63 protein-coding genes and 1 tRNA gene (2 of these 64 running past the window's edge) are annotated in these 57,671 nt (G+C 29.1%); 34 read left to right on the top strand and 30 right to left on the bottom strand.

The window, feature by feature from the left end:
* From AEBR_RS01225 to AEBR_RS01200, 6 genes are all read right to left on the bottom strand, one after another.
* Nucleotides 1-376, bottom strand: the start of a protein-coding gene (locus tag AEBR_RS01225; protein ID WP_129086111.1) for a hypothetical protein. It extends 779 nt beyond the left edge of the window; only the first 376 of its 1,155 coding nucleotides appear in the window; its start codon is at nt 374-376; its stop codon lies off the left edge, out of view.
* 769 nt (nt 377-1,145) lie between these two features.
* Nucleotides 1,146-2,270 carry a glutamine-hydrolyzing carbamoyl-phosphate synthase small subunit gene (gene carA / locus AEBR_RS01220; protein WP_129086110.1) on the bottom strand — a complete coding sequence of 375 codons (1,125 nt, stop codon included), beginning with the start codon at nt 2,268-2,270 and terminating at the stop codon, nt 1,146-1,148.
* A gap of 1 nt (nt 2,271) precedes the next feature.
* On the bottom strand, nt 2,272-2,823 hold the full coding sequence (locus AEBR_RS01215; RefSeq protein WP_129086109.1) for a DUF507 family protein: 552 nt from the start codon (nt 2,821-2,823) through the stop codon (nt 2,272-2,274).
* Between the two features lie 4 nt (nt 2,824-2,827).
* Complete coding sequence (locus AEBR_RS01210; RefSeq protein WP_129086108.1) at nt 2,828-4,081, bottom strand: adenylosuccinate synthase; 1,254 nt, start codon at nt 4,079-4,081, stop codon at nt 2,828-2,830.
* Between the two features lie 5 nt (nt 4,082-4,086).
* Nucleotides 4,087-4,932: an ATP phosphoribosyltransferase regulatory subunit gene (locus AEBR_RS01205; RefSeq protein WP_128981448.1), complete on the bottom strand. Its 846-nt coding sequence runs from the start codon at nt 4,930-4,932 to the stop codon at nt 4,087-4,089.
* Complete coding sequence (locus tag AEBR_RS01200) at nt 4,932-6,041, bottom strand: pyridoxal-phosphate-dependent aminotransferase family protein (RefSeq protein ID WP_129086107.1); 1,110 nt, start codon at nt 6,039-6,041, stop codon at nt 4,932-4,934. The genes AEBR_RS01205 and AEBR_RS01200 overlap by 1 nt, the downstream gene beginning before the upstream one ends.
* A gap of 192 nt (nt 6,042-6,233) precedes the next feature.
* Between AEBR_RS01200 and AEBR_RS01195 the strand changes: the two genes are divergently transcribed.
* The 9 genes from AEBR_RS01195 to AEBR_RS01155 all read left to right on the top strand — a co-directional run bounded on the left by AEBR_RS01195 (nt 6,234) and on the right by AEBR_RS01155 (nt 15,576).
* On the top strand, nt 6,234-6,419 hold the full coding sequence (locus AEBR_RS01195; protein ID WP_128981452.1) for a hypothetical protein: 186 nt from the start codon (nt 6,234-6,236) through the stop codon (nt 6,417-6,419).
* Between the two features lie 232 nt (nt 6,420-6,651).
* Nucleotides 6,652-7,101 (top strand): MarR family winged helix-turn-helix transcriptional regulator, encoded by a 450-nt coding sequence (locus AEBR_RS01190; protein ID WP_129086106.1) that lies wholly within the window; start codon nt 6,652-6,654, stop codon nt 7,099-7,101.
* A gap of 47 nt (nt 7,102-7,148) precedes the next feature.
* Nucleotides 7,149-7,715: a YceI family protein gene (locus tag AEBR_RS01185; protein ID WP_129086105.1), complete on the top strand. Its 567-nt coding sequence runs from the start codon at nt 7,149-7,151 to the stop codon at nt 7,713-7,715.
* Between the two features lie 14 nt (nt 7,716-7,729).
* Nucleotides 7,730-8,506: a DODA-type extradiol aromatic ring-opening family dioxygenase gene (locus tag AEBR_RS01180; RefSeq protein ID WP_164969433.1), complete on the top strand. Its 777-nt coding sequence runs from the start codon at nt 7,730-7,732 to the stop codon at nt 8,504-8,506.
* A gap of 3 nt (nt 8,507-8,509) precedes the next feature.
* Nucleotides 8,510-9,004, top strand: a complete 495-nt coding sequence (locus AEBR_RS01175) for an NADPH-dependent FMN reductase (protein ID WP_129086103.1) — start codon at nt 8,510-8,512, stop codon at nt 9,002-9,004.
* A 9-nt stretch (nt 9,005-9,013) separates the two neighbouring features.
* Nucleotides 9,014-9,718 (top strand): pirin family protein, encoded by a 705-nt coding sequence (locus AEBR_RS01170; RefSeq protein ID WP_129086102.1) that lies wholly within the window; start codon nt 9,014-9,016, stop codon nt 9,716-9,718.
* A 158-nt stretch (nt 9,719-9,876) separates the two neighbouring features.
* Nucleotides 9,877-11,043 (top strand): efflux RND transporter periplasmic adaptor subunit, encoded by a 1,167-nt coding sequence (locus AEBR_RS01165; protein ID WP_228712124.1) that lies wholly within the window; start codon nt 9,877-9,879, stop codon nt 11,041-11,043.
* Entirely contained in the window at nt 11,040-14,192 is a 3,153-nt protein-coding gene (locus AEBR_RS01160) for an efflux RND transporter permease subunit (RefSeq protein ID WP_420370939.1), read from the top strand. Before AEBR_RS01165 ends, AEBR_RS01160 begins: the two co-directional genes overlap by 4 nt.
* Nucleotides 14,179-15,576, top strand: a complete 1,398-nt coding sequence (locus tag AEBR_RS01155; protein WP_129086100.1) for an efflux transporter outer membrane subunit — start codon at nt 14,179-14,181, stop codon at nt 15,574-15,576. The genes AEBR_RS01160 and AEBR_RS01155 overlap by 14 nt, the downstream gene beginning before the upstream one ends.
* A gap of 24 nt (nt 15,577-15,600) precedes the next feature.
* On the opposite strand, the gene purM is transcribed toward AEBR_RS01155, so the two are convergent.
* Complete coding sequence (gene purM / locus AEBR_RS01150; protein ID WP_129086099.1) at nt 15,601-16,596, bottom strand: phosphoribosylformylglycinamidine cyclo-ligase; 996 nt, start codon at nt 16,594-16,596, stop codon at nt 15,601-15,603.
* 153 nt (nt 16,597-16,749) lie between these two features.
* On the opposite strand from purM, the gene AEBR_RS01145 reads away from it, so the two are divergent.
* From AEBR_RS01145 to AEBR_RS01110, 8 genes are all read left to right on the top strand, one after another.
* Entirely contained in the window at nt 16,750-17,292 is a 543-nt protein-coding gene (locus AEBR_RS01145) for a spermine/spermidine synthase domain-containing protein (RefSeq protein WP_129086098.1), read from the top strand.
* A 55-nt stretch (nt 17,293-17,347) separates the two neighbouring features.
* Entirely contained in the window at nt 17,348-17,938 is a 591-nt protein-coding gene (gene coaE, locus AEBR_RS01140; protein ID WP_129086097.1) for a dephospho-CoA kinase, read from the top strand.
* Complete coding sequence (gene dapF, locus AEBR_RS01135) at nt 17,935-18,678, top strand: diaminopimelate epimerase (RefSeq protein WP_129086096.1); 744 nt, start codon at nt 17,935-17,937, stop codon at nt 18,676-18,678. Before coaE ends, dapF begins: the two co-directional genes overlap by 4 nt.
* A gap of 3 nt (nt 18,679-18,681) precedes the next feature.
* Complete coding sequence (locus AEBR_RS01130) at nt 18,682-19,416, top strand: glucosaminidase domain-containing protein (RefSeq protein ID WP_129086095.1); 735 nt, start codon at nt 18,682-18,684, stop codon at nt 19,414-19,416.
* Nucleotides 19,417-19,425: 9 nt separating this feature from the next.
* Nucleotides 19,426-20,595 carry a formate-dependent phosphoribosylglycinamide formyltransferase gene (gene purT / locus AEBR_RS01125; RefSeq protein WP_129086094.1) on the top strand — a complete coding sequence of 390 codons (1,170 nt, stop codon included), beginning with the start codon at nt 19,426-19,428 and terminating at the stop codon, nt 20,593-20,595.
* A 5-nt stretch (nt 20,596-20,600) separates the two neighbouring features.
* Nucleotides 20,601-21,164 carry a hypothetical protein gene (locus tag AEBR_RS01120; RefSeq protein ID WP_129086093.1) on the top strand — a complete coding sequence of 188 codons (564 nt, stop codon included), beginning with the start codon at nt 20,601-20,603 and terminating at the stop codon, nt 21,162-21,164.
* A complete protein-coding gene (locus AEBR_RS01115) occupies nt 21,164-23,134 on the top strand; it encodes a sensor histidine kinase (RefSeq protein ID WP_129086092.1) in 1,971 nt (656 codons plus the stop codon). Before AEBR_RS01120 ends, AEBR_RS01115 begins: the two co-directional genes overlap by 1 nt.
* Before the next feature lie 98 nt (nt 23,135-23,232).
* Nucleotides 23,233-23,778 (top strand): Hsp20/alpha crystallin family protein, encoded by a 546-nt coding sequence (locus AEBR_RS01110; protein WP_129086091.1) that lies wholly within the window; start codon nt 23,233-23,235, stop codon nt 23,776-23,778.
* Nucleotides 23,779-23,808: 30 nt separating this feature from the next.
* Here the strand turns inward: AEBR_RS01110 and AEBR_RS01105 are convergent, their stop codons facing one another.
* Entirely contained in the window at nt 23,809-24,195 is a 387-nt protein-coding gene (locus AEBR_RS01105; RefSeq protein ID WP_129086090.1) for a cupin domain-containing protein, read from the bottom strand.
* A gap of 70 nt (nt 24,196-24,265) precedes the next feature.
* The gene (locus tag AEBR_RS01100; RefSeq protein ID WP_129086089.1) at nt 24,266-24,694 is read right to left on the bottom strand and encodes a MarR family winged helix-turn-helix transcriptional regulator; all 429 of its coding nucleotides are present in this window, start codon (nt 24,692-24,694) and stop codon (nt 24,266-24,268) included.
* 330 nt (nt 24,695-25,024) lie between these two features.
* Here AEBR_RS01100 and AEBR_RS01095 point away from each other — a divergent pair, with 330 nt between their 5' ends.
* Nucleotides 25,025-26,158 carry a tyrosine-type recombinase/integrase gene (locus tag AEBR_RS01095; protein WP_129086088.1) on the top strand — a complete coding sequence of 378 codons (1,134 nt, stop codon included), beginning with the start codon at nt 25,025-25,027 and terminating at the stop codon, nt 26,156-26,158.
* A 21-nt stretch (nt 26,159-26,179) separates the two neighbouring features.
* Here AEBR_RS01095 and AEBR_RS01090 read toward each other — a convergent pair whose 3' ends face one another.
* The 12 genes from AEBR_RS01090 to AEBR_RS01035 all read right to left on the bottom strand — a co-directional run bounded on the left by AEBR_RS01090 (nt 26,180) and on the right by AEBR_RS01035 (nt 35,579).
* Nucleotides 26,180-27,148 carry a DNA adenine methylase gene (locus tag AEBR_RS01090; RefSeq protein ID WP_172658832.1) on the bottom strand — a complete coding sequence of 323 codons (969 nt, stop codon included), beginning with the start codon at nt 27,146-27,148 and terminating at the stop codon, nt 26,180-26,182.
* A 459-nt stretch (nt 27,149-27,607) separates the two neighbouring features.
* Nucleotides 27,608-28,273, bottom strand: a complete 666-nt coding sequence (locus tag AEBR_RS01085; protein WP_228712134.1) for a metallophosphoesterase family protein — start codon at nt 28,271-28,273, stop codon at nt 27,608-27,610.
* A gap of 37 nt (nt 28,274-28,310) precedes the next feature.
* A complete protein-coding gene (locus AEBR_RS01080) occupies nt 28,311-28,586 on the bottom strand; it encodes a hypothetical protein (protein ID WP_129086085.1) in 276 nt (91 codons plus the stop codon).
* A 15-nt stretch (nt 28,587-28,601) separates the two neighbouring features.
* On the bottom strand, nt 28,602-28,826 hold the full coding sequence (locus AEBR_RS01075) for a hypothetical protein (protein WP_129086084.1): 225 nt from the start codon (nt 28,824-28,826) through the stop codon (nt 28,602-28,604).
* Nucleotides 28,819-30,318: a hypothetical protein gene (locus tag AEBR_RS01070; protein ID WP_129086083.1), complete on the bottom strand. Its 1,500-nt coding sequence runs from the start codon at nt 30,316-30,318 to the stop codon at nt 28,819-28,821. Before AEBR_RS01070 ends, AEBR_RS01075 begins: the two co-directional genes overlap by 8 nt.
* 249 nt (nt 30,319-30,567) lie before the next feature.
* On the bottom strand, nt 30,568-30,894 hold the full coding sequence (locus AEBR_RS01065; RefSeq protein WP_129086082.1) for a hypothetical protein: 327 nt from the start codon (nt 30,892-30,894) through the stop codon (nt 30,568-30,570).
* 2 nt (nt 30,895-30,896) lie between these two features.
* A complete protein-coding gene (locus AEBR_RS01060) occupies nt 30,897-33,368 on the bottom strand; it encodes an MATE family efflux transporter (protein WP_129086081.1) in 2,472 nt (823 codons plus the stop codon).
* On the bottom strand, nt 33,358-33,987 hold the full coding sequence (locus AEBR_RS01055) for a hypothetical protein (protein ID WP_129086080.1): 630 nt from the start codon (nt 33,985-33,987) through the stop codon (nt 33,358-33,360). Before AEBR_RS01055 ends, AEBR_RS01060 begins: the two co-directional genes overlap by 11 nt.
* A gap of 1 nt (nt 33,988) precedes the next feature.
* Complete coding sequence (locus AEBR_RS01050) at nt 33,989-34,303, bottom strand: hypothetical protein (RefSeq protein ID WP_129086079.1); 315 nt, start codon at nt 34,301-34,303, stop codon at nt 33,989-33,991.
* A complete protein-coding gene (locus AEBR_RS01045) occupies nt 34,290-34,565 on the bottom strand; it encodes a helix-turn-helix transcriptional regulator (protein ID WP_129086078.1) in 276 nt (91 codons plus the stop codon). The genes AEBR_RS01050 and AEBR_RS01045 overlap by 14 nt, the downstream gene beginning before the upstream one ends.
* A 12-nt stretch (nt 34,566-34,577) precedes the next feature.
* On the bottom strand, nt 34,578-35,174 hold the full coding sequence (locus AEBR_RS01040; RefSeq protein WP_129086077.1) for a hypothetical protein: 597 nt from the start codon (nt 35,172-35,174) through the stop codon (nt 34,578-34,580).
* A 144-nt stretch (nt 35,175-35,318) separates the two neighbouring features.
* On the bottom strand, nt 35,319-35,579 hold the full coding sequence (locus AEBR_RS01035; protein ID WP_129086076.1) for a hypothetical protein: 261 nt from the start codon (nt 35,577-35,579) through the stop codon (nt 35,319-35,321).
* Nucleotides 35,580-35,728: 149 nt separating this feature from the next.
* Here AEBR_RS01035 and AEBR_RS01030 point away from each other — a divergent pair, with 149 nt between their 5' ends.
* Nucleotides 35,729-36,607, top strand: a complete 879-nt coding sequence (locus AEBR_RS01030; RefSeq protein WP_129086075.1) for a hypothetical protein — start codon at nt 35,729-35,731, stop codon at nt 36,605-36,607.
* Nucleotides 36,608-36,741: 134 nt separating this feature from the next.
* Here AEBR_RS01030 and AEBR_RS01025 read toward each other — a convergent pair.
* The 3 genes from AEBR_RS01025 to mqnP form a co-directional block, all read right to left on the bottom strand.
* Nucleotides 36,742-36,818, bottom strand: a tRNA-Arg gene (locus tag AEBR_RS01025).
* A gap of 93 nt (nt 36,819-36,911) precedes the next feature.
* On the bottom strand, nt 36,912-37,034 hold the full coding sequence (locus tag AEBR_RS15535) for a hypothetical protein (protein WP_267284943.1): 123 nt from the start codon (nt 37,032-37,034) through the stop codon (nt 36,912-36,914).
* A 214-nt stretch (nt 37,035-37,248) separates the two neighbouring features.
* Entirely contained in the window at nt 37,249-38,118 is an 870-nt protein-coding gene (gene mqnP, locus AEBR_RS01020; protein WP_129086074.1) for a menaquinone biosynthesis prenyltransferase MqnP, read from the bottom strand.
* Nucleotides 38,119-38,177: 59 nt separating this feature from the next.
* Between mqnP and miaA the strand changes: the two genes are divergently transcribed.
* The 3 genes from miaA (at nt 38,178) to rsmI (ending at nt 40,156) form a co-directional block, all read left to right on the top strand.
* A complete protein-coding gene (gene miaA, locus AEBR_RS01015; RefSeq protein WP_129086073.1) occupies nt 38,178-39,044 on the top strand; it encodes a tRNA (adenosine(37)-N6)-dimethylallyltransferase MiaA in 867 nt (288 codons plus the stop codon).
* Nucleotides 39,045-39,132: 88 nt separating this feature from the next.
* Nucleotides 39,133-39,333: a 50S ribosomal protein L31 gene (gene rpmE, locus AEBR_RS01010; RefSeq protein ID WP_128980663.1), complete on the top strand. Its 201-nt coding sequence runs from the start codon at nt 39,133-39,135 to the stop codon at nt 39,331-39,333.
* Nucleotides 39,284-40,156: a 16S rRNA (cytidine(1402)-2'-O)-methyltransferase gene (gene rsmI, locus AEBR_RS01005; RefSeq protein ID WP_323807943.1), complete on the top strand. Its 873-nt coding sequence runs from the start codon at nt 39,284-39,286 to the stop codon at nt 40,154-40,156. The genes rpmE and rsmI overlap by 50 nt, the downstream gene beginning before the upstream one ends.
* A 7-nt stretch (nt 40,157-40,163) precedes the next feature.
* Here rsmI and AEBR_RS15530 read toward each other — a convergent pair whose 3' ends face one another.
* Nucleotides 40,164-42,128 carry a methyl-accepting chemotaxis protein gene (locus AEBR_RS15530; protein WP_129086072.1) on the bottom strand — a complete coding sequence of 655 codons (1,965 nt, stop codon included), beginning with the start codon at nt 42,126-42,128 and terminating at the stop codon, nt 40,164-40,166.
* A 140-nt stretch (nt 42,129-42,268) separates the two neighbouring features.
* Between AEBR_RS15530 and rlmB the strand changes: the two genes are divergently transcribed.
* The 5 genes from rlmB (at nt 42,269) to AEBR_RS00975 (ending at nt 47,689) form a co-directional block, all read left to right on the top strand.
* On the top strand, nt 42,269-42,952 hold the full coding sequence (rlmB, locus tag AEBR_RS00995; RefSeq protein WP_129086071.1) for a 23S rRNA (guanosine(2251)-2'-O)-methyltransferase RlmB: 684 nt from the start codon (nt 42,269-42,271) through the stop codon (nt 42,950-42,952).
* 9 nt (nt 42,953-42,961) lie between these two features.
* A complete protein-coding gene (locus AEBR_RS00990; protein WP_129086070.1) occupies nt 42,962-43,780 on the top strand; it encodes a hypothetical protein in 819 nt (272 codons plus the stop codon).
* A 6-nt stretch (nt 43,781-43,786) separates the two neighbouring features.
* Complete coding sequence (locus tag AEBR_RS00985; RefSeq protein WP_129086069.1) at nt 43,787-44,998, top strand: LL-diaminopimelate aminotransferase; 1,212 nt, start codon at nt 43,787-43,789, stop codon at nt 44,996-44,998.
* Nucleotides 44,999-45,006: 8 nt separating this feature from the next.
* Nucleotides 45,007-46,266, top strand: coding sequence for a homoserine dehydrogenase (locus AEBR_RS00980; RefSeq protein WP_129086068.1), 1,260 nt, complete (start codon nt 45,007-45,009; stop codon nt 46,264-46,266).
* Between the two features lie 67 nt (nt 46,267-46,333).
* Nucleotides 46,334-47,689 (top strand): MATE family efflux transporter, encoded by a 1,356-nt coding sequence (locus tag AEBR_RS00975; RefSeq protein ID WP_228712122.1) that lies wholly within the window; start codon nt 46,334-46,336, stop codon nt 47,687-47,689.
* Here AEBR_RS00975 and AEBR_RS00970 read toward each other — a convergent pair.
* From AEBR_RS00970 to AEBR_RS00955, 4 genes are read right to left on the bottom strand one after another with little or no spacing between them, the layout of a single operon-like run.
* The gene (locus tag AEBR_RS00970; protein WP_129086067.1) at nt 47,682-48,368 is read right to left on the bottom strand and encodes an HvfC family peptide modification chaperone; all 687 of its coding nucleotides are present in this window, start codon (nt 48,366-48,368) and stop codon (nt 47,682-47,684) included. The two genes, AEBR_RS00975 and AEBR_RS00970, sit on opposite strands and share 8 nt — an antisense overlap.
* Nucleotides 48,361-49,182, bottom strand: a complete 822-nt coding sequence (locus AEBR_RS00965) for an MbnB/TglH/ChrH family RiPP precursor modification enzyme (protein WP_129086066.1) — start codon at nt 49,180-49,182, stop codon at nt 48,361-48,363. The genes AEBR_RS00970 and AEBR_RS00965 overlap by 8 nt, the downstream gene beginning before the upstream one ends.
* Before the next feature lie 14 nt (nt 49,183-49,196).
* Nucleotides 49,197-49,505, bottom strand: coding sequence for an HvfA family oxazolone/thioamide-modified RiPP metallophore (locus AEBR_RS00960; RefSeq protein WP_128980645.1), 309 nt, complete (start codon nt 49,503-49,505; stop codon nt 49,197-49,199).
* A gap of 36 nt (nt 49,506-49,541) precedes the next feature.
* Entirely contained in the window at nt 49,542-50,114 is a 573-nt protein-coding gene (locus AEBR_RS00955) for a YceI family protein (RefSeq protein WP_129086240.1), read from the bottom strand.
* 118 nt (nt 50,115-50,232) lie between these two features.
* On the opposite strand from AEBR_RS00955, the gene AEBR_RS00950 reads away from it, so the two are divergent.
* On the top strand, nt 50,233-50,892 hold the full coding sequence (locus AEBR_RS00950) for a response regulator transcription factor (protein WP_129086065.1): 660 nt from the start codon (nt 50,233-50,235) through the stop codon (nt 50,890-50,892).
* Nucleotides 50,893-50,977: 85 nt separating this feature from the next.
* A complete protein-coding gene (locus AEBR_RS00945; RefSeq protein ID WP_172658831.1) occupies nt 50,978-52,030 on the top strand; it encodes a sensor histidine kinase in 1,053 nt (350 codons plus the stop codon).
* On the opposite strand, the gene AEBR_RS00940 is transcribed toward AEBR_RS00945, so the two are convergent.
* Complete coding sequence (locus AEBR_RS00940) at nt 52,020-52,679, bottom strand: response regulator transcription factor (protein WP_129086063.1); 660 nt, start codon at nt 52,677-52,679, stop codon at nt 52,020-52,022. The genes AEBR_RS00945 and AEBR_RS00940 overlap by 11 nt on opposite strands.
* A 158-nt stretch (nt 52,680-52,837) precedes the next feature.
* Between AEBR_RS00940 and AEBR_RS00935 the strand changes: the two genes are divergently transcribed.
* The 5 genes from AEBR_RS00935 to AEBR_RS00915 form a co-directional block, all read left to right on the top strand.
* A complete protein-coding gene (locus AEBR_RS00935; RefSeq protein ID WP_129086062.1) occupies nt 52,838-53,911 on the top strand; it encodes a sensor histidine kinase in 1,074 nt (357 codons plus the stop codon).
* A 61-nt stretch (nt 53,912-53,972) separates the two neighbouring features.
* Entirely contained in the window at nt 53,973-54,356 is a 384-nt protein-coding gene (locus AEBR_RS00930; protein ID WP_129086061.1) for a FixH family protein, read from the top strand.
* Nucleotides 54,356-55,558 carry a TolC family protein gene (locus AEBR_RS00925; protein ID WP_129086060.1) on the top strand — a complete coding sequence of 401 codons (1,203 nt, stop codon included), beginning with the start codon at nt 54,356-54,358 and terminating at the stop codon, nt 55,556-55,558. Before AEBR_RS00930 ends, AEBR_RS00925 begins: the two co-directional genes overlap by 1 nt.
* Nucleotides 55,555-56,556: an efflux RND transporter periplasmic adaptor subunit gene (locus AEBR_RS00920; protein ID WP_228712120.1), complete on the top strand. Its 1,002-nt coding sequence runs from the start codon at nt 55,555-55,557 to the stop codon at nt 56,554-56,556. The genes AEBR_RS00925 and AEBR_RS00920 overlap by 4 nt, the downstream gene beginning before the upstream one ends.
* A gap of 9 nt (nt 56,557-56,565) precedes the next feature.
* Nucleotides 56,566-57,671: the start of an efflux RND transporter permease subunit gene (locus AEBR_RS00915; RefSeq protein WP_129086059.1), read on the top strand. 1,999 nt of this gene lie beyond the right edge of the window; only the first 1,106 of its 3,105 coding nucleotides appear in the window; the start codon lies at nt 56,566-56,568; its stop codon lies off the right edge, out of view.

Below are 57,671 nucleotides of genomic sequence, written 5' to 3'. Positions count from 1 at the left end.
TATAATTTTGAATATCTTCTATTAATTGTTTTAGAAATGATATACATTCATCTTGTGATGATACTAAGTTAGTAGGCATAAAAACTTCTATTCTATATGTTGTACACATTATTTGAATAATGCTATCGTTATATTCAAAAATATAATGCCAGTGAAACATTTGGTCGCTATCTTCTTCTCTAAATAGAGATAATAATCCATTAGGTTTTCCAAAACGAGCAAAGAGATATAAATATAAATTGTAAGCATTTATTTCTTTACTTATTTTATAATTTTCAACATTATCTTTTTTTGCTTTTGAAGATTTGATTAACTCAATATTATCTTCAATGCTTGGTGCTTTTATTTCTTTAATAATTTCTGTAAAGTTTTTCAAGTTTCTTCTTTTCTCTATAACTACTTATTAATAATACATTATATATAAATAATATATAAAAACATCTAATATTTTAACAATAAAAATGTAAAGATATTAACTCAATTAAGCCTTAATTAGTCTAAATTCAATAAAATATAAAATTATATCAAGGAATATGCAATTATTTATGTTGGATTATCAAGGTATATCCTTGATATCTTATTATTTTGTATGACTATCGGATGAAAATCTTGATAGTTTAACAAAATGATAAATATATTATGTTGTATTATTGTAAAACTATTATCAATATATTTAAGTGTAACTAAACTTTTACTATATATTATTCTCTCTTACCAACTTTCTTTTATGAAAAAGAAAGTAAGAAAGAAACCATCCCACAAAGTTTCGAAGGTGAAACTGCCCTCGTTTATTCTTTCTCTTTTCTGTTTTTCAAAACTCGCTAAAACATAAATTAGTTATATTTTTGACGCTCAAACAGTTGAAAAACTTTTTCGAAAAGAGAAATAAACACTCGGCTTCTCAAATGTGGGAGAGTGGAAATTGACCTTTGCTTTTTTAATACCATTTTATTTTAATTGGTGTGATACTCAATTTATATTTTGTAATTCGTTGTTAAGTTTACTGTTTTGAGTTTTTACAATATCAAAAACAGCTAGTTATGTTTAGATTCAAGGCAAATGGTGGATTTTAGTGAGGAGCATACTAGAAGTATGTGACGAGTTATTTTAGATTTTTAACGCCGAGATTCGGCAAAAAAAGTGAACTATTTCACTATTTTTGCGAATTCGCCGAAAATATATTTTGACTCATGCGGTCCCGGACTAGCCTCAGGGTGATGTTGTACTGAGAAAATAGGTTTATTTTTATATTTGACACCCTCAATAGTGTTGTCAAATAGATTTATATGTGTTATATCTGCAATTTCTACTATATTATCAGGTACATTATAGTTATGATTTTGCGCTGTTATCTCAACTATTTTTGTATCAGAATTTGCAACAGGATGGTTTCCACCGTGTTGTCCAAATTTTAGTTTATATGTATCAAACCCATGAGCAATTGAAAGCATTTGGTGTCCTAAACAAATAGCAAAAATAGGGATATTTTTATCTATAAGTTTTTGAAGTTGAGCTTTCTCTTGGGTTAATGTTAGAGGATCTCCTGGTCCATTTGAAAGGAAAATTCCTCCAATCTCTCCAGCTTCATATCTAGCTATTAGATCTTCTGCTTTAAAAGAAGCTGGTACAACTTCTACTTCAAGTCCTGCTTCAACAAGCTCATTTAAGATATTTCTTTTAATACCAAAATCTATTGCAATAACTTTTTTATCACTCATCATTGCTTTTTTATATGCCATTTTTTGATGATCCCATGCACCATATTTATGTACATAAGGCTCTTTTGTAGTAACCTCTTTTATATAATTGATATCTTCAATTCTAGGGCTATCTTTTAGCATTTTTGCCAATTCATCTTTGTTTGAGATTTCTGTTGAAGCTATCATCATCATAGCCCCTTCATCTCTTATCATTTTTGTTAAATATCTAGTATCAATATTACAAATTCCAAGAACATTGTTATCTTTTAATAATGAAGCTAAATCATTTTCACCTCTAAAACTAGAGTATTCATGGTGATAATTTCTTACAAACACACCTTTACAGTGAGCTTTTGAACTCTCCATATCATTTTTATTTACTCCCACATTTCCAATCTCTGGCATTGTAAAAGTGATAAATTGTCCTGCATAACTTGGATCTGTTATAATCTCTTGATACCCTGTTAAAGAAGTATTAAATACAATCTCACCAACAGAAGTTCCCGTTGCACCAAAAGACTCCGCCTCTAAATATGTACCATTTTCGATATAAATCCATACTTTTTGCATATTACATCAATCCTCTTTTAATTAGTTCTTCCTCATATAGTCTATGATATACAATATCATATTCATCAGTACCTGGTATCAACTTTCTTTTATAGTGTTTTATTTTTTCCATAACTGCATCATCAGCTTTTTCAAAACCTTTTAAGAATTCACTTATTGAAGCAAAAATTACGTTTTTTACTTGATTATCTGAACAAGTATAGTGAATATAATCCTCTTCCCATAAATAATCTAAAATTCTATGTGCAATGTCAGAAAATCTATCTTCATTATTTAAAATTACACCAAAGTCATTAGCCATTCTCTTTTTAGTTAGCCAAAATAACTGTCTATAGTCGGCATTATAAAACTCAATATTCTCTTCTTGTCCCTCTAAAATCTCACTTACTTTTTCGTCTAATGCATACTCATTTTCAATGTCTTCATCAAGAATTTTTTCAATTTCATCTGTAATTTCATCTTTTGTTCTTCTAATCTCTACAAAAGAGCAATTTGCTAAATCTCTTGAAATTCTTCTTGAAACATATGGTGTATGATGTAACTTCATTCTCATGCGCTTATCCCCTAATAATAGTATCTTCTCTCTCTGGTGATGTCGAAATAATACCCACTTTCACACCAGTTAACTCTTCAATTTTATTGATATATTTCTTTGCATTTTCTGGAAGTGCTTCAAACTCTCTACATCCAACTACACTGTCCCAACCTTCAAACTCTTCATAAACAGGTTTTACACCCTCTAAGTTTGATGGCATATAATCTATTTTTTCACCATCTATCTCATATGCTACGCATATTTTTACCCTTGGAAATCCATCTAGAACATCAAGTTTCATTAAAGATAGTTGGTCACACCCATTTAGCCTTGCAGCATGTTTAACTGCAATAGCATCAAACCAACCACATCTTCTTGCTCTACCTGTTGTTACTCCAACCTCTTTTCCAATTTGGGCAATTTTTTGTCCCTCTTCTGTAAAATCTTCTGAAGGGAAAGGTCCATTTCCTACTCTTGTTGTATATGCTTTTACAATTCCAGTTACAATTCCAATATCTTTTGGATTAATTCCAAGACCTGTACAAGCCCCTGCACTAACACAAGATGACGAAGTCACATAAGGATATGTTCCATGGTCAATATCCAAAAGAGTACCTTGAGCTCCCTCTAATAAAATTTTTTTATCTTGATCAATTGCTTCCCAAATCATTTTTGTGGTATTTGCAATATATGGTTCTAACTTATCTTTATAAGATTTTAGAGTTGCAAAAAGCTCACTTTTTGTTGGTGTTGCAATTTTTAAAACATCAAATATAGCTCTGTTTTCTTCAAAATAAGCAATAATATCGTTTGTAAGTTTTTCTGGATTTAGAAGTTCACCAACTCTAAAACCTGTTCTACTTATCTTCTCTGCATAAGCTGGTCCAATACCTTTTCCAGTTGTTCCTATTGCTTTGTCACCTTTTAGTCTCTCTTTTGCTTGGTCAATTTGTGCATGATACTCTAAATTTAAGTGTGCTTTATCTGAGATAAAAAGTCTTCCCTCTAGATGTTCAAATTGTTCCATCTCTTTTATAATTGATTCAGGAGATAAAACAACTCCATTACCTATGATATTTATGGCTTTTGGATTTAAAACTCCAGAAGGGATAAGGTGAAGTGCGTATCTTACTCCATCTACCCAAATAGTATGACCTGCATTGTGCCCACCTTGGCTTCTACAAACAATATCATAGTTTTGGGCAAGCATGTCAACCATCTTACCTTTTCCTTCATCTCCCCATTGAATACCAACAATTAAATCAGCTTTACTCATTTTCCTCAATCCTCTAATATTTTTAATAAACTATCTGTATAAAGTGCAAATCCCAAAGAACTAATCCCTTCAGAACTATATTTTCCACCTTTGCATATTACATAATTATCTTGTATTACTCTGTAGTATACATCATCATAATACTTTAAACTTCCATGATAAAGTGGTGCAATTACAAGGTTTTTATATGATACTGCTTTAGCTGAAGCCAATAATTTTTCCAGCTCTTTTTTAATAACAGCAGGTACCAACTCTATACTTTTTTGCAAATCGTCTATATCTTTTACTTTGATTAACTCATTAAGCCAATCAATTTTTAAACTCAAAAGTTTTGCTATCTCACCTTTTTTAAAAAGTTCAATATCCACATCTACCTCTTTTGCCACAAGCTTTGGTATATTGATATTTGACAGTTGTAAAATTGGATCAATCTCTAATAACTCTAGAATATCTCCAGTTAAATTTAAAATATCAACGATATTATCATGGCAAATCCATTCACAACCTATTTGATACTCTTCAGATGAAGGATAAGTAAAGATAGGTTGAACATAAAACCATTTTTTATGGTCTGTTGCTCTTCCTAATCTTTTAGTAATAATTCTTACCACATCAAGTGTTGAGTCAGCTCTTAAAGATACTTGTTCATTTTGCTCATCAGAAAACTTTATTAGTTTTCTTTCATTTGCAATTGATTGGTGTTGCGAGTATGAAAAATTTGGAGAGACTATCTCTTCAAACCCTCTTTGATCTAAAAGGGTACTTATTTTATACTCTAACTCTCTTTTAGCTTTTGCAGATTTACCAAAATATAATCTACTACCTTTTGGTATTTCGTGTTCAAATATCATTACTTCCCTTTAAACATATTCTCTGAGAATACCTTGTTTGCCGTTCCATCAAATGTTCTTAGTCCTAACTCATCCATAGCTAATTCAACAGCATTTACTGCCCATGAAGCTTCAAAATCCGCTACAAGTCCCATATGATTGATTCTAAAAATTAAATTTTTAATATCATCTTGTCCACCAGCAATATTTGCATTATATTTCGTTTTTAATATTTTTCTAATTGCTGCTGCATGTTCACTGTAGATTGTTGTCATTGCATCTGCTGGTACTTTTGGATAAATTTCACAACCAATAGCTTTTAAAGCCTCTCTTGTTGCTTTTGCTCTAGCTGCTGTATCCTCATACAATTTTTCAAATCCACCATTCTCTTTTAAATGAACCAAAACAGCTTTAAGTCCAATAATTAGAGTTGTAGCTGCTGTCCATGCTGTTGTATTTGTTCTTTGTTTTTTAATCTCAGTTGCTAGGTTAAAGTAAAAACCTCTTGATTTTTTCTCAATTTTTGCAACTGCACTATTTGATAATCCAATAATTGCAAGTCCTGGAGGAAGCATTAAAGCTTTTTGGCTTCCAGTAATAACTGCATCTAAGTTTGTTGCATCAATTTTTTCAACTCCAATTGCAGTGATACCATCAGCAATAATAGAGATATTTGGATTAATTTTTTTAACCTCTTTTGCAATCTCTTCTACAGGGTGTCTTAATCCCCCTGCACTCTCACATAGTTGAATAAATATTGCATCAATATCTTTATCTTTTTTTACTATTTCAACTACTTCTTCAACACTAACTGGTGTGTTCCATTCATGTTTTATCTCAATAAAATCTATATCAAAAGCTTTGCAGATTTTTCCAAATCTTTCACCAAATTTTCCTGAATTGATTGTAAGGGCTTTTTTATGAGTAAGATTGGTTACACATGCTTCCATAGCACCTGAACCGCTTGAAGCTAGCATAACTACTTCATCCATTCCATATAATTCAAACAATAGTTCTCTTGTTTGCTCAAAAATCTTTTCAAACTCTGGTGTTCTATGATGGATAGTCTCATCCGCCATAGCTTTTCTAACAAATTCTGGTACAGGAGTCGGTCCTGGTGTTAAAAGCATTTGTATTTCCTCTAATTTATAAAATTCTTTTACCGTAAAGCGTGATATTTTATCTAAATTAATATTATGAAGAGGTTAAGCATTTAGTCTAAAATTGCGTGTTGACAAAATATGATTTTTTGGTTAAAATTATCTATATTTTATTACTTTTTTACATAAGTAATAGATAAATACTATTATATAAGGACTAACATGGCAAAAACATTAAAAGAGAAAAAGGTTGCAAAAATAGCTAAAAAAGCTGCTACAAAAGTTGCAAAAAAGAAAGACGTAAAAAAAGTTGCTAAAAAAGTTACAAAGAAAATAGTAAAACTGAAACTATCTAAACCTAAAAAAGCAAAAGCAGTTGCAAAAAAGATTGCAAAAAAAGCTGCATAAATTTTAAATTGGCAGTATTTTTTTACTGCCAAAACTTCAATTTTTATCAATTTTGATACACAAAATGAGAAATATTTATCCCTAAAAAAGAATTTTAAAAAAATTTTCAAATTTTTTTAGTGCCATATTTTGGGCTTTTTCTAAGTTTTTTATTACTAATTAGTAATTTAATCAATTTTACCCCTTGACATTTATTACTAATTAGTATTATAATTTCATCCAAGGAGTTAAGATGAATAGAAAAAGTCTAATCAGTTATGGTGAGAAAACAGATAAAGCTATGAAATCTTGGGTTCAAGTTTCAAAAACTTTTAATCGTTTTTTTGCACAAGAACTTAAATACTTTTCTGAACATGATTTAACTTTCATTCAATTTAAAGTATTGGAAGTTCTTTACCACAGAGGTGATTTAAATATAGGAGCAATAACTAAATTAACACTTAGTACTCCAGGTAATATCACTGTAGTTGTAAAGAATTTAAAAAAAGGTGGGTGGATAACTTCAATTGTTGACCCTAATGATAAGAGAGCAAGTATATTATCAATAACAGAAAAAGGAAAAGAGAAAATGAAATCACTTTTTCCTCAACATGCCCAAAATATTCTTTCATATATGGGTGTTTTAGATGAAGATGAACTTGATACTCTTTACGACTTACTTAGGAAAATTTATAAATCATAAAATTTTTCTAGTATAGTACTAATTAGTAATTTAAAAAAAGGAATAAAATGAAATTAATTAAAACAGGAATAGCTTCAACGCTTGCAGCATCTGCACTATTTGCAGGAACATACAATGTGGATACAGCACACTCACATGTTGGGTTTAAAGTAAAACACTTAATGATCTCTAATGTATCAGGTAAATTTAATAAATTTGATGGTTCATTTGAATATGACGAAAAAAGTGGAAAAATTACAGCACTTAATGGTGTAGTAGATGCATCATCTATTAACACTGAAGATCAAAAAAGAGATGGTCACCTAAAATCTGCTGATTTTTTTGATGTAGCTAAATATCCAAATATCACATTTAAAGTATCAAAAGTTGATGATGATAAAGCATATGGAAAACTTACAATTAAAGATGTAACAAAAGATGTAGTGTTTGATGTAGAGACAACTGGAACAGCAACTGATCCTTGGGGAAATAAAAGAGTTGGTCTTGAAATTTCTGGAAAAATCAATAGAGAAGACTTTGGATTAACTTGGAATCAAGCTTTAGAAGCAGGTGGAGTTTTAGTTGGAGAAACAATTAAAATAAATGCTGAGCTTGAAGGTGTTTTAGCAAAATAAGTATGGAGAAAATGATGTTACCAGCACTATTTATATCTCATGGGTCACCACAGTTGATGACAATGAATAACAGTACAACAAATTTTTTAAAAAAAGTATCATCAACATATAAAAGACCCAAATATATTTTGGTAATATCAGCGCATTGGGTGACAAATGATTTGAATATTTTATATGAAGAGTCACCCTCTTTAATATATGATTTTTACAATTTTCCAAAAGAGTTATATGAATTAACTTACAATGCAAATAGCAGTATTGAAAAAAGTGATGAGATTATAACTTCTTTAGAAAAAGCTGGATTTAAAGTAAATAAGAATACTTCAAGAGGTGGTTATGACCATGGTGTATGGTCACCACTTAGATTCCTATATCCTAATGCAGAGATACCTGTAATACAGCTATCTTTGCCATATAGTTTTAATCAATATGAACTATTCAAAGTAGGTGAAGTTTTAAAAAGTTTTAGAGAAGATATGCTTATTATAGGAAGTGGTTCTATCACCCATAATCTCTCAGATTTATCTTGGGGTGATGAAAATAGCAAAGTTAAAAAATATGCAAAAGAGTTTCATGATTGGTTAATTGAAAAATTAGAAAATGCAGAGTATAAACTCCTTTTGGATCAGTTTGCAACTGCACCATATCTAAAATTAAACCATCCAACACTGGATCATATTTTGCCACTATTTGTAGTTCTTGGAAGCTCTTCAAATAAAAAAGGAGAGAGTCTACACAACGAATATATGTATGGAAATCTATCTATGGATACGATTATTTTTAAGGAGTAAAAAATGGTATTAATTTTTGTAGCAAGTTTGAATGAAAATGTAAAATTAGCAAAAAGAATCGAAGAAGAGTTAAATAGTAAAAATATAGAGACAAAAACAATAAATTTGGTTGAGTTTAATCTACCAATGTTTGATACAAATAAACTTCAAAATGGAATTCCTCAAAAAGCACAAGATCTTTTTGAAGAGATGAATAACGCAACAGGATATGTTTTTGTATCTCCTGAATACAACTTTAATGTACCACCAATTCTAGTAAATATGATTGCATGGGTTAGTAGAATTGGAGAAGATTATAGAAAAACATTTACAATGAAAAAAATTCAGTTAGCAACACATTCAGGTGCTGGAGGACAAGATTTTTTAAACTCTTTTAGAAATCAATTAACAAAACTTGGAGCTGTTGTTGCACCAAGAGAGATTATTGCTACTTATTCAAAAAATGTAGAAGATGATAGTTTAAAAAAAGTTTTAGAACAATATAGAGAATTTTTATAAGAGTTAAAGATGTTAAGAAAAATATCAAAAGAAGGTATGGGGAAATCAAACCTTGGATGGTTAAATAGTAGATTTCATTTCTCTTTTGCTAATTATTACAACCCAGATAATATAAACTTTGGAGTATTAAGAGTTATAAATGATGATTTGATTGAACCAAAAAGTGGTTTTGACAGTCACCCTCACTCTGATATGGAGATTATCTCTTATATCATTGATGGAGAGATTACTCACAAAGACTCAATGGGAAATGAAGAGGTATTAAAAAGAGGAGAAGTACAATATTTAAGTGCAGGAAGTGGAATATTTCATAGTGAATTTAACCAGCACGATTCAAAAATATTAAGACTTCTTCAAATTTGGATTTTACCTCCTAAAAAATCACTTCCAAAACTTTATGGCTCATATAAATTTAAAAAAGAGCAAAGAGAAGATAAATTTTTAAATATAGTTTCATCTCAAGAGGGTGAAGCACCAATAAAATTGTACCAAGATGTAAATATTTATGTTAGCGAACTAAAAAAAGAGAAAAAACTTACCTTTGATATTCTCAAAAACAGACAAATATATTTTGTACAAATTGAGGGTTCATCTAATATAAATGGAGAAATTTTAAATTTTGGAGATGCTTTAGAGATACAAAAAGAAGATACAATAGAGATAGAAGCTTTAGAAAATTCTCATTTTCTATTTATTGAGATGAAAGAAGAATAACTAAAAAAAGAGATAATTTTTTGCACATATAAAATATATAAAATAATTATATATTACAAATACCCATAAAATTGGCTATCTTCTGTAAATTTTATTAAAATTGGGTTAATATACATATATTAATATTACACTTGTGTACTTAATAAAAAAGGTTAAATATGTATAAGATAAGCATGAAAAATTATCTCTTTATTAGCTTGCTTGGATTAATGACAATCTTCACTGGTTGTTCTGAACAAACAAAAAAAGAAGAAGTTCAAAAAAAGATAACTGAAGTTGGCACATTTACAATCAATCAACAAGAAATTGTTTTAAGAAAAGAGCTGCCAGGAAGAACTGTTATAGCTCTCACATCAGAAATTCGCCCACAAGTGGGAGGAATAATTGAAGATCAACTATTTGTTGAAGGTTCAACCGTTAAAAAAGGCGATATATTATATAAAATAGACTCTTCAAGGTATGAGGCAACTTACAATGAAGCAAAAGCTGCATACAAAAACGTTTTAGCAGATGTAGAAGCTGCAAAATTAAAAGATTCAAGATATGAAGAACTACTAAAAATTGAAGGTGTATCAAAAGAAGATTACGAAGATGTTCATGTGGCATATTTACAAGCACTTGCAAGTGTTGATGAAAAAGAAGCCGCAATGCAAAGTGCAAAAATCGATTTAGAACATACAAAAATAAAATCTCCAATTTCAGGTCATATTGGGATATCAAGTGTTACAAAAGGTGCCTTAGTTACAGCTTCACAAACAAGTGCACTTGCAACAGTTAGATCACTTGATCCAATCTATGTTGATTTCACACAATCAAGTGTACAAATGCTAAAACTAAAAAAACTTCTAACACAAGATGGTATAGAAAAAGCCAGCCCAACTGTAAAATTAAAACTGGAAGATGGTTCTATATATGAAGAAAAAGGTGAGTTCAAACTCCAAGAGTTAGTTGTTAATGAAGATACAGGTTCTGTTACTTTAAGAGCAGAATTCCCAAACTCTAAAAATATACTTCTTCCTGGAATGTATGTAAATATCATTGTAAATGAAGCAATTAATAAAAAAGCAATTTTAGTTCCCCAACAAGGTATTACTTTTGATGTAAAAGGCTATCCTACAGCATTGATTGTTAATACAAATGGTGAAGTTGAAAAACATAATGTAGTAATTGATAGAGCACTAGATAATTTTTGGTTAATAAAAAATGGTCTTAATGTTGGTGACCACTTGATTGTTGAAGGCTTAAATAAAATTAAAACCAGCCAAAAAGTTAAAGAAGTTGATCTTTCATCAAAATTTATATACTCTAACTCAGAAGTAAAATAATGGGAGCTTTTTTTATAAATAGACCCATTTTTGCATGGGTTATTTCAATTATAATTATGTTAGGTGGCTTAGCCTCTATTTATAAACTACCTGTAGCCCAATACCCAGATATTGCACCTCCTACAATAAGAATCTCAACTACTTATACAGGTGCATCTGCTGAGACAGTTGAAAATAGTGTTACTCAATTGTTAGAGCAACAATTAACTGGACTTGATGGTTTATTATATTTCTCATCAACAAGTTCCTCTTCAGGAGAAGTAAGAATTGAAGTCTCTTTTGAACAAGGAACAGATCCAGATACTGCACAAGTCCAAGTTCAGAACAAAGTTTCTCAAGTAACTACAAGGTTACCAAAATCTGTACAAGAGGAAGGAGTTGTTGTTACAAAATCACAAAAAGATTATTTGATGATTGCTTCAATTTATGATGAGACCGATAACTCAACTGCTTCTGATGTGTCTGATTATTTAACAAGTAATATTCAAGATGCCGTGGCAAGGGTTCAAGGAGTAGGAAGTGTGCGGGTTTTTGGTTCTCAATATGCAATGCGTATCTGGTTGGACCCTTCAAAACTTCACTCTTATAATCTTATGCCCTCAGATATAGCAACAGCAGTTAAAAATCAAAATGTACAAGTATCAGCTGGAAGTATAGGTTCACTACCTTCTCTTCCTAATCAACAACTAAATGCAACAGTAACTGCTGAATCAAAACTACAAACGCCTGAAGAGTTTGAGAATATCATAATAAAGTATGACTCAAATGGAGCAATTGTTCATCTTTCAGATGTAGCGAGAGTTGAAATAGGAAATGAATCATACAAAGCTATATCAAGACTAAATAAACACCCATCTTCAGGTCTTGCGGTTATGTTATCTTCAGGGGCAAATGCCTTATCAACAGCTGAAAGAGTAAAATCTGTTTTAGCCTCTTTGCAACATAGTATGCCAGATGGTTATAAAATTGCCTATCCTGTTGATAGTACAAAATTTATTCGTATCTCAATTGAAGAGGTTGTAAAAACACTTATTGAAGCGATCATCTTAGTTGTATTAGTTGTTTTTATTTTCCTTCAAAGTTGGCGTGCAACAATAATACCTACTATTGCTGTTCCTGTTGTACTTTTAGGAACTTTTGGAATTCTTCAAATCTTTGGATACTCTATAAATACCCTTACAATGTTTGGTATGGTTCTATCCATTGGATTACTTGTTGATGATGCCATTGTTGTAATTGAAAACGTTGAAAGAATTATGAGAGAAAAAGGTATTAGTGCAAGGGAAGCAACCATTCAATCAATGAAAGAAGTAAGTACAGTATTAGTGGGAATTGCAGCTGTTTTATCTGCTGTTTTCCTCCCAATGGCATTTTTTGATGGCTCAACTGGTGTTATTTATAGACAATTCTCTATTACAATAGTATCTTCAATGTTATTATCAGTTGTTGTTGCTCTAACATTAACTCCAGCACTTTGTGCTTCTTTGTTAAACTCAAATCATTTAGATAGTAAATCTGGATTTTTTAAATGGTTTAATAGTAGTTTTCATTCTATGACAAAAAAATATGAAAAAAGTGTTTCAAAAATACTAAAAGAACCTATTAGATGGGCTTTTATATATGTAGTTCTTGTAGCTTCAATGTTAGTTTTAATTTATAGGTTGCCTACAAGTTTTTTACCACTTGAAGACCAAGGTAGAGTAATGGCTCAAATTTCACTACCTGAAGGTGCATCAATGAAAAGAACTCAAGAGGTAATCAAAGGAGTAGAAAACTATTTTTTAACAAAAGAGAAAGATAGTGTGGAAAATGTCTTTACAATTTCTGGATTTAATTTTAGTGGTAGTGGTCAAAATGCAGGGATGGTTTTTCTTTCATTAAAAGATTGGGAGGAAAGAGACAGTTCTACAAATAGTGCAGGTGCCATAGTAAATAGAGCCAACAAAGAGCTCTCAAAAATTAGAGATGCTTCAATTTTTGCACTGAATCCACCATCAATTAGAGGATTAGGAAATTCCAATGGATTTACTTTCCAACTTCAAGCAACAGCTGGAACAAATAGAGAGACATTAAAAGAGATGAGAGACACCCTATTGGTAAATGCCTCAAACAACCCTTTATTAACAGGAGTTAGATTAGGAAGTTTTACAGAAACACCACAACTACATGTGAATATTGACCACAAAAAGGCTGTTTCATTAGGAGTTAATTTATCAGACATTGATTCCGTATTAAATACAGCTTGGGCAGGAACTTATATAAATGACTTTATAGATAGAGGTAGAGTTAAAAAAGTATATATGCAAGGTGATGCTCCTTTTCGTTCAGAACCAGATGATTTAAATAAATGGTATGTTTCAAACAATGCAGGAGAAGATATGACTCCTTTTTCATCTTTTGCAACAACAAAATGGAGTTATGGTCCAGAGAGTTTATCAAGATATAATGGTTTGGCAGCTTATGAAATACAAGGTTCAGGAGCTCCGGGAATTAGTTCAGGTATAGCAATGGAAGAGATGGAAAAATTAGAAAAAGAACTACCAAAAGGGACTACTTCTTCATGGAGTGGGTTATCATATCAAGAGAAACAATCTAGCGGTCAAAGTATTTTTCTATATGCTGTCTCTATTTTAGTTGTATTTTTATGTCTTGCTGCGCTTTATGAAAGCTGGTCAATACCATTTTCTGTTTTATTAGTTATCCCTTTAGGAGTTATTGGAGCCGTTGCAATAACTACATTAAGAGGTTTAGACAATGATGTATATTTCCAAGTTGCACTTCTTACTGTAATTGGACTCTCTTCTAAAAATGCAATTTTAATTGTTGAGTTTGTTGAGATGAGTTATAAAAAAGGGCACTCTTTAATGGAAGCTGCAATTGAAGGAGCAAGACTTAGATTTAGACCTATTTTGATGACCTCAATTGCTTTTATTGTTGGTGTTCTTCCCCTTGCAGTTTCAACAGGAGCTGGAGCAAATAGTAGAATAGCTATTGGTACAGGTATTGTAGGTGGAACTCTTAGTGCAACAATTCTTGGAGTATTTATGATTCCACTCTTTTTTATCTTTGTAACTTCAATTTTTAGAAAAAATAAAGAGATAGAATTAAACAGTATAAAAAATGGAGAGTTAACAAATGAAAACAAATAAAATAGTTCATATCTCTTTATCTTTAAGTTTTGCAGTTTTATTTAATGCTTGTAGCATGATAGATTCACAATATCAACAACCAACAGCTCCCGTACCAAAAGCTTGGCCAAAAGGAGAAGCTTATAAATCCTTACTAGAAATACAAAATAGTGAACCTTTGTCATGGGAAGAAATGATTTTAGATGAGAAGTTAAAAAAAGTTATAAAAATTGCTCTTACTCAAAATCGTTCATTAAAAGAGGAGATAGCAAATATAGAATCAGCAAGAGCTACTTATAGAGTTCAACATGCAGCAGAATTTCCTGCAATAAATGCAGAAGCTTCAGGGTCAAAAGCAAAAACAAATACAGGAAATATTTCGGAGAGTTATCAAGCAACTTTAGGATTAAGCTCATTTGAACTGGATCTTTTTGGGAAAGCTAGAAATCTATCCAAAGCAGATTTTGAAAGCTTTTTGTCAGCAAAAGAGGCACAAAGAGTTACACGTATTACTATTATTGCAGAGGTTGCAAATGCTTGGCTTACAATGGCTTCTGATAAAAGTTTATTAGAGTTTGCAAAAAAAACAGCACAGAGCAGTAAAAAAAGTTTGGAACTCGTTGAGGCTAGAATAAAACATGGTGTTGATTCAAAAGCTACTCTTTATGATGCTCAAACAGTATATTATAAAGCTTTAGCTGATATTGAAGCTTATAAAACTCAAGTTGCTCAAGATTTAAATGCTCTTAATCTATTAGTGGGAGAGACTCTTAGTGAGGATTTGCTTCCTGAAAGTTTGGATGAAAACAGAGAGTATTTAGCAAATATTCCTGTTAATCTAACTTCAAATATTTTGTTAAATAGACCAGACATTTTAGAAGCAGAGCACAGTTTAAAAGCAGCAAATGCAAATATTAGTGTGGCAAGAGCTGCTTATTTTCCGACTATCTCTATAACCTCAGCAATTGGAGTGGCAAGCAATGCTTTAAAAGATTTATTTACGGGTGGTACTTCACATATTTGGTCTTTTGCTCCAAATGTTACTTTACCAATATTTGATTGGAACTCAAGGGGTGCATCTTTAGATTATGCAAAAGCTCAAAGGGATCTATATGTGGCAAAATATGAACTTGCTATCCAAACAGCTTTTAGTGAAGTCTCTGATGCTCTTGCAAGAGAAGGAACAATAGATGAACAATTAAAGGCGGAGGAGAATCTAGTACTAGCTGCTAAAAACAGTTTTTTTCTCTCTGAGAAACGTTATAAGCTGGGAATTGATACCTATTTAGATGCTTTAACTTCACAAAGAACTCTCTATAGTGCACAACAAAGTCTTATCTCTTTACGTTTAACAAAAATAAATAATAGGGTAACTTTATATAGAGTTTTAGCAGTGGAAGATTAATATAAATCAAAAGGAGTGTTGAGTTTAAATAAACTCAACACATTTTTTACCCTCTTTAATTTCACCAATTACATAACCATCAGTGTTTGCTAAGATTGCATCAACATTTGCTGGGTTTACAACTAAAACCATACCAACACCCATATTAAATGTTCTATACATCTCCTCTTTTTCAACAAATTGAGACATAAATTCAAAAATAGGAAGAACTTTGATTTTGCTTCTATCAACTACAGCTTTAAAATTATCAGGAAGAACTCTAGGAAGGTTTTCAGTAATTCCGCCACCTGTAATGTGAGCTAATGCATTAATTTTATCTTTGTTTGCTTTGAACTCTCTTACATAAATTCTTGTTGGCTCTAAAAGTACATCTTTTAGAATTTTTCCATCAAATTCATCTTCTAAAGTCATACCAAGTTTTTCTAAAAGTAGTTTTCTAACAAGAGAGAAACCATTTGAGTGGATACCTGAACTAGGAAGTGCTATTAATACATCATCAACAGCTATTTTTTCAACTCTATTTAATTCGTCTTTTTCTGCAATTCCAACACAAAAACCAGCTAAGTCAAAATCACCCTCTTTGTACATTCCTGGCATCTCAGCTGTTTCACCACCAACTAATGCACACTGACTTCTAATACAACCCTCTGCTATACCTTTTACAACAGCTGTTGCTTCCTCAACTTCAAGTTTTGCAGTTGCATAATAATCTAAAAAGAATAGAGGCTCACCAAAGTTACATAATAAATCATTTGTACACATAGCAACTAAATCAATACCAACTGTATCAAACTTTTTTGAATCAATTGCAAGTTTTAGTTTTGTTCCTACACCATCAGTTCCTGAAAGAAGCACTGGATTTTTATATCCACTTGGTAACTCAAATGCACCTGCAAAAGAACCTATTCCACCTAATACTCCTGGAATCTTAGTTGATTTTACATATGGTTTAATATTCTCTACAAATTGATTTCCCGCATCAATATCTACACCAGCATCTTTGTAACTTACAGTAGCCATTATTTTCCTTATTTTTTTGATTGAAATGATACCATTTAGGTCAAGGTAATTAAAAGTTGCTTAAATTCTAAAGCAAGATTTCTCTACCCTTGATATTTAAAAATTTTGTGGTATTATATCGAAATTTTAATAAATTATAAGGACTTGTATAAAATGAGAGAGAATCAAACTTTTAATGAAATGATGGTACATGTTCCATTATGCACCCATAAAGACCCACAAAATGTTCTAATTGTAGGGGCAGCTTCACAAAATCTAAAAAATGAGGCTTTAAAACATCAAACAAATGTTGAGTTTGTAGATTTACAAACGCTTAATTCTAAAAATGAAAAAAATATTGATGTAATTATTCTAACTGATATAAATCTTGATGAGATGGTAGTAGCAAATATAAAAAGAGTTTTAAAAGATGATGGTTTGATTACTTTTAAGACAGAGAGCTTCCACAAAGATGAAGAGAGTCTAAAAAAAGATTTAGAGCTAGTTGGAGAAAACTTCTGGATAGCTATGCCTTTTAGATTTGGTCATGATACAGCAATCTTAGCTTCTAAAAAATATCACCCAACAGCTGATATTATTCTTCAAAGATCAGATTTATTAAATGACCTTGAATACTACTCAACAGAGATACATACTTCATCATTTATTTTCCCTGCTTCACAACACAGAGCACTAACTGGAATTGCTAAAAGATAAGCTCAAATATATTTAATAATAAAAGATAAATCATTATTTTAGTAGAATATCTGCTATGAGTAATGATTTATTTAAACATGCAATTGCACTAACAGGTGGAATTGCCACAGGTAAAAGTACAGTATGTAATCTACTTAAGCTTCACGGCTTTTTAACAATTGATGCAGATAAGATTGCCCATCGTCTTTTAGACGAAAATAGTGGTAAGATAGCTTCAATGTTTGGTGAAGAGTATGTAGAAAATGGTAAAGTACTAAGAAAAGAGTTAGGTAAAATTATATTTTCAAACGAAGAGAATAAACTAAAACTTGAGGCTCTACTTCATCCTTTGATTAAAGATGAGATAGAAAAAGAGTCCAAAGTCTTTGAAGAGCAAGGCAAACCTTACTTTATTGATATTCCTCTATTTTTTGAGAAGATGCACTACCCTATTTCTAAATCTTTAGTTATCTATACTCCTAAGCAGTTGCAAGTTCAAAGACTAATGCAAAGGGATAATATAGATGAAAAAGAAGCAAAACTAAAAATATCTAATCAGATGGATATAGAGGAAAAAAAAGAGTTGGCTGATTTTGTAATAGATAACTCAACTAATCTTAAAAATCTACAAAATGAGGTAGAGAGAATTATAAAGGAGATTTTATGACATATGCAAAATACTCTGCAAGTGGAAATGATTTTGTGATTTTTCACTCATTTGTAGATAGGGATTTTACGCAAGATGCAATAAAACTATGTAATAGAACAGAGGGAATTGGAGCAGATGGGTTTGTTGCCCTACTTCCATGTGATAGTGCAAATTTCAGATGGAGATTTTATAACAATGATGGAAGTAATGCAGCAATGTGTGGAAATGCAACTAGAGCTGTTGCACACTATGCATACAATAACAATCTTGCCCCATCAAAAATGAAATTTTTGACTGAAGCTGGAGTTATTGAATCAGAGATTATCAGTGAAGATGTTGTAAAAACTCAAATGACTCAACCAACAGTTTTAGATGAAGGTTTTGAGCAAGAGGGCTTTTCTTGGTATAAAATAGATACTGGAGTTCCTCATTTGGTAACCATTGTGGATGATTTAGAAAAATTTAACCATGATTTGTGTGCAAAAATGAGATATGAACATAATGCAAATGTAAACTTTGCAAAAATAGAAGATGGGAAAATAAGAGTTAGAACTTACGAGAGAGGAGTTGAAGGGGAAACATTAGCTTGTGGAACTGGAATGGTTGCTTGTTTTTTAAGAGCAAATGAACTAAAACTTGTGGGAGACAAAACTTTTGTATATCCAAAAAGTAATGAAGAGTTGATTATCTCAAAAGTTGAAGATAAAATATATTTTCAAGGGGCAGTAAAAAGAGTTTTCACTGCAACTTTAGGTTAATATATGAAGATAGTTTGTAGCTTTCTTTTAGTACTTTTTTTCTCATCTTCAATTTATGCACAAACAGGTTTTCCAAAAAAATACTACAGCTTGTCAACAAAAGAGGCTAAAAAATATTTTATCAAATACTTCATTCCAAAAATAGAGAATGAAAATATGAAAATATTAGCTGATAGACTTTTTATAGAAAACCTAGTAAATGCTCCAAAACCTGTGGAGGGAACCCCTTCTTATAAAAGGTTGCAAGATCTTCAAAAAAAATATAAGATAAAGAATCTATTCGATTACCCTAAGTTTTTGGTAAGAATAGATATAATTCCCCCCTCATTAGCTTTGGCTCAAGCTGCAACAGAGAGTGGCTGGGGGAAAAGCAGATTTTTTAAAGAGGCCAACAATATTTTTGGTCACTGGACATATAATGCTAAAATAGGAATGCTTCCTCTGCAAAGAGAAGAAGGGAAAAAACATTTAGTAAGAGTTTTTCCTAACTTAGAGGCTTCAATTGCTGCATATATGTTAAATTTAAATAGAACCGTTGCCTATGCTAAATTTAGAATAAAAAGAAGAGAGGCGCGGATAAATGGATCACTTATAAGCGGTTTAAAATTGTGTGAAACAATGACAAAATATTCTGCTATAGGTTACGAATATGTTAAAATTTTGCGTTCAGTTATTAGAAAAAACAATCTAATTGAAATTGATAAAAATTTTCATGAAAAAATAAATAATTTAAAATAGAGGTAAACAATGAAATTTGCTGCACCATTAAAATCTAATTCAACAAAAATTATGCTTTTAGGAAGCGGAGAATTAGGAAAAGAGGTAATAATTGAGGCTCAAAGATTAGGTATTGAGACAATTGCTGTAGATTCATATAATAATGCACCTGCACATCTAGTTGCAAACAGAGCTTATACAATAAATATGAAAAATAAAGAAGAGATCTTAGATGTAATTAGAAAAGAGAAACCTGATTATATCTTACCTGAAGTAGAAGCTATAAATATTCAGGCTCTATTCGAGGCCGAAAAAGAGGGATTTCATGTAATTCCAAATGCCGAAGCAGTTAATAAAACAATGAATAGAAAAAACATAAGAGAGTTTGCTGCTGAAACATTAAATCTTCCAACAAGTGCTTACAAATTTGTAAAGAGCTTAGATGAGCTTGAAATAGCTGCAAGAGAGATAGGATTCCCTTGTGTTATTAAACCAGTTATGAGTTCATCTGGACATGGTCAAAGCATTGCAAGAAATGAATCAGATTTAGTAGAGTCTTGGGAACTTGCGAAAGAGGCAAGAGGAGATGCAAGTGAACTTATAGTTGAAGAGTTTATCACTTTTGATTATGAGATTACAATGTTAACAGCTAGAAATGAGACTCAAACAGTATTTTGTGAACCAATTGGACATATCCAAAAAAATGGTGACTACATCTTCTCTTGGCAACCAATGGAGATGACAGAGATTGCAAAAGAGAAAGCAAAAAAGATAGCTAAAACTGTAACTGATGGTTTAGGTGGTAGAGGTATTTTTGGGGTTGAGCTATTTATTAGAGGTGACGAAGTATATTTTAGTGAAGTAAGCCCAAGACCGCATGATACGGGAATGGTTACTATGATAACGCAATCTCAAAGTGAATTTGCACTTCATGTAAGAGCAGTATTAGGTCTTCCACTTGATTATATTGATTATGGATGTGGGGCAAGTGCTGCATATAAAGCAAAAGCTGATACTTTTAATCCTGTTATTGAAGTTGATGATTCTGTATTTACAAAAGATAGTTTTATTAGAGTTTTTGGTAAACCTCAATCACATGAGGGAAGAAGAATGGCGGTTGCACTTACTTTTGATAAATCTTCAAGTAAAAATGCCCTTGACAAAGCTAAAGAGTTAATAAAAAAATTTTCAGATTATTAAAATTTATGCTAAGAGTTCTTTTCCTATCAATTTTTTTACTACAATTTAGTGGTTGTTTTTCATCTATAAATCCATTTTCTGATTCAACAGAGAATGGATTGAAACAAATTGAAATACCAGATGATGCACCTTTATGGTTAGAAGAACCAAATAAAGATGGTACTATTTACGCAATGGGAATTTCAAAAATTCTAAAAAATGAAGATGAAAAGATTTTAAAAAGAAAAGCCTTAATTATTGCAGGAAACAATCTATCAAGAAAAATCTATGTAAAAACACTAGCTATCTACAAAGAGTATTTAGAAAAAACAAAAGAGAGTTCAATCTTTGAAAATGATTTAAAAAAAGCAGCAAAACAAGTTGCTATTAGCTCTATGAAAGCTAGTAAAATTGACGGATTTTGGAAAGATTCAGAAAACTTATATACGCAAATCAGAGTTGATTATTCAAAAGTTGCCAGTGAGCTTCAATATGAGAGTAAACAACTTTTTAAAGTAGATGTAAATCTATATGAAAATATCTTATCAAATAGAGCTTATGAAGAGTTATTAAAGGTTTTAGAAGATTGATGTTTATTAAAAATGAGAGAGAACTCTTATCTTTTGTAAAATACTCCCCAATTATTATTATTGTTATTGTTGCCATCATTGTAAACTCTTTAGTTTATTATCAAAATGAAAGTAATCTAAAAAAAGATTTGGAGTTTTATAAAGAGAACTATATAAAAACAAATAAACAAGATATAAAACTTCATGTGGAAAAAATTCTTGATTTAATAAATAAAGAGAGGGTTACTCTTGAAATTCAATTGAGGCAGAGTCTAGAACAAAGAGTCAATGAGGCTTATTTAACAATAGATAATATTTATAAAAAATTTCCAAATAAAAGAGAAGAAGAGCTTTTACAAATTGTAAAAGAATCTTTAAGGGGTGTAAGATTTAATGATAATAGAGGTTATTTTACTCTTACAGGAATGAATGGGGATATTGTTATGCATCCAATTAATTCCAACTATGAAGGGATTAATATCTTCAAAAAGACAGAATCAAATACAATAAATACTCTTAAAACAGTAATAAATATTCTAAAAAAAGAGGATAAAACTTTTACAAAAATAGAGTGGTACAAACCAAAAGACACAAAACAAAAATATGAAAAAGTTGCCTTTTACAGACTTTTTAAACCCCTAAATATTTTTATTGGAACAGCTGAGTACCGTTCAGATTTTGAAGAATATACAAAAAATAAAATTCTTGAATATATTCAAAATGTCACTTTTGGAGAGAATGGTTATGTTTTTGTTTTTGATTATGAAGGGAAACAATTGGCCCATGTGAAAAGATCTTATGTGGGTCAAAATCGAATTGATTTAAAAGATAGCAATGGTGTTTATATTACAAAAACAATTATAGAACAAGCTAAAAAAGGTCCAGGTTATGTTTCATATGTTGGCACAATTATGCCTGCAACAAATAAACCAGCTGAAAAAATTACCTATGTATTAGGATTATCAGACTGGAAATGGGCAATTGCCTCAGGATTTTATACAAAAGATATGTATGATTATTTGGAAAAAAAATCAATAGAATTGGAAAAAATAAATAATTCAACCTATAAAAGAATCGTTTTAATTAGTTTATTTCTTTCAATTATACTTATTTTTATAGCACTATATATTTCAAAAATTTTAAATAAATTTTTTGATGAATATAAGTTACAAATTGAAAAAGAGTTACAAGCAAATAGAAATAAAGATATAATCTTATATCAGCAATCAAAAATGGCTTCTATGGGAGAGATGATAGGTAATATTGCCCATCAGTGGAGACAACCGTTAAATCTAATTAGCACAGCTGCTAGTGGAATGAAACTTCAAGATGAACTAGGAATTTCAACTGAAAAATCAAAAATAGCCTCAATTGATGCCATATTGGATTCAACACAATATCTATCAAAAACAATTGATGATTTTAGGAGTTTTTTTAATCCTAATAAAGAAGAGATTGTTGTAAATAGCAAAACAATGTATGAAAAAGCAATTAAGCTTATAGAAGGAAGATTAAAAAATCATAATATTGAACTTGAAACTGAACTTGAAGAGTTTGAGTTTGAAACCTATGAAAATGAGTTGATTCAAGCACTAATAAATATAATCAATAATTCTGTTGATGCCCTAAAAGATTTGGATAATAATAAAGATAATAGAAAAATATTTATCTCTATTAATAGGCAAAATAGCAATCATCTTATTATCAAAAATCAAAACTTTCAATTAGAAAATAATAAAGATTATCTTTATATAAGAATAAAAGATAATGCAGGGGGAATATCTTCTAATATAATTGATAAAATATTTGATGCCTATTTTACAACTAAACATCAAACACAAGGGACTGGAATTGGTCTTTATATGACCTATCAAATTATTGTAAAACACCTTCATGGCTATATCTATGCTAATAATGAGACCTATACTGTTGATGATAAAAAGTATACTGGCGCAAAATTTGTAATTATTGTTCCTATTCATAATAAATAAAAATAATAAAATTCTATCTATTTTTAGCACTTATTATTGACAAGTGCTAGTGTTGGTGCTATAATTATTTCTTTAATTATATACAGGAGGTAATAATTATGAATTTATCTAAATTGGCTCCATGGAATTGGTTTAAAAACGAACAATCAGCAAATGTAAATATTATTCCAGAAAATAAAACTACTCTTGAAACAAAAATTCCAAGTCGTCATCATTTAACTTTACATCATGAATTAGATGAGCTCTTTAACAGTTTTCATAGAAATCTTTCATCACTATTTCAACCATCTCAAAATAATAGTTTTGGAACAACTATGCTAAAACCTTTTTTAGACATTTCATCTAAAGATGAAAAATATCTTATTCAAATAGAGTTACCTGGTGTTGAAAAAAAAGATATTAATATACATATTGAAAATGATATGCTAATAGTTGAAGGTGAAAAAAAACAAGAATCACACAAAAAAGAACATGATTTCTATGCAGTTGAGAGAGTTTATGGTTCTTTTAAAAGAGTCCTAAATCTTCCTAATAATGCAAATGTTGAAGAGATTACCTCATCATTTAAAGATGGTGTTCTTTCAATTGAGATACCAAAACTACAAATTGAAAAAAAAGATATTAAGAAAATAACTATCTCTTAGACGTATGGAGAGTTTTCTCCTACGTCTATTTTAAAGCCATGATGGTTTTTCATCCTCACATGGTAATCCATCAGTTCTTGTGAACTGTTTTAAACTTCCTACTTTTGCTTGTACACAAAAAAAGTATAAAGATGATTCATCGCTAGCTTTTATGCATCTTGCACCATTTGGATCAATCCTAAAAGCATCACCTTTTTTAATCTCAATTTCTTCTTTATCTATGTATAAAAATCCTTTTCCTTCTAATACCACATAAATCTCTTCATTCTCTTTGTGTTTATGTACAAAAGGTACACTTACACCCTTTGGAAGATTATTAAAAGATACTTCTGCTCCTGTTAAGTTCAATTTATCATGAAGCTCAACTCTCCCTGACTCTAACTCATTCCCAAATGATACTAACTCATAACTTTTCATTTTCTAATCCTTTATAAATATTTAGATATCTAAATAATAGAATAAAATTTTTTCACTTTTTTTTAATTAACTACTTATCAAAACTCTCTATAGATTTTTCTAATAAAATTTCTAAAAGCATGGCTTCTGATTCACTAAGACCTTTACAAACTTTATTATTAAGCTTAACAGAAATCAGGTCAACAATCTCTTTTAAATCAAACCCTTTAGAAGTTAAAGAGACTCTTGATATTCTTGCATCTTCATCGCATTTGATTTTGTCTATATATCCCGCTTTTACAAGCTTTTCTACAAGAACTGAGACTGTTGCATTTGTTTTATATATCTTTTTAGCAATCTCACCCATCTCATATGCTTTCCCATCAAAAAGAATAGCTAAGATATCCCCATGACTAGGAGCAATATCACTAAGCCCATTTTGTTTTAATTCTGATATGATAAATTTGTTTGCCTTGTCACTTAATTTACTAGAAAGTGAAACTATTTTTCTATGATTCATATTGGAATTATAGTTAGATATCTAAATATTGTCAAGATTTTTATAAAAAAATTTAGCACAAAATTGGAACAATTAAAATTTAAAAACTTTGAAAATTCGTATTTTAGGTAGGTACAATAAAAATGGCACGCCTGGTAGGATTCGAACCCACAACCACCGGGGCCGAAATAACAAGCCATAAATATATCAACTTATATCATCGTTTATCAAATTAGCTCAAAGTCTTATATCATAGGCTTTTTAAAGTAATTACAAATATTTAATCTTATATCATTCAACTATAATTTATCTCATATATAGTCATTTTGTATGGGAAATAAAAGGGTAAAAATGGGTAGAACATATAAACGACAAAAAACAAAATATGCAGGTGTTTTTTATATTGAGACTACAACTAATGGAAGAGCTGACAAAACATTTTATATTAGATATAAAGATGAATTTTTAAAAGATAGAGAACTTAGAGTAGGAAAACTATCAGAGGGATATAATGTTAATCTTTGTAATGCAAAAAGAAATGAAATATTACATAAAATTAGACATGGAGAAGAACTGCCTAAAATTGCAAATAGACAAACAAAATCTAAGCTAACACTAGGTCAAGTAGCAACAAAGTATTTTGAATATAGAGAAGTCCATAATAGTGCTAGAAGTAATCAAAATGAGAAATATAGATATGATACTCACTTAAAACCTTTTTTTGATCATAAGCTTTTATATACAATTTCTATTCAAGATATAGAAAAGCTGCAACATGAAAAACTTAAAACTCTAGCTCCCAAAACAGTAAACCATATAACTACTCTTTTAGGTACTATTTTTAACTATGCAATAACTAAAGAACTGTATAAAGGTACTAACTCTATACTAAATCTAAAAAAACTAAAAATTGATAATAAAAGAGAAAGGTTTTTAAGTACAGAAGAGATAAAAACTTTAATTAATGAAGTTAAAGACAATAAACTGCTCTATTTATTTTGCTTACTATCACTTTCAACTGGTGGTAGAGCTACAACAATAATCAATATACAAAAAAAGCATATAGATCTAAATAATAGAACTATAACCCTTACAGACTTTAAAAATAAGAGTACATACAAAGGTTTTATAACTACTGATATGGTTACCATACTAAAAGATCATATTAGTACCTTAAAAGCTAACGATAATATACTGCAGATCAATAACAAACCTATTTCAATTAGTCAAATTCAAAAACGATTAAAACCCATACTTGATAGATTATTTAATGATGGGTTAGATGTAAAAGATTCAAAAAATAGAGTTGTAATACATACTTTTAGGCATAGTTTCGCAAGTAATCTTGCAATAAAAGGAACTCCAATTTATACTATTCAAAAGTTAATGAACCATAGAGATATAAATATGACTTTGCGATATGCTAAATTATCTCCTGATAGTGGTAGGGATATGGTGGATTTGATTTTTAAAAAAATCAAATGAAAAGCTAATATTATAACTAATTTACAAATCCGAAAGATTAATATTACTTGCTAAAAATTCTTTAATTTTATTTCTTTTTGATTCAGAAATAGTATAAGTGACTTCAAAGCATCCTTTTTGAAAAATTTTTGAATCTTTATATAAGTTTTCAATTGAAGTATCATAATCATAGCTGAGAAGCCAATTACTTTTTAGTTTTTTTATATAATCTCTTAAAATAATATGATCATTTTCCATAAAATAAAAATTATAAAGATTTTTTGCTTTATTGACATATGGTGGATCAAAATAAATAAATGTTTCTTCTGTGATGTCTTCCATTTTATTTTTTAATACCTCTAAATAGTTACCTTCTTCAATGAATAAAACTTTATCTTTATATTTGGATAATTCTTTAATTCTATTATCCTTTGCCACAACTTTTGCTCTTTCATAACATGCAAGTATTGAAGCACCAATGTCTTCTTCTTTAACCTCAAATAAATTTTTTGATTTTTTATGTTTTTTTAAATTTCCATCTGCTTTTCTTTCCATGTATTTAGGATGAATACTTTGTATAGCATTAATAATACCTGTATTAAAATCCTTATAATGATATTCTCTCCAAGATTCAAGAAGTTTTAAATCTTGTTTTCTTTTTACATTATCAATTGGATCAATATATCCATTAACTAAATCATTATAAGATGGTGCTCTTAATAAAGTTAATACGGCCTCTTTCCAATGCACTTCATCATTAACTTTAAAACCCCAATATCTAGCTAGATATACTTCATTAGACATTAAATATCTATCGGCATAATCCATAATTGCTTTTGCCACATTTTGTCTATAGTTGAAATTATTTGAATCTACTTTTGATGCTATTTCTAAAATATTAATTGGCGTTACACATAATTTTCCACCTGTTGCTTTTAATGTATTTAATATATTTGAATTACCACTTAATATATCATACCACACATTACTATCACATATTATGTTTTTCATATCTTTAACCTTTGGGAGCTAAAACTGAATAAGTATATATTTTATTATTTATTCTCTTTCTTAATTCATTTATCACATTATCTATATACTCATTTTAAATTTTTCCATTATTAACTCTATCTTTCTATAAGTTCTTTAAAATTAAAATAGTATCAAAACAATGTCTCTCAAGTGTCTCATTTAAATAAAAATAATTTAATTTAGACTAATATAGTTTAATTTGGCTATTTAATAATTAATAAATATACTATTTCAACAATAGAACTATTTAAGGTTATATTGGTAATAATTGTTTTTAGAAAAAGAGATAAAGCTTTTAACCGACTAGTATATATTTGTATTTGCGGTACAAATATATCACTTTATCTCACATCAATTAACCTTTAACGATTAATTAAAGGCAACTTTAGCGGAAGTGTAAGTTAGGGTTTTATAACCCTAGCCAATATTTTATAATCATTAATCAAACATTCTAACATTTGTTATATCATTTTGATGAGTTGGTACTTGAATGATTTTTTTAGAATTTAACTCTATTGCAGTTAGTTTATTGTTATAAACACAGCCAGTGTCTATACCAAAATATTTTCCCCCAATATTAACTTCTTTAAAAGCACAGTGTCCAAATATATTAATAATATTATGACTATTTATATCTTCCCACTCAGACTCATATTTTGATTTATCTAGTCTATTTGTCATTAATTGTTTTTTATAGTTTGGATCATCTTTTCTATTGAAATATGGAAGTCCATATCCATGTGTAATAAAATAGTTTTCAATTAAAATATAGCTAGGCAAATTTTTAATCCAATCCAGGTGTTTTTCTAAAGAACTATCATCATTAATATAGTTTTCTAAAGTCTGTTTTCCACCATACTTTTCATCACTTACCGACCATTTATTATCAATACTTTTATATAAAGATTCTTCAATATAAGTTAACATATATTTTTCATGGTTACCTAAAATACATTTATAGTTACCCTCAATTACAAAATCTATAACTTTTTTGCTATTAAGTCCTTTATCTACTAAATCTCCTAAGAAAATGATTTCAGCATTTTTAGGTATCAATTTAAGTAAGTCCATTAATGTATCATAACATCCATGCACATCGCCAATAACATATATTTCTTTTTCGATTTTTTATCCTTTCTTTTTAGTTAATATCAATAAATTGTTCATCTTCAAAATGTTCTTTTAAAAGAGGATATTTATGAATAAGTATTTGTATATTATTTACAAAATTCATTCTATCAAATAAAGTGTATGTATTTGGATATATCTTGTCTATTTCTTCAAAATCTTCATCTTTTATAATATCATTTTTATAGAATTTAAGAGTACTATCTTTTTCAAGTTTAGTATTGATTCTCTCTAGTCGCTCAATAACAATTACATTTAATTCTTCAATTATTAAATCTACTTCACTCATTTTAATCCTTTTTAATTATAAACAAACACTATTTAAAGCTATTTCATAAGCTTCATTTTGGTACATACCATTACTTAATAAACCTTCTACTTCTTCTTGTACAATTTTAACTCTTTGATCTATATATGCACCTAACTTTTTTTCAGTACATAACTCTTTAAAGAGTGGTTTTTTTTCACTCTCTAAATATGTACTTATTTTGTCATATACTACACCATCCGGTAGTTTTTTACTATTCATAGTTTTTCCTACTTTTTTTAGGTACATTTGATTCATTTTTAGTATATTCCTTTAAGCTTCTTAGAGATGAAATTTTTTCTAGACTTTCTTCTGAACTATTTACTACCTTTTCTATGTACTTACTTACTTTTGTAGGTTGTTCAATTCTCATTCTAAGTTGTTCATTCTCTTTTTCTAAGTTGAATACTTTATTCTCTAAGTACACTATCTTTTCTTTGAACTCTTTCCACTTAGATCTAATCCAATTAAGTAGACTCTTTGGAGTTGTCTCATTTGCATTTAAGTTAGTACCTAGATTTTCTAAGTTGTTAAGTAGTTCATTATACTTAGTAGAAACTATTTCATAATCTTTTATACTTTGTTGAGAGTTGTTCTCTTCTATTCTAACTACTTCATCATCACTAGGTTGATTTACTTGATTAACAACATTATTCATACTATTTTCAACAATATCATAACTTGTTAATTGCGTGTTATTAACTTGTGTAATGTGTGTTGCCTGAGTATTGTTGTCTTTCTTGTTAATTGATGTCATACTAAACTCAAGTTCTTTTAACTTATTTTGTAGTTCTTCAATAGTTAAATTTTTATCTTTTATTTGTTGTTTTAGTTCTTTATTTAGTTGTTCCAACTTAGCATAATCTTCTCTTACTGCTGTATTTTCTTTTAGTTCTATTCTTAACTTAGCAATCTCTTCTTTTAAGTCTTTTTGTTTAGCTAGATCTTTTTTAAGTATATTTATCTCTTTATCTTTTTTACCTAATTTAGCTGCATAGTCTTTAAACTCATATGTATCAAGTCTATTTGTTGGTTTTTTTCTATCTTTTGTATATCCAAGCTCTTTGGCAACTTTATTAAAAGCCTGGTTATATACTTTCTTTGATGGATAACTAGCAAGTGGATCTAATTGTTCTTGGATCTTTTTATATTCTTCTTTTGAATAACCACTCTCTTGCCCTCTTTGCATATTTAAAATCTTTGCTACATCTGTTTGTAATTGTTTTAAAAAAGGTTTATCAATTTTTTGTTTAAGAGATTTACCTTTACTGTCTATACCCATAAGTTCAATATGAGCATGATAGTTCTTTATATCTACTGTTTCATATAACCTATTGTGAATATCTTCACTACTATTTTCAATAGTATGCCCTTCATCTCTATGCATTGAATATTGAATTACTTTGGTATCAAGTAATTCTTCTAAGTAGTTGCATACTTTTTTAATATCTTCTGCTGTATGTTCTTTATTAAAATTTAGTATTGCAGATAAGTGAGTAATAGTTTTAGGTTGAAACTTTTGTTTAGTACTATTGACATAGTTTTCTTTTCTTTTATTAAGTTCATTTCTATATATTTTAAATGCTTCATCTTTACTGCAGCTACAATAATTTTTTTCATCAGTAAAGATTGAATTTTTAGTTTCAGTTTCTCTACTATTATGTGCAAAGTATCCTAGTTTACCATTTTCAATATGTATGCTAGAAATAGCCATGATGTTCCTTTATTTTACCACGATTTTTAAGTATTAAAAATGTGGGTACTTCCTGGAAGGAAGCATTCTTTTTTCGTATGGTCTTGTACCTAGAAAAAACTCACAGTTACCCTTTAGGGTATCTAGTGAGTACTCACTAGATACCTTTCAGAAATCTGTTCGCAAAACTTGACCACAAGGGTCTGCTTTTTGTTTAGAGGGTACGCATTTAAAAATGCTTACCCACACCAAATAGAAAATTAAAATTTTCTATTTCCCTATATCTTCTTTTTTCATTAATCCTTTTCTTACAGAAAGGATTTCAAGAAGATATGCAATTATGTTAAGAATCAACCAAAATATAAAACCCATTCCTATTGATCCTATAATTGCAATTGCTAAACTATCTTTAATTTCAAAAATATCTAAAATTAAATATATTGGATATCCTATAAACTCTGCAAATGGTCTATAATAGTTATCGTAAAAATAAGGGAAGTGCCATTGCATTGCACCACCCATTAGAATAAATAAAAAACCGGCTATTGTTATTGTTTTTAACTTGAATTTTTTAATTAAATATTTCCCTATGTTCATTTTTAAATTCCCACATTCATTTTTTTAGCAGTTGGATTACTCTCTACCTTATCTCCAATTGCATTACCTACATCAAGTCCTACCTCTCTTAGTCCAAACATATCTAATATCATGTTTGCACCATTAAACACTAAGTAAAATGCTGTAAATAAAGCAATTACTGAAGAGGCTATATGTATTAAACCTTTAAAGAAGATCATGTATGTATTTGTACCTAGATCCATGAAAGAACTTAGAAGAGTTTCATTATCACTACTATATGCAAGTAGCATATTTATAGGCTCAAACATACTATTAACTAGCATTTGATGAAAGCTATCAAAGAAACCAATTATAAATATTGCTGTAATAACTGATATAACGATTAATATAGGTTTTAATGCGAGTATAAAGAAGTTTTTAAATACATGTTTTAGTATATCTAGGTTACCGGTACTAAATGCAAATACTGCAACAAATGGTATTGCCATGTAAAAAAGTTCAACACTTAAGTAATAAAAACCTATTGCCATAAATGAAGCTGCAATAATTGCAACAATAGGTAGCATTGATAAAAATTGTGCCATTAAATAAGCTGTTAAAAAAACAGATGAAGCTAAAGTTAGTGTTGATAATATACCTCCGGCAAAAGCACTTAAAAAACCACCTATAACCGGTATTTTATTTAATGATTCAGTAACTGGATTACCAACTGAGTCCATAAAGTCTTTAGAAAGTTTTTGCATTGTATCTGCACCAGGTAACATCATATATGGAAAGCTACTAATTAACTTATTTAACATACTTTTTACTGCACCATCGCCACTAACTAAACCACCTACCTCATAACCACTTGAATCCCTAAAGTCTTTTAATGCTTTTTCTTTTTCTGCTTTATTATCAGGAACATTAATAACACCTAATTTATCAAAGGCAAGTGTAGTTGCTGCAAGTGACGATATACCTATCCAACCCAATTCTGCATTATTTCTAAATACTAAATCAGTTAAAGTTGTAACTTGTTTATTAAGTGTTCCATTGCCAATAGCTTGAGTATATAGATTATATTTTTTATATAAACTCTCTAAAGCTATTTTATCTTCCATGTAGTCTCTTTGCATTTTATAGCAAAAACTAACAGAAGGTATGCTACTTTGTTTTAAGTATGCTGCATTATTAAAAAAACCACTTGATCCAGTAGTATAAAAGTTTATTACCTCTTCTTTCCCCGAAGACTTATTTATGTTTTTTATGCTTTCAGTAGGCGGATAAGTTTGATTAACTCCTATTTGTTCTCCCCATAGTCTTAAGTTAGCTGTGTTGTAAGTATCTGAACACTCTTTTATGAAGTTAAGATCTTCTAATTGTTTAGTACTTTTAATTACTATTTGCTCCTGGATATTTTTAATATCATCTTTAGTATTCAAACCTACTTGCTTATACTTATAACTAAGTAGTGCAATAGTTGCACTAGTTGCAAGATCATCTGCTTTTTCACTTACTTTATAGAAAAATGGTCTAGTAGTATTTTGGAATACATTTTGGGATATATACCTATCTGAATCAGTTGGTACTTGAGTAGTTGTCATGTAGAATAAAAAGAATGAAATAAAACCCATTAAGACTTTTTCTGCTACATCTTCATGATCTGTTACACTACTCATATATTTAGTTAATTTAGACTGTGCAGCAAGTACAACCGATAAAGGTACTAACATAAAAAATAGTGTAACTTTTAAAGCCACAAAGGTTACATTAGCTCTATCTAAAAAGTTCATAATAAACACTACACTATTATCAAGTGCCAACTTAATAGTTGATACTAAATTTGTGTTATATACCTGGTCTAAAAATGAGTTTGAAGTACTTGAAGTACTAGCATTTGGATATACTGTATATCCACTTCTTAATGTAACTTCATTATTTACAATTGAAGTACTTACATCTACTTTCTCATTATCAACTGTAAGTCCGGCAATCATGTATTTAGGTAAGTTTAAAAACTCTTCATTACCTGTATTCGTATAGTTCTCATATTTATTTTTAATGACATCCATAGAACTACTATAATTATATTGATCTATATCGGGAGTTTCAATATTTGGAGTAATGGCTTCAACACAATATTTATTTTTTTGAGACACTACTGCAACTTGAGTTGTTGGTGCGTCATCTGCATAAACATAGCACTCAATAACACCCGTTAAGTGGTTAAAATTTGCTTTTCTAGTAAAAAAGCCATCTTTAACAGTAGGGCAAGTTATATCACAACTTGTAGGCTCAGGGTTATCTTCAGATATATAATTAAATTTACCCGTTTCAATAGCTACTTTAGTTCCATCAGGCATACTAACACTCGCACTTGTATTAATTCTGCTTTCAATAGATTTAAGATTACTTTGAGTAATACCTTTATTTGATAAGGTAACATCAAAGTTAGTACTTCCAAAAGAGTATATACATAACACCAGGATTAATAAGATTTTACTTTTCATCATCAATCCTTATGTAGTAGCCATTTAGTTTTGCATTAAAACCTAAGTTAAAACCTCTTTTTATTTTAAATAAACCTTTTTTTGAATTGGGTAGTATTGGAAATATAGGTCTATTATGTTGTTTTGCAAAGGTAACTTTAGTCTCTAAGCTCTTGTCTTCCAGGTGGTAATAGTTTCTATATGCTTTTTTAATTAGTATATCTCTAATCAAAAGTACAACAACTGTTATTTGTACCATTTGCAACATAATATAATCTAGATATAAAGCAATTGTGTTGTACGTCCAAATTAGATATAAACATATTGCAGTTATAAGCATAATATACTTACTAAAATATTTAGGTATTTTTAGAAAAACTAAAAAAGTAATTAATGTAATAGCAGCTGCAACTGCGAACAGTTTTAAGTTTAAAATATTGTTAGGTATGTTAAACCAATAAAGTATAAAAAATAAAGGTAGGTACTTCATAAAGAAGATAGCATAAAAAGGTGTTTTTTCTAACTTGATCTCTTCATTAGTTTCTTTGTTCTTTACAGCCATATTATTTAGATCAACATCATAATCCATACTTTGAGTTAGCCAAAGTAGATAAGGGTATTTATTTTGTCTTATTTTCATATTACAACCCACTATCATAAATCATTAAAATTTCTTCATCTGTATAGAGTTCTTCTAGATCTTTAACATTTTTAATATCATTTATTTGCCAAGGAGTTATAACTTCTTTATTTGAAAGTTCAATTTCTAAGTTTTCATCTAACTTTGCATAAACAGTTTTAAGAGCACTTAACTTTTCTGCATATAAACTCTTAATATTTAAAGATTCTTGCCAATCACTACCGCCTTCACTTCGATCAGTTGGTTTCGGTGTGTTTTCCTTTACTTCGTAAAGTTTGCCACATCCGACCGAGGTTTGTATATTAATTCTTTTCATCGATTATCCATTCATCATTAATCTTTTCTGTTTCGTTAACCCATTGAGCTAAAGCCGTTTTGGGATATAACACTCTTTCTTTATTTCCATATTTAAATTTTATGTATCTAGGCCCAAATCCTTTACTCCTAATGTTTTTTAGAGTACCTGTACTTATCCCTATGATATCTGCTACTTCTTCTTGAGTTAAAAGAAGTTTCTTTTCATATTTAGGATTAATCTTATTGATTAAATCAAGTTGTAAGTTAATTAAGTCATTCATAATATTTGCTTCTTAGTTTTTTGGCACGATTTTGCTTGTCAAAATGTGCGAACTGTGAGAAGTAATATCTTTTTGCATAGAATCACGTTGCCGAACAGTTTCATGAGCAGTTTGTTTGGTTTTTTTTGGTATTTGGGTGTAGCCTGTTCCAAATTTTTTTGTCAGCTTAGACTTTTCAACTTTCTCAAGGTATTTTAAGCCTCGAGCTGCATCTTGCAAAGTGTAACTTAAATTTTTTTTACTCTTAGTATTATTATAATCAATGGTTTTACCGGAACTGGTATTTTTGGAATCCGTGTTTTTTATTGATTCGGTAGGAACTACGAATATTTGGTAATCATAGCCACCAATAAACTTTCCATTTTTATCTTTACAAGGATATCTTCTTATGTAATTACAATTAAGAAGATTTTTAAAGTTACTTGCAATAGTGCCTTCAGATATTCCTATGCTATTTGTTATATCATCATTCCTTATTATCCAACCACTAGGTTTACTTAGTAAATAACAATATTGACGAAATGCTGTATGTTTTATATTAATATCACTTATCACAATGTTTGGTATTTGTGTAAATTTTCCAAACATTTCATTAATTAGTATTCCCATAAAGGACCTCTATATTTTATTAATTAATATTTAATAATCGATAGACAGTTATAATGTAGTTGTGTTATAATGCAGTCGATTAAAACCTTAGTTCGGTATTTAATTAGCTCTCTCTTTCACTCGCCAAAGTCTTTAGAGAGAGTTTTATGCTGATTTATTTATGCTATTTGTTAAAAATATTGCAATATTTATTAAGGGAAAATACACATGTGACTTTTCCTTATCTCCTTTTATATATTCTGGTATTCCATATCCTCCACTTGCCATTGATCTGTTAATTGAAGCTATAGATCTATCTAAAAACATTGCAAGTTCTTTTTTACTTGCACCAGCTCTTTTTTCAATATTTGGTATTGCACTTTTTACATGCTCAATATTGAATCTTAATAATTCTTCTTGTGTCATTACTTCTCCTTAGTATAATTATTATACTTTATTCTATATTTTAAAGCATAATTGTTATATTACTATACTTTTATATCAAAGTCAAGTATTTATACTAATATTAATAAAATTACTGTATAATAGTATAATAATTAGACTATAGGATTAAAATGGAAAAGGTTATTTTAGATTTATTTAAATATTCTAGAGGTACTTATTACACATGGAAAAGGGAAAAAAGGCCAATTATTAAATTGATTGAAAAGTATTTTACAGAATCTTATCTCCAGGAATTTTTAGAAACAGGGAATATTGCTGTATTCGAACTATTAGATTTTGCAGAAAATAAATTATCAAAAAATCTTTTTAAATTTATTGAAAGTATTTTATCACTATCAGACTCTAATATTAAATATTTTTATGAATTTTTAGTTGAACATTTGAAAGATAAAGATTTATTTTCTTTTGATGATAATAAAAAAGTTTTTATTTGGAGAGGAACATATGACAATGTTCAATTTAAAAAACTCTTCTATGAATTTATTAAAAACAAAGAAATAAATGGTGAGGATCTTTTTTTATTTTCTGAAATAATAAATAAATTAACTAATGAAGATATAAAATATCTTCAACTAAATTTAAAAAATACTTTTTATCCTTTATTCAACCATCTAAATAGTAAAGAGTTTTTAAACCCTGGTGATTATAATCACGATAATAAATGTTTGGAAAAAACAAAACAATTTATTATTAATTTTTGCAGTCACCTTGATAATAATGGGATAAAAAAAGATATTCATCTGAATGACTTAATTAAAAAGTCAATTAACTCAATTACAGAAATGCAAAAAAAAGTAATAAAAGAATTAGAAGAAAGACAAAATGCAATACTAGATTGTTATGGAATCAAAGCAATAAATGAAAATAAATCTATAAAATTATCTAATGGAGAAATAATTAGTGCATGGGTACTTAATGAAGTACCTGATCTTGAAAGCCTTATGTCATTCAATACAATCAATGAAATTACCTATATCTATAATGCATAAATATAAACTACTTACTTTTAATCTTAAATTTTAGTAATATATTTAAGTGGGAAATTAGTGGGAATAATACTTTTTAGAAATAAAAAAAGCCCGATATAAAAACTCTATAGAGTCCATTATATCGAGCTTCTTAATGGCACGCCTGGTAGGATTCGAACCCACAACCACCGGGGCCGAAACCCGGCGCTCTATCCAGTTGAGCCACAGACGCGCTTGTGTGTATATTTACACTTTAGAGTGCGAATTTTACACATACTATCTTTAAACTACTCTGAATTAGTTTTAGCCGAGTCTTTATCTTTTGTTATATTAGTGCAATTATACAAGCTAGTGCTACAATCATTCCAACATATAGAGAGATGTTAGTAAAGTTTGCTCTTCTACTTGTTTGCATATTCGCATCTAATCTAATTTTGTAAATGCTCATGACATATCCTTTCTCTATATTTTATTACTATTATAAATGATTTATAGTCCATTGTCAACTTTATTGATATAATAGTCTATTTAAGATAATTCTAATAATTTTTTTATTTATTCATCTTAAGATTTGAATCTAGTTTTTTTATTAAGTTAGGAAATATGGTCTTTGAAAGCAGGGAATAGCTTGTAAGCAATTTTTTTTATAAATTGCTTACTTATTAAAATGTGTCTATTAGTATTAAAAAGAAAAATACTATTCCAAGATAACCATTTACTGTAAAAAAGGCTTTATCTATTTTATTGAAATCTCTATTTATTAATATGTGTTCATAACTTAACATTACAGCACTTACAACAACAGCTAAATAGGCAAAAAATCCACTATTTGAAGTGATAACAAATAGTAACCAAAAAAGAACTGTACAAAAATGAAATACTTTTGAGATTAGCATTGTTTTATTTGCACCAAAAACACTTGGAATTGAGTGTAATCCAAGTTTTTTATCCACTTCTATATCTTGTAAAGAGTAGAGTAAATCAAAGCCTGCAACCCAAAACATAACTCCAATACTAAGTAGAACTGACCATAAAGTTATAGTTTCAGTAATAGCTACAACTCCAGCAATTGGAGCAAGTCCAAGTGAGATTCCTAAAATTATATGTGCTAAATATGAAAATCTTTTAAAGTATGAATATGACGCAAGTATAAAAAGAATTGGGAAACTCAAATAAAAAGCTAAAGTATTTATAAAGTATGCTACAACAATAAACCCTAAGGCATTTATGATAATAAAACCTAACATTTGAGAAGCACTTACTCTTCCATCCACATTTGGTCTATTTTTTGTTCTAGGATTTAGAGCATCTATATCTCTATCCATATATCTATTAAAACCCATTGCAAAGTTTCTAGCTGTTACAGCAGCAAAAACTCCCAATATAAAAAGTTTTAAACCAAACCATGCACTACCATTTACCTCAACTGATGCTACCATCATTGCAATAAAAATAAAAGGTAAGGCAAAAACTGAGTGTTTGAACATAACAAGTTCACTAAAATCGTTTATTTTTTTCTTAATATTTTCCATAAGGCGAAGTATATCAAAAATAGAGTAAATTTTTACTCATCTTTTGCTACAATTTTTGTATGAAAGAAATAGCAATTATTGGCTCTACAGCCTCAGGAAAAACTGCATTATCTATTGATATTGCAAAGAAAACAGACTCTATTATTCTATCACTTGATTCACTCTCAGTTTATAAAGAGATAGATATTGCCTCAGCAAAACCTACAAAAAGTGAGAGGGGAGATATTATACATTTTGGTATAGATGAAGTATATCCAAATGTTAACTTTGATGTTGTTCAATTTTTTGATTGCTATAAAAGAGCTAAAAACTATGCCCAAGAAAATGGTAAAAATCTTATTATTGTTGGTGGAACAGGTTTTTATTTAAAAGCTATGATAGAAGGTTTATCAACAGGTGTAAATGATGCTGAACTGGATTTAAGTCTTGATAAAACCTATGAACTTCTTCACTCTTTAGATAAAGAGTATATGGAAAAAATCTCACAAAATGATTCTTATAGAGTAAAAAAAGCTTACTCTATTTATAAACAAACAGGATTTATTCCTACAAAATATTTCGAACTAAATCCAAAAGAACCTATACTAAAAGATCTTAAAATCTTTGAGATTGTTTGGGATAAGGAAGAATTAAAAAAAAGGATAAATCTTAGAACCTCTTTGATGTTAGAAGAAGGAATCATTGATGAAGTCATCTACTTGGAAAAAAAGTATACAAGAGTGCCAAACTGCATGAGTTCTATTGGTATTATTGAAACTTTAGAATATCTTGATGGGAAGCTAAATAAAACAGAACTTGAAGAGAAAATTGCTTTAAATACAGCAAAACTTGCAAAAAGGCAAAATACCTTTAACAAAGGGCAATTCAAAGAGAAAACTTCAAACTTTATAGAGAGCTTAAATTCAGATATTCTTAAGTTCTTTTAGATATAATCCGTGTTCATTTTAAGAGTTTAATAAAGGGCGGCAAGGATTCGACCTTTTATTAGACATTAACCAAATTAAGGAAAATCAAGTGAAAAAAGATATTCACCCAGATTACAAAGCTTGTACTGTAACTTGTGCTTGCGGAAATACATTTGAAACTAAATCAAATGTAGAGTCTATGAGAATAGATATTTGTTCTGCTTGTCACCCATTCTTTACTGGTGAGCAAAAAATTGTTGATGCTGCTGGTAGAGTTGAGAAGTTCAAAGCTAAATACGCAAAAAACTAATTTAGCTTTTACAGACGTGCTAACCTTAGTTCCAACTCCAATAGGAAACTTAGAAGATATCTCTAAGCGTGCAATTACTGCCCTATTGGAGGCAGAACTTATTTTTTGTGAAGATACAAGAGTTACAAAAAAACTTCTTCAACTTCTTTCTCAAAAAGAGAATCTCCAATTTCCTTGTAATGATTTTAAATCTTTTCATTCACACAATGAAAAACAAGTATTAAAAAGCTTATCAATAGAGGATTTTAAAAAAAATATTGTTTATGTTAGTGATGCGGGAATGCCTTGTGTTTCAGACCCAGGGGCTTCACTTGTACAATTTTGTATTGATAATGAGCTTGAATATGTAGTCCTTCCAGGAGCAAATGCCCTATTAACTGCTTTTGCTATGAGTGGATTTGAACAAACTGAGTTCTCTTTTTATGGTTTTTTGGCACATAAAGGTAAAGAGAGACACCAAAAACTTACACAAGTTATGCAAAGCCCTATTTTATCTATACTTTATGAATCTCCCCATAGACTTGTCAAAACTCTTGAAGAGATAAAAGATATAGATGAAAATAGAACTATTTTTTTAGTTAAAGAGTTAACAAAACTTTATGAAAAAAGTTACAAAGGTAGCTCAAAAAATATTTATGAAAAACTAAAAGATGAGAATATCAAAGGGGAATGGGTAATTGTTATTGAACATGCAAAAACAACTGGTGAAAATCTAGAGCTTTCAGACATTGAAAACCTAGATATTTCACCAAAAACAAAAGCAAAATTAATAGCTAAAATGACTGGCAAAAATGTAAAAGAGATATACAACCAACTAATTTAAGGAATCTCTACATAAATCTCTCTAATCTCTCTAAACTTTTTTGAATTTTATCCATTCTTTGTATACTCTCAGAGAGCATCTCAAATTTGTCTTTTTTATTTGATATAAAAGAGTTTGTTTCTATAGTACTTTGTTTTATATCTTCAAAAGAACCACTAATAATTTTTGTGTTGTCTGAAATTGATTTTAATGAAACGGTATTAGTATCTATCATTTTTGCTGTATTCTTTACAGAGTTTACTGTTAGAACTACTGAATCATTACTTAATTTCAATCCATCTTGTGTTCTTTTTGCAAGTTTTTTAACCTCATCTGCAACAACTTTAAACCCTTTTCCATACTCTCCTGCCCTTGAAGCTTCAATTGCTGCATTTAATGCTAAAAGATTTGTTTGAATTGCTATATCAGAGATTGATGCAAGTACCTTTTTTATTTCATCTGTATTATTTGTAAGTTTTTGCATATTCTCAACAAGATTATTATTAGTCTCCACATTATGACTAACTTCGTTGGTAAAAGCTTCAAACTTTTTATTTAACTCATCTATAATTACATTACTTTTTTGGGTATTGCCATAAACATCATTAATAATATGAATCATATCTTGAATTAGAGGAAAAGCTTCCCTTAAAGTTCCAATTACTGCTGTTCTAACTTTTGCTATCAATTTTAGCTGATATATCTCTTTTTTCTCATAATATGAAGAGTATTGGGCATATTTTTGAACAAAACCATCCACAAACTCATCTGAAAAATTTTCCTCATTTTCAATTTTATAAAAAAATATTGCTGTTAATGTTTGATTTATATTTACTCCCAATAGCTCACCAAAAGTTGAAAATCCTGCAACAGGAAAGTCGTTAAACACTTTTAATGAATTTAAATGAGTTTGATTAAGCAATCTTCTTAATATGCAGTCATTAAATATAGCTCCCAAAGGTTCTACATGCTTAGTAGAAGAAAACTTTTTATAATCATTTTGAGTCTGTTCAACAAAATCCTTATTTTTTAATAAATATAATATATCCCCAAAAGAGATATCACAGAAAAATACAATATTTTTATTCTCTATATCTACATTTGCAACGGATCTTATATATATATCATTTCCTAATTTAATAGCAAAGGTATAGTTTTTTAAAACTTCAGGAAGCTCTACTAAAGAGCATTTTAACTGTTGACAAAGAACATCTAAAAAATTCACTATCTCATTTGTTGATTTATTAAGTACACTAGTTACTGTTCTTTTTAGTACATTTGCTTCTGCAATCAAATATGCAGCATTAGTCTCTTCACAACTTTGTGATTTGAAAACTCCATATTTTATCCCTCTTTTTAATTTAATTAAACAAACTACTGCTTTATGTCTTACTGCATCGTTATTATTAAAAATATAGGTCTCTTTAAAATCTAATTTCCCACCAGCAGACCCTCCAACAATAAGACATGGAAGTTTTCCACTTTTATACACAGCTTCAGTAAAAAAACTCTCACTATTTGATAAACCTTCAACTAAAGTCAAAGCAAAAGTATCTTCATAATTGATTTTTGTATCTATACTAATTTTTTTTAATTCTTGAGCTATTTTTTCTACTCTTTGGGCATGACTCATATAAGTAGAATTTAAATCTTCGCTAAAAAGAGGAATAGTCAATACTTCAATACTTTGAATAATCTCCGATGAGAAAGATTGAAGTACTACATTTTCCCATTTTGAACTTGCATCATTGTAAAGCATATCCCTTTTTTGATCTATATTAAAAGTACAGAGTTCTCCTGCTGTTGTAATTAAAATAACTCTCGTGCTATCTGGGAATAAAGATTTTATTTTTTCTGATATTGCATGAAAATTTATATGTGGAGATAAATATCCTAAGACGAAAGCAGGTGCACTATTATCAAAATATAATTTCTCAATTAAAGAGCTATCAATTTTTGATTCAACACTATTTACTATTTTAATATATTGCATAGAGTCTCCTTAACTATAACTATTAATAATACTTTTATTTTACCAAATAAATATATCAATATAGTATCTTTTTAAAGTAGTTTATACTTTGTTCCAATTTAAAAGTGAAGTATCAACAATTTTTAGATAAAATTTAGCCCATGATTATATATGGAAAACAAGTAGTGCTCTACGTACTTGAGAAACATCCAGAACTTATTGAAGAAGTACTTTTTTCAAAAGAGATAGATCCTAAACTTTTTAAAAAATTTACAAGTTTAAACAAAAAGGTTATTAAACTTGACAACAAAAAAGCACAAGGATTAGCAAAAGGTGGAAATCACCAAGGATTTTTTTTAAGATTAAGAGAGTTTGGAGTATCTACATTAAAAGAGTTAAAAGACTCAGACTTTATTGTTGTTTTAGATGGAATTACCGATGTTGGTAATATAGGTGCAATTTGCAGAACTGCCTATTCACTTGGTGTTGATGCAATTGTAGCAAGCAGTGTAAAACAGCTAAATTATGAGGGGATTGCAAGAACAAGTAGTGGAGCTCTTTTTGATATTCCATTTTGCCATAATCCAAATTCACTGGATGTTGCAAATGAGTTAAAACAGTATGGTTTTAAACTTTTTGGTGCAGCAATGGATGGAAAAGATTTAAAAAAGTTTGAACAAAAAAAAGAAAAAATTGCACTTGTTTTAGGAAGTGAAGGGGAAGGACTTTCAAGTAAAATGATTAAAAAACTTGATGAAAAAGTCTCTATTAAGATGTCAAATGATTTTGACTCTCTAAATGTCTCTGTTGCAGGTGGAATTTTAATTTATAATTTAAAAAACTAAGAGTGTACAATGATTAAAAAACTAAGTCTAATTTTCATATTTTCGATTATTTTAAATGCCTCTGTTTTAGATAATAAAATAGAGAGTCTTATTGGTAGTAGTGAGTTTAACGAAAACAAAGGACTAATAGAGTTTCTATTTAAAAATGCAAATAATTTTTATATAAATGATAAAGTAAACTATATTGCCGTAATGGAAAAATTAAAAGAGAATGGACTTTTAAAAGTGGGATTAAACTCACCACAAGAGGTTTTTATAACATTTAAAATCTCTGATGATCCTGTTAAATCTATGAAAATTATCTCTGATTCATTGACAACTTTAGGATATTATCACTATTTTACAAAAAATCTATTTTATGATGAATATAAAACTTTAACTTGGACTATTAGCCTTAAAACAGAGGCCGCCATTGACCCTCTTATGTTATCAAAAGAGTTGGCTAAAAATAGTTGTCAACTTATAGATATCAAGCAAGAGGGGTATATAAAATGGATGTATGTTATTGATACATCATACTCTACTCTATCTGATACGCAAGTTATTACAAATAATGAAAGAGTAGATTTTAGAAAGCCATTAACTCCGTATTTTATAAAAGTTTCAAATGCAAAGAGTATAAAAATTATTTCAAAATGGAGTAATCAATGGTTTCCTCAAGTGGTTTTTTATGATAAACATTTAAGCATATTAAATATCATAAAAGAGAACAATAAAAAGAGTTCACTTCAGTTAGAAATTCCTGAAGGAACAACTTATATAAAAATAGATGATTTATACACGCTTGCTAATATCTCGCGTGGTTTAAGTGTAATAATTAAGGAGTAAAAAAAGATGTTTCCAGAGATTGAATTTGAAAGAATGAAAAGACTTCCAAACTATGTGTTTGCAGAAGTTAACGCTATTAAAATGGAAGCAAGAAGAGCCGGTGAGGATATTATAGATTTCTCAATGGGAAATCCTGATGGACCAGCTCCACAACATATAACAGATAAATTAATTGAAGCAGCACACAAGCCTAAAAATCATGGCTATAGTGCTAGTGCAGGTATTTACAAATTAAGACTTGCAATTTGTAACTGGTATAAAAGAAAATATGGAGTTGATTATTTAGATCCAAATAAACACGCAGTTGCAACAATGGGAAGCAAAGAGGGATATGTTCACTTAGTTCAAGCAATTGTAAATGTAGGTGATGTTGCTATTGTTCCAGATCCAACATATCCAATCCACTCTTATGCATTTATGTTAGCTGGTGGTGCAATTCATAACTTTGAGTTACCATTTGATGAAGAAAATTTTAGAGTTGATGAAGACCTATTTTTTGAGAGATTAAACAAAACATTAAAAGAGTCTATTCCAAAAGTAAAATATGTTTTAGTTAACTTTCCACACAACCCATCTTGTGCAACTGTAACACCAGATTTTTATCAAAGATTGGTTGATTTGGCTAAAAAAGAGAGATTTTACATAATCTCAGATATTGCTTATGCAGATATCACTTTTGATGGATATAAAACACCATCAATTTTCCAGGCTAAAGGTGCACTTGATGTTGCAGTTGAGTCATTTACTCTATCAAAATCATATAATATGGCAGGATGGAGAGTTGGTTTTATTGTAGGTAATGAAAAACTTGTTGGTGCTTTAAAAAGAATCAAATCTTGGCTTGACTATGGTATGTTTACACCAATTCAAGTTGCAGCTACTGTTGCCCTTGATGGTCCTCAAGAGTGTGTTGAAGAACATATTGAAAAATATAGAAAAAGAAGAGATTTAATGGTTGAAGTTTTCAAAGAGGCTGGTTGGGATATGAAAGTACCTCATGCTTCAATGTTTATCTGGGCAAAAATCCCAGAAAAAGCTAGACATCTTGGAAGTATGGAGTTCTCAAAACAACTACTTGTTGAAGCTAAAGTTGCTGTAAGTCCAGGTATTGGATTTGGTCATTATGGTGATGAGTATGTGAGAATTGCACTAATTGAAAATGAAAAAAGAATTAGACAAGCTGGAAAAAACATAAAAAAATATTTAAATAGTTTATAGGATAATTTATGAAAGTAGGAATCATAGGAGTAGGTACTGTTGGAGCTAGCGTTGCGAATATCTTAAGAGATAACAAAGATATTATCACTGCAAGAGCTGGTTGTGAGATTGAACCTGCTATTGGCGTTGTTAATAATCTTAATAAAAAAAGAGATGTAACAATTGAATTAACAGATGACCTTGAAAAAGTTTTAAATGATGACTCAATTGATGTGATTGTTGAGCTTATGGGTGGAATTGAAAGACCTTATGAAATAATCAAAAAGGCTTTGGCAAATGGAAAAGCTGTTGTAACAGCAAATAAAGCACTTCTTGCTTATCACAGATATGAGCTTCAAGATTTAGCTGGAGATACACCTTTTGAATATGAAGCTTCAGTTGCAGGTGGTATTCCAATTATAAATGCCCTAAGGGATGGATTAACAGCAAATAATATCTTATCAATTAGAGGTATTATGAATGGAACTTGTAACTATATGCTTACAAAAATGATAAATGAAGGTATAGATTACGACACTATCTTAAAAGAGGCTCAAGAACTAGGTTATGCAGAAGCTGATCCAACATTTGATGTTGGTGGATTTGATGCTGCACATAAACTTCTTATTCTTGGTTCAATTGCTTATGGGATAGACGTGAAACCTGAAGATATTCTAATTGAAGGTATTCAAAATATCTCTTCAGAAGATATTGATTTTGCAAAAGAGTTTAACTACTCAATCAAACTTCTAACTATTGCTAAAAAAGTTGATAATGAGATTGAGCTTAGAGTTCATCCTTCACTTATTCCAAATCATGAAATGATTTCAAAAGTTGATGGAGTTATGAACGGAGTCTCTGTTATTGGAGACAAAGTTGGTGAAACTATGTATTATGGAGCAGGTGCTGGTGGTGATGCAACAGCCTCTGCTGTAATTGCAAATATCATAGATATTGCAAGACGTGGTAAAGGTGCACCAATGTTAGGTTTTGAGACTCCTCATGGTAAAAATTTAAAACTAATGCCAAAAGAGAATATTAGAACAAAATATTACCTAAGACTAAGAGTTGAGGATAAAGCAGGAGTTTTAGCAAAAATTGCAACTATTTTAGGATCTAAAAACATCTCTATTGAGAAAATGATTCAAAAACCATTAAATAGAACTTGTGCACATATTCTACTTTCAACACATACATCTACTGAAAAAGATGTAATTGAAGCACTTAAAACTATTGAAGAGGCAGGTGTTGTTACAGGCAAAACTGCAATGATAAGAATTGAAGATTAATCTTCAATTCTTATTTTTCTAAAATCTTTTCTAGCTATTATTTCACAACTATATAATTGGAACTTCCGTGAAGAATAATACTAAATACCTTATAAATGATGATATCCCAACCCTTTTAAAACAAATAGCAATCCCTGCTAGTATGGGAATGATTTTTAATACCCTAACAAATGTTGTAGATACTTTTTATGCAGGACTTATCTCTACACAAGCTATATCAGCTTTGTCGCTCTCATTTATGATATTTTTTACTGTAATTGGTCTAGGATATGGATTCTCTTCTGCAATTACTGCTTTAATAGGAAATGCAACAGGAAGTGACAAAAGGTTTTTAGCTTCATTGTATGCCCATAAGGGAATCTTTTTTATGCAGTTATTAGCTCTTTTAATGACTTTGGTAGGATTTATCATCTCCCCATCTCTTTTAAAGCTTCTAGGGGCTTCAAATGATTATTTACAACTATCCCTTGATTATATAAATGTAATACTAGCTGGAACAATATTTTTTATGACAAATTTTGCTTTAAATGCAATTTTAATCTCCAGAGGAGATACAAAATCCTATAGAAATACTTTAATCTTTGGATTTTTTGCAAATTTAGTCTTTAATCCACTTTTTGTATATGGTTTTTTATTCATTCCAGCAATGGGCATCTCTGGACTTGCTTTTGCAACAGTTTTAATTCAAATTTTAAATGGGATCTATCTTTTATACAAAGTTTTACAAACTAAATTAATCCATTTTGAAAATCTAAAATACTTTTTACCACATAAAAAAATCTATAAAGATATGATAATACAAGGAATTCCATCAAGCATGAATATGCTTATTATGTCTATTGGATCAATTATTCTAATCTATTTTGTATCTTTATATGGAGTAAAAGCTGTAGCAGGATATGGAGTTGGTTTTAGAGTTGAACAACTTATGCTTTTGCCAGCTCTTGGGCTTAGTTCGGCTGTATTAACTCTTGTATCAAATAATTATGGTGCTAAAAAATATGAAAGGGTACAAGAGACTCTAAACAAAGCTTTAAAATATGGTTTTATAATCTCAACTTTTGGGATAGTTTTTTTATATATTTTTGGAAAACTAATCATTATGCAATTTGATGATGATTTAGAGGTAATCACTTATGGTTTGAATTATCTATTAGTTGAAGTTTGGATTTTTTATGCTTATGTAATTCTTTTTATCTGTGTTTCTACACTGCAAGGGATTAAAAAGCCAAAAATGATTTTATATATAGCTTTGTATAGACAAATCATTGCAAAATTTTTTATAGCTTATTTGATTGTAAAAGTTTTTAATTTAGATTATATCTATCTTTGGGTTGGTGTTTTAGTTATGATATATTCTGCTGCTATTTTTGCCTTTATCTATACTCAAAATCTATTAAAAAAAGAGCAAATTTTTAGATAAAGACTCTTTTTTCAAAAAGCTCCTCTAGGGGCTTAAATAAGAGGTTTTCTGCCTCTTTATATACTATATCATTTGCTTTACAAAGCTTTTGTAAAATCTCTTTAAAAGTTTTACTCTTTTTACTCTCTTTTAAAAGTAGATATATTAGTTGATTTATCTCTCTGTAGATTACTTCATTGGTTTGAAAATCATAATAGATTACTAAAAAGTTTTCTCTTTTTTCTTTGTAATTTTTATTTACAATATCATATTTAAATCTTTTTACTCTAGCACTTTTTGAGAGTTTAAAACTTTCATTAAAAGAGAAACTTCCCAACTTTTTACTTTTATACTCTTTCATATAAATCTCTATTTCAGTCCAATCAAAATAGAGCAATTCATAAAGATACTTTTTATCATCAAAGAGAGCACTTTTTTTTACAAAGTTTTTGTAATATTTTGGAACTTTCCACATAAAAGGTGTATTTGGCGTATCTTTCATAAAAGCTTTTATGCTTTTGTCTAAATCTTCTTTCTCAATCTCTTTCATAAAAAGAGGAAAGCTATTTTTTATTACCTCATAATATCTTTGAAAAACAAGTTTTTGATAGACTTCAATTGCAGAGTTTTCAAAATCTTCACTTTGATTTATTAAATTATCAAAAAATCTTTTTTGGATCTCTTTTTCCAATTTAGGCATCTCTAACTCTTTTTACAATACTTTGCATATTTTTATACTCTATTTCTAGTTCATTTAATGGAGGAATATTATTATCTCTTTCAATCATAACAGGAGCATCAATTTGTTTTAATGTATGTTCCAAAAGTTTCCAAACTCCTGAACATATAGGCATTCCGTGTGAATCAATTCTAATATTTGAGTCTTTGTCAAAATAGTGTCCTGCAATATGCATATATGCAATTACACTTTTGTCTAAATTATCTATAAATTTTTTTGCTTTAAAAGTGTGATTAACTGAATTTACAAATACATTATTTACATCTAAAAGCATTTTTGCTTTAGATTTTTCCATAACTTCATTTATAAAATCTACCTCAGCCATCTCTGCATAAGGTACATAATAGTAGGTGGCATTCTCTAAAATAAGTTTTCTTTGAATTATATCCTCAACCTCTTTTACTTTATCACTAACTAAATTTACCATCTTTTTTGTCATAGGAATTGGAAGCAGTTCGTAAGATTGTCGTCCATCTAAAGATGAGAAAGAGAGATGTTCAGAATAAAATTCAATATTGTATCTATCAAGAAACTCTTTCATCTGTTTTACAAACTTTTTATTGAGTTTCTCAATAGAACCTATAGATAAAGATAAACCATGGGCTACAGTTGGCCTTGAAAAAACTGCTTCTTCAAATGCTTTCTCATAAATTTTTGGCATATGCATCCAGTTTTCAGGTGTAACTTCCCACCAATCAGGTTGAAACTCACTTTTTGACACCTCAAGTAAAAAATTACTTCTAAGACCTAAACCACACCCTTTTAAATTTATCATCTATCTTCGCCATTTCACCCGCATTTTCCAGCGCCACAAGAACCTTCAACTTTTTTGTTCATATTAGCACCACATTTCCCAGCACCACAAGCCATATTTGTTTTTTTACCCGCGTTTCCTGACATCTCATTTGTGTTTGTTGATGTTTGATCTTTTTTTTCAGAACCGCATTTTCCAGCACCACAAGAACCTTTAGTTTCTACTTTTTTAGGTTCACTTCCACACTTTCCAGCGCCACAAGAACCACTAGCAGCAAATGCTCCTGTACTTGTTAGTGCAGCTCCTAAAAGAACTCCTGCTAACTTGATTTTTTGATTTTTCATGCACCTATCCTTTTTCTAAAGTTGTTATTTTAGTTTCTATTTGCTTTCAACTGCCTCAACTTCAATAACTAATTTTACATCTTCACTAACGGCAACTCCACCTAATTCAAGAGCCTGATTCCATTTTAATCCATAATCCATTCTATTTATTTTACCTTTAATAGTAAACCCTACTCTCTCATTTCCTTTGAAATCTTTTACTGTTGCTATATCTTCAACATCAAGTTTAATCTCTTTTGTTACACCTCTAATTGTCAAATCCCCAATTGCAACACCCTCATCGCCATCTGCTTTATAAGATTTCATTTTAAAAGTGATTAAAGGAAACTCTTTTGCATAGAAAAAATCTTCACTTCTTAGGTGATTATCTCTTTTTTCTATTCCAGTATCTATTGATTCAACTTTAATTACAGCTTCTAAAGTATTAAAACTTTTTTTTGCAGCATCAAAATCAATCTTTGCATCATATGAGGTAAATTCACCCTTAACATTTGAAATCATCATATGTTTTACCGAAAATCCAACTTCACTATGTGCTCCATCTAAACTATATGGTGTCGCATATGCTAGACTTACTCCTACTAAACTTGTAAACAGAACTTTACTCAAAAATCTCATCTTATACTCCTTCTTTGTCAATTTGTATTTTCATTTTAATAAAAATATGTTAAGCCTTTGTGTAGAATCTGTGGGGATTATTTTTTTTAATATATGTTATACTTTGCCTATGAAAATATTGTTATTAGAAGATGATTTAATTTTAAATGAGATTATTGAAGAGTTTTTGCAAGGGCTAGAATATGAAGTTACTTGTGTATTTGATGGGATGAAAGCTTGTGAACTAATCTATGAAGAGCATTTTGATTTATTGATTTTAGATGTCAATGTACCAAATATGACTGGTTTTGAATTTCTTAAAAGCTTGCGAGAAAATAGTATTACTACCCCTGCTATTTTTATAACCTCTCTTGATTCAGTTGATGATGTTGAAGAGGGATTTAAAGCAGGAGCCGATGACTACTTGAAAAAACCTTTTGAGCTTAAAGAGTTAGAGCTTAGAATAAATAATATCAAAAGGCTTCTGCACTTAGATGATGAAGATTTAATTATAGATGAGAATATTAGATTTAATACAAAACTAAACTATGTGGATAATAACTCTATTAAAAGTAAACTTCCATTAAAAGAGGCTCAAATTCTTAAATATCTTCTAAAAAATACAAATAGATGTATCTCACAAGAGGAATTAAGCTCTAATATTTGGAACTATGAAGATGCTCCAACCTCATCAACAATTAGAACTTATATCAAAAATATTAGAAAAATATTGGGAGAAGAGTATATAGAGACTATTAAAGGAGTTGGTTATAGATTTAACAAGAAGTGAGAGAATAACCTTCCGTAAATTCCTTGGAATGTATCTAGGTTCTTCCTTTATACTATTATCAATAATATTTTTGCTTTTTTATAAAATGGAGTCAAGACTTCAGTATGATTTGATTACCTCAAATATGCAAAATGTTGCCTCAAAAGTCTCTTCAACAATAATTTATGCCCATATGGCAGGTCTATCAATAAACACCGCAAAAATGGCGAATTTTATTAAATATGATTATGCCTTATATGATAAAGAGCACAGAAAACTAATAGGAAATATTAGAGAGAGTATTGATCTCTCACAAAGACTTCAAAAAATAGATGATAGTTATGTTTTGGTTGATAACACACCAAGAGGGCATTTAGGAGTTTATCATATTGTAATTAGAGAGAATATCTATCATGAAAAAATCACAACTTTATTGGAAAGACTTATTTTCTCTTTCTTTGTAATCTATTGTGCAATTGCTGTTATTGGTTATTATCTAGCAAGTATGTTTATAAGTCCAATTATAAATGAGAGAAAAAAGTTAAACAATTTTATCAAAGATACAACTCACGAATTAAATACTCCTATTACAGCTATTTTAATGAGTACAGGTAAAGATGCTCAACTAACTGAAAAAAACATGCAAAGGATAAATTTAAGTGCAAAAAGAATCTCTGAGATATATAAAGATTTAGTCTATCTCTTTTTGCAAGATAGTAATAGTAAAACAGTTATAAAAGAGTTAAAAATTGATGAGATAATAAAAGAACAATTAGATAATTTTGACTCTTTCGCCCAAAAAAAGAGGCTTGCTATAAACTGTAATTTAGAAGCAACTGTTATTAAAATGGATAGGGAAAATTTTGTAAGACTTTTTAATAACCTTATCTCTAACGCAATAAAATATAATAAAATTGAAGGCTTTATTAATATAACTCTTAAAGAAAAAGAGCTTACGATAGAAGATAGTGGTATTGGAATAAAAAAAGATAGATTGAAAGATATTTTTAACAGATACTACAGAGCAACAAAAGAGCAAGGTGGTTTTGGTATTGGTTTAAATATTGTTTATCATATATGTACAACTTATGATATTAAAATAGATGTTCAATCCCAAGAGAATGTGGGAACAACCTTTAAACTAAAATTTAAAGATTGAGTTTATATCCTATTCCTTTTGTTGTAGAGATACTATCTTTGCCTAATATCTTTCTTATATTTTTTATATATGTTCTTATGGTTGTATCGGTTGGAGCTTCATCATAAACCCAATTGTTTAAAGCGATCTCTTCTATTGAAATTGCTTTGTTTCTGTTTTTGATTAGATACTCAAATACCCTTGATTCTGTTTTTGATAGTTGAATCTCATTTGAGTCAATAAGCACCACTTTTTTATCATTATCATAAGAGATTTTGTCATTTAATTTTACTATTCCACTGGCTTCTATTTGTCTCAATCTTTTGATATTATTTATTCTTAGATTCAGCTCACTTAAATGAAAAGGTTTTTTAATATAATCATCAGCTCCAGCTTTAAATCCATCTTCCATATCTTTTGAAGTGTGTAAAGAGGTTATATAGATTGTTGGAATATCAATAGAGTTTGCTTTTAACTCTTTTAAGAGATCAAAGCCATTTAAACTAGGTACATTTACATCAAGAATAAGTAAGTCAAACTTCTGTTCATAGATAGTTTCCAAAGCCTCTTGTCCATCAAAAGTTGTAACAATTGTATATTCAAGTTTTTCTAAAAACTCCTCTATTATCTCATTTAATAGAGTATCATCTTCTAAAAGTAAAATTTTCATAAAAGTAGTATAGTAAAATCTTGTGTATATTTTATGGAAAAAGATATTTATGATATAATTTTTCAAAAAAAAAGGATGTTATTATAGATTTAACTCAAAGTGAAAAGAGTACTTTTATTAGATTTTTTAGCCTCTATTTAGGAGGTTCTTTACTTCTTATGTTACTTGTTGCCGTTCTTTATTATCAAAAAGAGAAAAAACTCTATTTTGATTTAGCAAAAACAAAAATGCAAAATGTTGTATCAAATATCTCTGCTCAAATCATCTATGCACATATGAGTAGTTCAGATTTAGATTTATCTCAATTTTTAAAAAGTGACACATATAAAATCTCTTTTTATGGTAAAGATAAAAAGATGTTTTTAGGCAATTTGGAAGATAACATAGATTTTTCAAAAGATATTATTCTAAAAGACAAGAACTTTATATTAGTTGACAAATCAACCTATGGACATCTAAATATCTACTATATTGCCATTAAAGAGAATCTCTATTTTAAAAGGGTTCAAAATCTAAAAATAGAGATAATTATATTCTTTTTTATCATATATTTTATTATCTCCATTATTGGATTTTTTCTTGCAAAACTATTTTTAAACCCTATAAAAGATGAAAGAGAGAGACTAAACAACTTTATAAAAGATACAACCCATGAGCTAAATACTCCAATTAGTGCCATTTTAATGTCAACAGAAGATAGTCACTTGACAGAAAAACAGATAAAAAGAGTAAAACTTGCTGCCCAAAAAATCTCAGAAGTTTATAAAGATTTAACCTATATTTTTCTAGAAGATAGACCAAATGAAACCAAAGCAAAACTGTATAATTTAAAAGAGTTAATTAACTCACAAATTGAGTACTTTGAAGCATTAGCAGAAAAGAAAAAAGTTATTATAACTACAAAAGTTGAAGACTCTTTTTTTACAATTGATGAAAATGATTTTATTAGACTATTTAACAATCTTCTCTCAAATGCAATAAAATATAACAAACAAAAAGGGTCTATAAAAATTGAACTAATCAATAATACCTTAACTATTTCAGATACAGGAATAGGAATAGAACAAGAAAAATTAAAAGATATTTTTAGCAGATATTTTAGAGCCACAAATTTAAGTGGAGGTTTTGGTATTGGTCTTAATATTGTTAAAAATATTTGTAATAAATACTCAATCAAAATTGATGTAACTTCTCAAATAAATCAAGGAACTACTTTCACTTTAAAGTTTTAGATTTCCACACTCCTTCCATATTAGAAAAATAAACTTTCATAAATCAAAGAAGGAGCAATCTATGAAACAACTTTTAAAAATCGTTTCAATTTTAATTTTCTCATGTATTTTATTAAATGCAGAACCTATTGACCTAAAAGGAACTACAGATGGATATGAAGTTCAACTTCAATCTGCAAAATCTCTTGTTGTAGGGAAGAACACTTTTATAGTAACTCTAATAAAAGATGGCAAAGTAGTAAGTGATGCAAAAGTAAAAGCTAAGTTTTTTATGCCAGAAATGCCAGGAATGCCATATATGGAACATGAGAGAAAAGCTGAGCTTGTTGATGGAAAATATACATTTTCAGTTAATCTATCTATGGGTGGGACATGGCAATATCATCTTCTATTTAAAACAGCAGATGAAAAAGTACATAAAATTAGATCAAGTGTAAACCTATAATGAAAAAGAGATATCTGCCACTTATTTTATTGCCTCTATTATTAAAGGCAGCTACTGTAGATGAAGTTGTAAATCAAACATTAGAGAATAACTATAGTTTAAAAGCTTTAGAAAACTCTATAGAGATTTCAAAACAGCAGATATCTCTTGCAACAAAATGGGAAAATCCCATTTTGACTATTGGAGCAAATGATTTACAACTAAATGATATAAGTGCTAGGGACAAAGAGCCTATGCAAGCTCAATTTATTGGTATAACTCAAGCTTTTCCAACAAATGGAAAACTAGAATTAAAAGAAAAGATTGCAAAAGATGATTACTCAATCTCTAAATATCAGTTAGATGAAAAAAGACTTGAACTTAAATCAAATATCTATGAATATATCTATAAAATCAAACTCTTAGAAGAGAGATTGTTTTTATATGAAGAGTTTAAATCAAATGTTAAAGATATTGAAAATCTATTAAAAAATTTTTATAAATACTCTAAGGCTTCACAAGAGCAGATAATAACTACACAAATTTTATATGAAGAATTAAATTTAAAAGCACAACAATTAAAAACATTTTTGGATACAAGCTATTTAAAACTAGAAGAACTTACTTATAAAAAGTTTGACACATTTGAGATAGATACAAATTTAAAAAATATTAAACTTGAAAAAGATATCTCTTCACATCCAAAGATTTTATCTTTTGATACACAAACTAAAAAATTCACAACTCAATCAAAACTTGAAAATGCAAAAAAAATTTCTGATATTAAAGTGAATTTAAGTTATTTCCAAAGGGATGACAAATATGAAGACTATCTAAACTTTTCATTAGCATTTCCACTTCCAATATATGGAAAAGAGAATATTGAAGTTACAAAAGCAAAATTTAAATCAGCTCAAGCTCAAAATCAACTTGAGGATTTAAAGTTCAAATTTAAAAATCAAATTGAGGTTTTACAAAAATCTATTGATGACTCAATTACTACATATAATATAATAGAAAAATCTATTCTTCCAAAATATGAGTCATTACAAAAAATTTTGGAGAGTAACAATAGTTACTCAAACAATAAAAAAATTGATACAAATACATTGATAAAAAATCAAAATGAAATAATCAAATATAAACTAAAAGCTATTGATGAAAAGGATAAATATTTTACTTCATTGGCTAAATCATACTATTTTACAAGGATTGAGAAGTGAGAGCTCTAATAATATCCCTAATAATGGGAGTTACAATATTAAATGCTGAAATTCTGCAAGTTGAGCAGTTGTTCAATAAAAAGCTTACAAAAGTACAAAAAGAACAAATAGGTACCTTAAAAAGCTTTTATGGACGTACTGCTTTTGACGAGTCAAAAATTTATGATATTGTAAGCAGATTTGACGGTTATATTACAAAACTATATGCAAATGAACAGTACAAAGATATAAAAAAAGGAGAAAAACTTTTTTCTATCTACTCTGATGAAATTTTGTCTCTTCAACAAGAGATACAACTTGCAAAAAAATTTAACAAAGATTTACTCTCTTCAAATTTAGAAAAACTAAACTCACTTGAAGTTGATTCAAAAGTTATAGATAAAATAAAAAATTCAAATAGAGTTTTAAAACAGATAGATGTTTTTGCTCCAACAAATGCAATTGTATTAAAAAAACAGATAAATGATGGAAGTTATGTAAAAAAAGGAAATCTTCTTTTACAATTGGCATCATTAGATAAAATTTGGTTTATTGCCTCAATTTACCAAAATGATCTATCTTTTGTAAAAGATGGAATGAAAGCAAAAATCTCTTTAGATGGAGTAAATGAATCACTAAGTGTAAAAGTTGATAAAATTTACCCTTTGGTAAACTCTCAAACAAAATCTGTTGATGTAAGATTTGTTCTTGAAAACAAAGAACTAAAATATTATCCAAATATGTTTGGAAAAGTTTTTATTCAAGAGAATCAAAAAGAGATGTTAACACTTCCAAAAACTGCAGTGCTACTTAAAGGTGATAAAAAGTATGTCTTTAAATATCTTTCACAAAAAGAGTATGAACCAATTGAGGTTGAAGCTAAAAGAATTTCCTCGAATAAATATGAGATTTTAAGTGGCTTAAATGAAGGAGAAGAGGTAATAGATAATGCTTTATTCCTTCTTGATTCAGATGCAATAACAAATGGACTTTATACTTTAGATAATGGTGATTGGTAGGAAATAAAAATGGTTGAATCAATTATCTCTTTTAGCATTAGAAATAGATTTTTTATACTTATTTCTACCCTTGTTTTAATTATCGCTTCATATTGGTCTGTTAAACACAGCTCTCTTGATGCACTTCCTGACTTGTCTCCACCACAAGTGATTGTTCAAGTTAAGTGGCCAGGACAAAGTCCAAAAACAATAGAAGATCAAGTGTCATACCCACTTATCTCAAATCTAATGAGTCTTCCAAATATTAAAACAGTAAGAGCAATGAGTTCTTTTCAAAATGCTCTTATATATATAATCTTTAAAGATGGTACTGATTTATATGACTCAAGAAATAGAATATTAGAGCAATTATCTCAACTTCAAGGAAGTTTTCCAACAGGTGTTGATGTAGCAATTGGACCTGATGCAACAGGTGTTGGTTGGGCTTATGAATATGCTTTAAAATCAAAAACTAAATCTTTGGATGAGTTGCGAACTCTTCAAGACTACTACTATAAATTTGCACTTTTAGGTGTTGATGGAGTAAGTGAAGTTGCTTCTGTAGGTGGATATATCAAAAACTATGAGATTACTCTAAATCAAGATAGACTTGTGCAATATGACTTAAGTATTAATGATGTTAAAAAAGCTATTGCAAATAATAATGATGAAAAAGGTGGAAGAATTATTTTAGAGAATGGTTTTGAACATATGATTCAAGCAAAAGGATTCTTAAAAAGTGTAAAAGATATTGAAAATATTACAGTAAAAACGAATAATTCTATTCCTGTTACTATAAAAGATATTGCCCAAGTTAATATTACCTCATCAAATAGAAGAGGAATGGTTGATTTAGATGGTGAAGGTGAAACTGTTGGTGGAATTATTGTTGTAAGATATGGTGAGAATCCTTATGATGTTATAAAAAGGGTTAAAGAGAAACTAAAAACTTTGAAAGTTGATGATGTTGAAGTTGTTGAAACATATGATAGAACTTCGCTTATAGATAAAGCTATTGATACTTTAAAACATACATTATTAGATGAATCTATAATTGTTATGATTGTTACAGCTATTTTTCTATTTCATTTTAGAAGTGCTTTGATTATCATTATAACACTGCCTGTTACAGTTCT

The sequence above is a fragment of the Halarcobacter ebronensis genome, from assembly GCF_013201825.1.
Classification (GTDB): Bacteria; Campylobacterota; Campylobacteria; order Campylobacterales; family Arcobacteraceae; genus Halarcobacter; species Halarcobacter ebronensis.
Note: the sequence above shows the minus strand (reverse complement) of the source record. Positions and strands in the feature narration are given on the sequence as shown.

What these genes read in the sequence shown, in the direction of transcription:
- carA (WP_129086110.1), bottom strand. Translation starts at nt 2,270, where the DNA reads ATGCAAAAAGTATGGATTTATATCGAAAATGGTACATATTTAGAGGCG.
- AEBR_RS01215 (WP_129086109.1), bottom strand. Translation starts at nt 2,823, where the DNA reads ATGAGAATGAAGTTACATCATACACCATATGTTTCAAGAAGAATTTCA.
- AEBR_RS01210 (WP_129086108.1), bottom strand. Translation starts at nt 4,081, where the DNA reads ATGAGTAAAGCTGATTTAATTGTTGGTATTCAATGGGGAGATGAAGGA.
- AEBR_RS01205 (WP_128981448.1), bottom strand. Translation starts at nt 4,932, where the DNA reads ATGATATTTGAACACGAAATACCAAAAGGTAGTAGATTATATTTTGGT.
- AEBR_RS01200 (WP_129086107.1), bottom strand. Translation starts at nt 6,041, where the DNA reads ATGCTTTTAACACCAGGACCGACTCCTGTACCAGAATTTGTTAGAAAA.
- AEBR_RS01195 (WP_128981452.1), top strand. Translation starts at nt 6,234, where the DNA reads ATGGCAAAAACATTAAAAGAGAAAAAGGTTGCAAAAATAGCTAAAAAA.
- AEBR_RS01190 (WP_129086106.1), top strand. Translation starts at nt 6,652, where the DNA reads ATGAATAGAAAAAGTCTAATCAGTTATGGTGAGAAAACAGATAAAGCT.
- AEBR_RS01185 (WP_129086105.1), top strand. Translation starts at nt 7,149, where the DNA reads ATGAAATTAATTAAAACAGGAATAGCTTCAACGCTTGCAGCATCTGCA.
- AEBR_RS01180 (WP_164969433.1), top strand. Translation starts at nt 7,730, where the DNA reads ATGTTACCAGCACTATTTATATCTCATGGGTCACCACAGTTGATGACA.
- AEBR_RS01175 (WP_129086103.1), top strand. Translation starts at nt 8,510, where the DNA reads ATGGTATTAATTTTTGTAGCAAGTTTGAATGAAAATGTAAAATTAGCA.
- AEBR_RS01170 (WP_129086102.1), top strand. Translation starts at nt 9,014, where the DNA reads ATGTTAAGAAAAATATCAAAAGAAGGTATGGGGAAATCAAACCTTGGA.
- AEBR_RS01165 (WP_228712124.1), top strand. Translation starts at nt 9,877, where the DNA reads ATGTATAAGATAAGCATGAAAAATTATCTCTTTATTAGCTTGCTTGGA.
- AEBR_RS01155 (WP_129086100.1), top strand. Translation starts at nt 14,179, where the DNA reads ATGAAAACAAATAAAATAGTTCATATCTCTTTATCTTTAAGTTTTGCA.
- purM (WP_129086099.1), bottom strand. Translation starts at nt 16,596, where the DNA reads ATGGCTACTGTAAGTTACAAAGATGCTGGTGTAGATATTGATGCGGGA.
- AEBR_RS01145 (WP_129086098.1), top strand. Translation starts at nt 16,750, where the DNA reads ATGAGAGAGAATCAAACTTTTAATGAAATGATGGTACATGTTCCATTA.
- coaE (WP_129086097.1), top strand. Translation starts at nt 17,348, where the DNA reads ATGAGTAATGATTTATTTAAACATGCAATTGCACTAACAGGTGGAATT.
- dapF (WP_129086096.1), top strand. Translation starts at nt 17,935, where the DNA reads ATGACATATGCAAAATACTCTGCAAGTGGAAATGATTTTGTGATTTTT.
- AEBR_RS01130 (WP_129086095.1), top strand. Translation starts at nt 18,682, where the DNA reads ATGAAGATAGTTTGTAGCTTTCTTTTAGTACTTTTTTTCTCATCTTCA.
- purT (WP_129086094.1), top strand. Translation starts at nt 19,426, where the DNA reads ATGAAATTTGCTGCACCATTAAAATCTAATTCAACAAAAATTATGCTT.
- AEBR_RS01120 (WP_129086093.1), top strand. Translation starts at nt 20,601, where the DNA reads ATGCTAAGAGTTCTTTTCCTATCAATTTTTTTACTACAATTTAGTGGT.
- AEBR_RS01115 (WP_129086092.1), top strand. Translation starts at nt 21,164, where the DNA reads ATGTTTATTAAAAATGAGAGAGAACTCTTATCTTTTGTAAAATACTCC.
- AEBR_RS01110 (WP_129086091.1), top strand. Translation starts at nt 23,233, where the DNA reads ATGAATTTATCTAAATTGGCTCCATGGAATTGGTTTAAAAACGAACAA.
- AEBR_RS01105 (WP_129086090.1), bottom strand. Translation starts at nt 24,195, where the DNA reads ATGAAAAGTTATGAGTTAGTATCATTTGGGAATGAGTTAGAGTCAGGG.
- AEBR_RS01100 (WP_129086089.1), bottom strand. Translation starts at nt 24,694, where the DNA reads ATGAATCATAGAAAAATAGTTTCACTTTCTAGTAAATTAAGTGACAAG.
- AEBR_RS01095 (WP_129086088.1), top strand. Translation starts at nt 25,025, where the DNA reads ATGGGTAGAACATATAAACGACAAAAAACAAAATATGCAGGTGTTTTT.
- AEBR_RS01090 (WP_172658832.1), bottom strand. Translation starts at nt 27,148, where the DNA reads ATGAAAAACATAATATGTGATAGTAATGTGTGGTATGATATATTAAGT.
- AEBR_RS01080 (WP_129086085.1), bottom strand. Translation starts at nt 28,586, where the DNA reads ATGAGTGAAGTAGATTTAATAATTGAAGAATTAAATGTAATTGTTATT.
- AEBR_RS01075 (WP_129086084.1), bottom strand. Translation starts at nt 28,826, where the DNA reads ATGAATAGTAAAAAACTACCGGATGGTGTAGTATATGACAAAATAAGT.
- AEBR_RS01070 (WP_129086083.1), bottom strand. Translation starts at nt 30,318, where the DNA reads ATGGCTATTTCTAGCATACATATTGAAAATGGTAAACTAGGATACTTT.
- AEBR_RS01065 (WP_129086082.1), bottom strand. Translation starts at nt 30,894, where the DNA reads ATGAACATAGGGAAATATTTAATTAAAAAATTCAAGTTAAAAACAATA.
- AEBR_RS01060 (WP_129086081.1), bottom strand. Translation starts at nt 33,368, where the DNA reads ATGAAAAGTAAAATCTTATTAATCCTGGTGTTATGTATATACTCTTTT.
- AEBR_RS01055 (WP_129086080.1), bottom strand. Translation starts at nt 33,987, where the DNA reads ATGAAAATAAGACAAAATAAATACCCTTATCTACTTTGGCTAACTCAA.
- AEBR_RS01050 (WP_129086079.1), bottom strand. Translation starts at nt 34,303, where the DNA reads ATGAAAAGAATTAATATACAAACCTCGGTCGGATGTGGCAAACTTTAC.
- AEBR_RS01045 (WP_129086078.1), bottom strand. Translation starts at nt 34,565, where the DNA reads ATGAATGACTTAATTAACTTACAACTTGATTTAATCAATAAGATTAAT.
- AEBR_RS01040 (WP_129086077.1), bottom strand. Translation starts at nt 35,174, where the DNA reads ATGGGAATACTAATTAATGAAATGTTTGGAAAATTTACACAAATACCA.
- AEBR_RS01035 (WP_129086076.1), bottom strand. Translation starts at nt 35,579, where the DNA reads ATGACACAAGAAGAATTATTAAGATTCAATATTGAGCATGTAAAAAGT.
- AEBR_RS01030 (WP_129086075.1), top strand. Translation starts at nt 35,729, where the DNA reads ATGGAAAAGGTTATTTTAGATTTATTTAAATATTCTAGAGGTACTTAT.
- AEBR_RS15535 (WP_267284943.1), bottom strand. Translation starts at nt 37,034, where the DNA reads ATGAGCATTTACAAAATTAGATTAGATGCGAATATGCAAACAAGTAGA.
- mqnP (WP_129086074.1), bottom strand. Translation starts at nt 38,118, where the DNA reads ATGGAAAATATTAAGAAAAAAATAAACGATTTTAGTGAACTTGTTATG.
- miaA (WP_129086073.1), top strand. Translation starts at nt 38,178, where the DNA reads ATGAAAGAAATAGCAATTATTGGCTCTACAGCCTCAGGAAAAACTGCA.
- rsmI (WP_323807943.1), top strand. Translation starts at nt 39,284, where the DNA reads ATGCTGCTGGTAGAGTTGAGAAGTTCAAAGCTAAATACGCAAAAAACT.
- AEBR_RS15530 (WP_129086072.1), bottom strand. Translation starts at nt 42,128, where the DNA reads ATGCAATATATTAAAATAGTAAATAGTGTTGAATCAAAAATTGATAGC.
- rlmB (WP_129086071.1), top strand. Translation starts at nt 42,269, where the DNA reads ATGATTATATATGGAAAACAAGTAGTGCTCTACGTACTTGAGAAACAT.
- AEBR_RS00990 (WP_129086070.1), top strand. Translation starts at nt 42,962, where the DNA reads ATGATTAAAAAACTAAGTCTAATTTTCATATTTTCGATTATTTTAAAT.
- AEBR_RS00985 (WP_129086069.1), top strand. Translation starts at nt 43,787, where the DNA reads ATGTTTCCAGAGATTGAATTTGAAAGAATGAAAAGACTTCCAAACTAT.
- AEBR_RS00980 (WP_129086068.1), top strand. Translation starts at nt 45,007, where the DNA reads ATGAAAGTAGGAATCATAGGAGTAGGTACTGTTGGAGCTAGCGTTGCG.
- AEBR_RS00970 (WP_129086067.1), bottom strand. Translation starts at nt 48,368, where the DNA reads ATGCCTAAATTGGAAAAAGAGATCCAAAAAAGATTTTTTGATAATTTA.
- AEBR_RS00965 (WP_129086066.1), bottom strand. Translation starts at nt 49,182, where the DNA reads ATGATAAATTTAAAAGGGTGTGGTTTAGGTCTTAGAAGTAATTTTTTA.
- AEBR_RS00960 (WP_128980645.1), bottom strand. Translation starts at nt 49,505, where the DNA reads ATGAAAAATCAAAAAATCAAGTTAGCAGGAGTTCTTTTAGGAGCTGCA.
- AEBR_RS00950 (WP_129086065.1), top strand. Translation starts at nt 50,233, where the DNA reads ATGAAAATATTGTTATTAGAAGATGATTTAATTTTAAATGAGATTATT.
- AEBR_RS00945 (WP_172658831.1), top strand. Translation starts at nt 50,978, where the DNA reads ATGGAGTCAAGACTTCAGTATGATTTGATTACCTCAAATATGCAAAAT.
- AEBR_RS00940 (WP_129086063.1), bottom strand. Translation starts at nt 52,679, where the DNA reads ATGAAAATTTTACTTTTAGAAGATGATACTCTATTAAATGAGATAATA.
- AEBR_RS00935 (WP_129086062.1), top strand. Translation starts at nt 52,838, where the DNA reads ATGTTACTTGTTGCCGTTCTTTATTATCAAAAAGAGAAAAAACTCTAT.
- AEBR_RS00930 (WP_129086061.1), top strand. Translation starts at nt 53,973, where the DNA reads ATGAAACAACTTTTAAAAATCGTTTCAATTTTAATTTTCTCATGTATT.
- AEBR_RS00925 (WP_129086060.1), top strand. Translation starts at nt 54,356, where the DNA reads ATGAAAAAGAGATATCTGCCACTTATTTTATTGCCTCTATTATTAAAG.